At 70.2% G+C, this 56,986-nt stretch carries 44 protein-coding genes and 4 tRNA genes (1 of these 48 cut by a window edge); 21 read left to right on the forward strand and 27 right to left on the reverse strand.

The features are described from left to right. Positions 1-106 precede the first annotated feature (106 nt). The 3 genes from ACJ8AN_RS24790 to polA all read left to right on the forward strand — a co-directional run bounded on the left by ACJ8AN_RS24790 (position 107) and on the right by polA (position 7,002). On the forward strand, positions 107-1,885 hold the full coding sequence (locus ACJ8AN_RS24790) for an ATPase, T2SS/T4P/T4SS family (protein ID WP_407758004.1): 1,779 nt from the start codon (positions 107-109) through the stop codon (positions 1,883-1,885). Between the two features lie 7 nt (positions 1,886-1,892). Continuing rightward, the gene (locus tag ACJ8AN_RS24795; RefSeq protein ID WP_407757929.1) at positions 1,893-4,184 is read left to right on the forward strand and encodes an FHA domain-containing protein; all 2,292 of its coding nucleotides are present in this window, start codon (positions 1,893-1,895) and stop codon (positions 4,182-4,184) included. 91 nt (positions 4,185-4,275) lie between these two features. After that, a complete protein-coding gene (polA, locus tag ACJ8AN_RS24800) occupies positions 4,276-7,002 on the forward strand; it encodes a DNA polymerase I (protein ID WP_407757930.1) in 2,727 nt (908 codons plus the stop codon). Positions 7,003-7,250: 248 nt separating this feature from the next. On the opposite strand, the gene ACJ8AN_RS24805 is transcribed toward polA, so the two are convergent. From ACJ8AN_RS24805 to proC, 5 genes are all read right to left on the reverse strand, one after another. Then, positions 7,251-7,772, reverse strand: coding sequence for a hypothetical protein (locus ACJ8AN_RS24805; protein WP_407757931.1), 522 nt, complete (start codon positions 7,770-7,772; stop codon positions 7,251-7,253). Between the two features lie 221 nt (positions 7,773-7,993). After that, positions 7,994-9,193, reverse strand: a complete 1,200-nt coding sequence (locus ACJ8AN_RS24810; RefSeq protein WP_407757932.1) for a peptidase MA family metallohydrolase — start codon at positions 9,191-9,193, stop codon at positions 7,994-7,996. Positions 9,194-9,200: 7 nt separating this feature from the next. Beyond that, positions 9,201-9,500: a DUF167 domain-containing protein gene (locus ACJ8AN_RS24815; RefSeq protein WP_407757933.1), complete on the reverse strand. Its 300-nt coding sequence runs from the start codon at positions 9,498-9,500 to the stop codon at positions 9,201-9,203. 3 nt (positions 9,501-9,503) lie between these two features. Further along, positions 9,504-10,031 (reverse strand): DivIVA domain-containing protein, encoded by a 528-nt coding sequence (locus ACJ8AN_RS24820; RefSeq protein WP_407757934.1) that lies wholly within the window; start codon positions 10,029-10,031, stop codon positions 9,504-9,506. A gap of 21 nt (positions 10,032-10,052) precedes the next feature. After that, the gene (proC, locus tag ACJ8AN_RS24825) at positions 10,053-10,880 is read right to left on the reverse strand and encodes a pyrroline-5-carboxylate reductase (protein ID WP_407757935.1); all 828 of its coding nucleotides are present in this window, start codon (positions 10,878-10,880) and stop codon (positions 10,053-10,055) included. Positions 10,881-11,031: 151 nt separating this feature from the next. Here proC and ACJ8AN_RS24830 point away from each other — a divergent pair, with 151 nt between their 5' ends. Both ACJ8AN_RS24830 and ACJ8AN_RS24835 read left to right on the forward strand, forming a co-directional pair. After that, positions 11,032-11,550, forward strand: a complete 519-nt coding sequence (locus tag ACJ8AN_RS24830) for a J domain-containing protein (protein ID WP_407757936.1) — start codon at positions 11,032-11,034, stop codon at positions 11,548-11,550. A gap of 62 nt (positions 11,551-11,612) precedes the next feature. Beyond that, positions 11,613-13,049, forward strand: coding sequence for a DUF92 domain-containing protein (locus tag ACJ8AN_RS24835; protein WP_407757937.1), 1,437 nt, complete (start codon positions 11,613-11,615; stop codon positions 13,047-13,049). Positions 13,050-13,081: 32 nt separating this feature from the next. On the opposite strand, the gene ACJ8AN_RS24840 is transcribed toward ACJ8AN_RS24835, so the two are convergent. The 6 genes from ACJ8AN_RS24840 to ACJ8AN_RS24865 all read right to left on the reverse strand — a co-directional run bounded on the left by ACJ8AN_RS24840 (position 13,082) and on the right by ACJ8AN_RS24865 (position 15,213). Next, positions 13,082-13,150 (reverse strand) — tRNA-OTHER (locus tag ACJ8AN_RS24840). 14 nt (positions 13,151-13,164) lie between these two features. Next, positions 13,165-13,235, reverse strand: a tRNA-Ala gene (locus ACJ8AN_RS24845). 4 nt (positions 13,236-13,239) lie between these two features. After that, a tRNA-Val gene (locus tag ACJ8AN_RS24850) sits at positions 13,240-13,310 on the reverse strand. A gap of 26 nt (positions 13,311-13,336) precedes the next feature. Then, positions 13,337-13,407, reverse strand: a tRNA-Ile gene (locus ACJ8AN_RS24855). A 62-nt stretch (positions 13,408-13,469) separates the two neighbouring features. Next, complete coding sequence (locus ACJ8AN_RS24860; protein ID WP_407757938.1) at positions 13,470-14,447, reverse strand: stage II sporulation protein M; 978 nt, start codon at positions 14,445-14,447, stop codon at positions 13,470-13,472. Between the two features lies 1 nt (position 14,448). After that, on the reverse strand, positions 14,449-15,213 hold the full coding sequence (locus ACJ8AN_RS24865; protein WP_407757939.1) for an RDD family protein: 765 nt from the start codon (positions 15,211-15,213) through the stop codon (positions 14,449-14,451). Between the two features lie 195 nt (positions 15,214-15,408). Here ACJ8AN_RS24865 and ACJ8AN_RS24870 point away from each other — a divergent pair, with 195 nt between their 5' ends. The 3 genes from ACJ8AN_RS24870 to ACJ8AN_RS24880 all read left to right on the forward strand — a co-directional run bounded on the left by ACJ8AN_RS24870 (position 15,409) and on the right by ACJ8AN_RS24880 (position 18,066). Beyond that, entirely contained in the window at positions 15,409-15,924 is a 516-nt protein-coding gene (locus ACJ8AN_RS24870; RefSeq protein ID WP_407757940.1) for a DUF2267 domain-containing protein, read from the forward strand. A 534-nt stretch (positions 15,925-16,458) separates the two neighbouring features. Then, positions 16,459-17,148, forward strand: a complete 690-nt coding sequence (fruA, locus tag ACJ8AN_RS24875; RefSeq protein ID WP_407757941.1) for a response regulator transcription factor FruA — start codon at positions 16,459-16,461, stop codon at positions 17,146-17,148. A 135-nt stretch (positions 17,149-17,283) separates the two neighbouring features. Beyond that, positions 17,284-18,066, forward strand: a complete 783-nt coding sequence (locus tag ACJ8AN_RS24880; protein ID WP_407757942.1) for a WecB/TagA/CpsF family glycosyltransferase — start codon at positions 17,284-17,286, stop codon at positions 18,064-18,066. 1 nt (position 18,067) lies between these two features. On the opposite strand, the gene ACJ8AN_RS24885 is transcribed toward ACJ8AN_RS24880, so the two are convergent. From ACJ8AN_RS24885 to ACJ8AN_RS24915, 7 genes are all read right to left on the reverse strand, one after another. Continuing rightward, a complete protein-coding gene (locus ACJ8AN_RS24885) occupies positions 18,068-21,298 on the reverse strand; it encodes a type 2 lanthipeptide synthetase LanM family protein (protein ID WP_407757943.1) in 3,231 nt (1,076 codons plus the stop codon). A 29-nt stretch (positions 21,299-21,327) separates the two neighbouring features. Next, complete coding sequence (locus ACJ8AN_RS24890) at positions 21,328-21,570, reverse strand: mersacidin/lichenicidin family type 2 lantibiotic (protein WP_407757944.1); 243 nt, start codon at positions 21,568-21,570, stop codon at positions 21,328-21,330. A gap of 147 nt (positions 21,571-21,717) precedes the next feature. Then, on the reverse strand, positions 21,718-21,996 hold the full coding sequence (locus ACJ8AN_RS24895; protein ID WP_407757945.1) for a mersacidin/lichenicidin family type 2 lantibiotic: 279 nt from the start codon (positions 21,994-21,996) through the stop codon (positions 21,718-21,720). Between the two features lie 89 nt (positions 21,997-22,085). Next, the gene (locus ACJ8AN_RS24900) at positions 22,086-24,314 is read right to left on the reverse strand and encodes a peptidase domain-containing ABC transporter (RefSeq protein ID WP_407757946.1); all 2,229 of its coding nucleotides are present in this window, start codon (positions 24,312-24,314) and stop codon (positions 22,086-22,088) included. Further along, on the reverse strand, positions 24,304-25,251 hold the full coding sequence (locus ACJ8AN_RS24905) for an efflux RND transporter periplasmic adaptor subunit (RefSeq protein WP_407757947.1): 948 nt from the start codon (positions 25,249-25,251) through the stop codon (positions 24,304-24,306). Before ACJ8AN_RS24905 ends, ACJ8AN_RS24900 begins: the two co-directional genes overlap by 11 nt. Before the next feature lie 2 nt (positions 25,252-25,253). Then, positions 25,254-26,225: an efflux RND transporter periplasmic adaptor subunit gene (locus ACJ8AN_RS24910; protein WP_407757948.1), complete on the reverse strand. Its 972-nt coding sequence runs from the start codon at positions 26,223-26,225 to the stop codon at positions 25,254-25,256. A 162-nt stretch (positions 26,226-26,387) separates the two neighbouring features. After that, the gene (locus ACJ8AN_RS24915) at positions 26,388-27,887 is read right to left on the reverse strand and encodes a trypsin-like peptidase domain-containing protein (protein ID WP_407757949.1); all 1,500 of its coding nucleotides are present in this window, start codon (positions 27,885-27,887) and stop codon (positions 26,388-26,390) included. A gap of 330 nt (positions 27,888-28,217) precedes the next feature. On the opposite strand from ACJ8AN_RS24915, the gene ACJ8AN_RS24920 reads away from it, so the two are divergent. From ACJ8AN_RS24920 to ACJ8AN_RS24935, 4 genes are all read left to right on the forward strand, one after another. Further along, positions 28,218-28,628 (forward strand): response regulator, encoded by a 411-nt coding sequence (locus tag ACJ8AN_RS24920; protein WP_407757950.1) that lies wholly within the window; start codon positions 28,218-28,220, stop codon positions 28,626-28,628. A 28-nt stretch (positions 28,629-28,656) separates the two neighbouring features. Beyond that, entirely contained in the window at positions 28,657-31,206 is a 2,550-nt protein-coding gene (mprF, locus tag ACJ8AN_RS24925) for a bifunctional lysylphosphatidylglycerol flippase/synthetase MprF (protein ID WP_407757951.1), read from the forward strand. Then, on the forward strand, positions 31,203-32,633 hold the full coding sequence (locus ACJ8AN_RS24930; RefSeq protein WP_407757952.1) for an AcvB/VirJ family lysyl-phosphatidylglycerol hydrolase: 1,431 nt from the start codon (positions 31,203-31,205) through the stop codon (positions 32,631-32,633). The genes mprF and ACJ8AN_RS24930 overlap by 4 nt, the downstream gene beginning before the upstream one ends. A gap of 249 nt (positions 32,634-32,882) precedes the next feature. Further along, on the forward strand, positions 32,883-33,278 hold the full coding sequence (locus ACJ8AN_RS24935) for a response regulator (protein ID WP_407757953.1): 396 nt from the start codon (positions 32,883-32,885) through the stop codon (positions 33,276-33,278). Between the two features lie 75 nt (positions 33,279-33,353). Here the strand turns inward: ACJ8AN_RS24935 and ACJ8AN_RS24940 are convergent, their stop codons facing one another. Together ACJ8AN_RS24940 and ACJ8AN_RS24945 are read right to left on the reverse strand one after the other, a co-directional pair. Beyond that, positions 33,354-34,271, reverse strand: a complete 918-nt coding sequence (locus ACJ8AN_RS24940) for a DUF2381 family protein (RefSeq protein ID WP_407757954.1) — start codon at positions 34,269-34,271, stop codon at positions 33,354-33,356. Between the two features lie 24 nt (positions 34,272-34,295). Next, a complete protein-coding gene (locus ACJ8AN_RS24945) occupies positions 34,296-35,963 on the reverse strand; it encodes a serine/threonine-protein kinase (RefSeq protein WP_407757955.1) in 1,668 nt (555 codons plus the stop codon). 227 nt (positions 35,964-36,190) lie between these two features. On the opposite strand from ACJ8AN_RS24945, the gene ACJ8AN_RS24950 reads away from it, so the two are divergent. Further along, the gene (locus ACJ8AN_RS24950) at positions 36,191-36,553 is read left to right on the forward strand and encodes a Tox-REase-5 domain-containing protein (protein ID WP_407757956.1); all 363 of its coding nucleotides are present in this window, start codon (positions 36,191-36,193) and stop codon (positions 36,551-36,553) included. A gap of 10 nt (positions 36,554-36,563) precedes the next feature. After that, positions 36,564-37,319, forward strand: coding sequence for an immunity 52 family protein (locus tag ACJ8AN_RS24955; protein ID WP_407757957.1), 756 nt, complete (start codon positions 36,564-36,566; stop codon positions 37,317-37,319). An 87-nt stretch (positions 37,320-37,406) separates the two neighbouring features. Here the strand turns inward: ACJ8AN_RS24955 and ACJ8AN_RS24960 are convergent, their stop codons facing one another. From ACJ8AN_RS24960 to modA, 3 genes are read right to left on the reverse strand one after another with little or no spacing between them, the layout of a single operon-like run. Further along, complete coding sequence (locus tag ACJ8AN_RS24960) at positions 37,407-38,495, reverse strand: ABC transporter ATP-binding protein (protein WP_407757958.1); 1,089 nt, start codon at positions 38,493-38,495, stop codon at positions 37,407-37,409. Then, complete coding sequence (gene modB, locus ACJ8AN_RS24965) at positions 38,477-39,154, reverse strand: molybdate ABC transporter permease subunit (RefSeq protein WP_407757959.1); 678 nt, start codon at positions 39,152-39,154, stop codon at positions 38,477-38,479. Before modB ends, ACJ8AN_RS24960 begins: the two co-directional genes overlap by 19 nt. A gap of 3 nt (positions 39,155-39,157) precedes the next feature. Next, positions 39,158-39,997, reverse strand: a complete 840-nt coding sequence (gene modA / locus ACJ8AN_RS24970; protein ID WP_407757960.1) for a molybdate ABC transporter substrate-binding protein — start codon at positions 39,995-39,997, stop codon at positions 39,158-39,160. 385 nt (positions 39,998-40,382) lie between these two features. Between modA and ACJ8AN_RS24975 the strand changes: the two genes are divergently transcribed. The 7 genes from ACJ8AN_RS24975 (at position 40,383) to ACJ8AN_RS25005 (ending at position 53,325) form a co-directional block, all read left to right on the forward strand. Continuing rightward, positions 40,383-40,850 carry an Ig-like domain-containing protein gene (locus tag ACJ8AN_RS24975; protein ID WP_407757961.1) on the forward strand — a complete coding sequence of 156 codons (468 nt, stop codon included), beginning with the start codon at positions 40,383-40,385 and terminating at the stop codon, positions 40,848-40,850. A gap of 590 nt (positions 40,851-41,440) precedes the next feature. Continuing rightward, positions 41,441-43,294, forward strand: coding sequence for a fibronectin type III domain-containing protein (locus ACJ8AN_RS24980; protein WP_407757962.1), 1,854 nt, complete (start codon positions 41,441-41,443; stop codon positions 43,292-43,294). A gap of 168 nt (positions 43,295-43,462) precedes the next feature. Next, a complete protein-coding gene (locus ACJ8AN_RS24985) occupies positions 43,463-48,364 on the forward strand; it encodes a copper oxidase (protein WP_407757963.1) in 4,902 nt (1,633 codons plus the stop codon). Between the two features lie 78 nt (positions 48,365-48,442). After that, entirely contained in the window at positions 48,443-50,443 is a 2,001-nt protein-coding gene (locus ACJ8AN_RS24990; protein WP_407757964.1) for a cytochrome D1 domain-containing protein, read from the forward strand. Beyond that, positions 50,440-51,078 carry an SCO family protein gene (locus tag ACJ8AN_RS24995; protein ID WP_407757965.1) on the forward strand — a complete coding sequence of 213 codons (639 nt, stop codon included), beginning with the start codon at positions 50,440-50,442 and terminating at the stop codon, positions 51,076-51,078. Before ACJ8AN_RS24990 ends, ACJ8AN_RS24995 begins: the two co-directional genes overlap by 4 nt. Then, complete coding sequence (locus ACJ8AN_RS25000; RefSeq protein WP_407757966.1) at positions 51,075-51,692, forward strand: SCO family protein; 618 nt, start codon at positions 51,075-51,077, stop codon at positions 51,690-51,692. The genes ACJ8AN_RS24995 and ACJ8AN_RS25000 overlap by 4 nt, the downstream gene beginning before the upstream one ends. Next, positions 51,679-53,325 (forward strand): ABC transporter substrate-binding protein, encoded by a 1,647-nt coding sequence (locus ACJ8AN_RS25005; RefSeq protein WP_407757967.1) that lies wholly within the window; start codon positions 51,679-51,681, stop codon positions 53,323-53,325. Before ACJ8AN_RS25000 ends, ACJ8AN_RS25005 begins: the two co-directional genes overlap by 14 nt. 11 nt (positions 53,326-53,336) lie before the next feature. On the opposite strand, the gene ACJ8AN_RS25010 is transcribed toward ACJ8AN_RS25005, so the two are convergent. From ACJ8AN_RS25010 to ACJ8AN_RS25025, 4 genes are all read right to left on the reverse strand, one after another. Continuing rightward, positions 53,337-53,639 carry a hypothetical protein gene (locus ACJ8AN_RS25010; RefSeq protein ID WP_407757968.1) on the reverse strand — a complete coding sequence of 101 codons (303 nt, stop codon included), beginning with the start codon at positions 53,637-53,639 and terminating at the stop codon, positions 53,337-53,339. 131 nt (positions 53,640-53,770) lie between these two features. Continuing rightward, positions 53,771-55,867: an adenylate/guanylate cyclase domain-containing protein gene (locus ACJ8AN_RS25015; RefSeq protein ID WP_407757969.1), complete on the reverse strand. Its 2,097-nt coding sequence runs from the start codon at positions 55,865-55,867 to the stop codon at positions 53,771-53,773. After that, positions 55,857-56,537: a plastocyanin/azurin family copper-binding protein gene (locus ACJ8AN_RS25020; RefSeq protein WP_407757970.1), complete on the reverse strand. Its 681-nt coding sequence runs from the start codon at positions 56,535-56,537 to the stop codon at positions 55,857-55,859. The genes ACJ8AN_RS25015 and ACJ8AN_RS25020 overlap by 11 nt, the downstream gene beginning before the upstream one ends. Then, positions 56,519-56,986: the 3' portion of a hypothetical protein gene (locus ACJ8AN_RS25025; RefSeq protein ID WP_407757971.1), read on the reverse strand. 309 nt of this gene lie beyond the right edge of the window; only the last 468 of its 777 coding nucleotides appear in the window; its start codon lies off the right edge, out of view; its stop codon occupies positions 56,519-56,521. The genes ACJ8AN_RS25020 and ACJ8AN_RS25025 overlap by 19 nt, the downstream gene beginning before the upstream one ends.

The following is a 56,986-nucleotide window of genomic DNA, read 5'->3' on the forward strand; positions in this document are numbered from 1 at the left end:
GGCTGCTCGAGGCCGGCCTCCTCCCTCCAGAAGGGCGGGGTGCCGGCCTCGCTGCTTCTACAGCCTCCGCTTTGAGGGGACGTGCGTGCTTGGTAGCATCCGCGCCATGTTTCTCGTCACGCTCGAGGAGAAGGGCGGTGGTACCGAGCAGATCGAGTTCGAAAAGAACGAGATCACCATCGGCCGCCTCGCTGGTAACGACATCGTCCTCGCCAAGGGCAACGTCTCCAAGTGTCATTCGAAGATCGTCGAGAAGGACGGCAAGCTGATCGTCGTGGACATGAAGTCCACGAACGGCACCTTCGTGAACGGCAAGAAGATCGCCGGGCCGCAGGTGGTGAAGCCGGCGGATCAGATCTTCATCGGTGATTACATCATCAACGTGGAGCCTCTCGAGGACGCGCCGCCGATGACGCGCACCGCGGCCCCCGAGGAGGAGTACTACGAGGAGGACCAGGGCTACGACGACGGTGGGCAGGAGCAGGGCGCCTACGAGGAGGAGCCCTACGAGGAGCCCGCCCCCGCGCCGCAGTCCAACGCCAACGCGCGCATGCCGGCCTCGCTCGCCTCGGCGCTGGCGAAGAACAAGAAGCGCGTGGACCCGCGGCTGGAGGCCTATACCCGGCTCCAGAAGGAGATCCACGACCGCCTCATCGAGTACCTCGACTTGCGCCGCATGGACATGGACCGGCTCGGCGACGACGAGCTGTGGCGCCGCACCGAGAAGGCCATCCGCGACATCATCGATCAGATGGAGGCGGATGGAGAGCTCCCTCCCGAGGTGGACCGTGAGGAGCTGCTCACCGACGTCATCAACGAGGCGCTGGGCCTGGGGCCCCTCGAGGCGTTCCTCGCGTCGGATGAGATCAGCGAGATCATGGTGAACCACGCCAACCAGATCTACATCGAGCGCAAGGGCAAGCTCGTCCTGTCCGAGAAGACGTTCAGCTCGAATCAGGCGGTGCTCGGCGTCATTGAACGCATCGTGGCGCCCATCGGCCGGCGCATCGACGAGTCCAGCCCGCTGGTGGACGCGCGCCTCAAGGACGGCAGCCGCGTCAACGCCATCATCCCGCCGCTGGCGCTCAAGGGTCCCTGCATCACCATCCGCAAGTTCAAGAAGGACTCGCTGAAGATCCAGGACCTCATCAAGTACAAGACCGTCACGGCGCAGATGGCCGAGTTCCTGGAGATGTGCGTCAAGGCGCGCAAGAACATCGTCATCTCGGGCGGTACGGGCTCGGGCAAGACGACGACGCTCAACATCATCAGCTCCTTCATCCCCGAGGACGAGCGCATCGTCACCGTGGAGGACGCCGCCGAGCTGCAGCTGCCCCAGGACCACTGGGTGCAGCTGGAGAGCCGCCCGCCCAACCTGGAAGGCAAGGGCGCCATCACCATCCGCGACCTGGTGAAGAACTGCCTGCGCATGCGGCCGGACCGCATCGTCGTGGGCGAGTGCCGCGCGGGCGAGACGCTGGACATGCTCCAGGCGATGAACACGGGCCATGACGGCTCGCTCACCACGCTGCACGCCAACACGCCGCGCGACGCCATCGCCCGGCTGGAGACGATGGTGCTGATGAGCGGCATGGAGCTGCCGGTGAAGGCCATCCGCGAGCAGATCGCCAGCGCCGTTCACCTCATCGTGCAGCAGACGCGCTTCTCGGATGGGACGCGGAAGATCTGCTACATCACCGAGATCGCCGGCATGGAGGTGGACATCGTCACCCTCCAGGACATCTTCTATTACAAGCAGGAAGGCTTCACGGAGGACGGGAAGGTGCGCGGGCGCTACGTCGCCAGCGGCTTCGTGCCGAAGTTCTACGATGACCTGCAGCGCAAGGGCATCCCCGTCAACATGAGCATCTTCCGCGAGGACTGACGCCCCCATGCCTACCCTGGTCATCCGTCACCCCGACGGCAGAGAGAGCGAACACGAGCTTTCCGGTGAGCTGAAGATCGGCCGCCAGGAAGGTCAGAATGATCTGGTCCTCGCCGAGGGCGGTGTGTCTCGCCGCCACTCCCGCTTCTTCGAGGAGGGCGGCAAGGTGATGGTGGAGGACGTGGGCAGCGCCAACGGCACCTACGTGGATGGCCAGCGCATCACCGGCATGACGGTGCTGACGCCCAAGTCCCAGGTGCAGCTGGGCGACTACCAGCTGCGGCTCAAGGCGGCGGGAGTCCGGCCCACGGGGGTCCGCAAGGCGGCGAAGCCCGCGGGCGAGGAGCCGGAGCTGCTCGGGGGCGACAAGCCGGCCTCGCGCAACGCCACCCAGGCCATTCCCGCCCTCAAGCGTCCGGCACCCGGTGGCGCCGGGGGTCCGTCCGCGCTGGCCCGGCGTCCCAAGCCGGCGGCGGGCGCGGCGGAGGGCGAGGGCGGTGGGGGCCTGGTGCTCAAGGGCCTCACCGGTCCCTGGGCCAACCAGAAGTTCCCCGTGAAGGGCAAGCTGATCATCGGCCGGCAGGCGCCCGCCTCGGTCGTCTTCGAGGACGACTCGGTCAGCCGCAAGCACGCCGAGGTGGAGGCGACGCCCGGGGGCGTGGTGCTGCGCGACCTGGGCAGCGCCAACGGCACGCTCGTGAATGACGAGCCGGTGGGCACGCAGCAGGTGGTGCTGCAGCCCGGAGATCTCATCACCTTCGGCATGGTGGAGGTGGTGGTCGAGAGCGCGAGTGGGGGCTCGAACCTGCCGGCGCGCCGCGGACGCTCCGAGGTGCCCACCCGGCGCGGTCAGGCGGTGGGCGCCGAGGCGGCCGAGGCCGAGGACGCGGCTCCCGCGGCGGCTGCCCCGGCCTCGCGCAAGCGGCTGCTGGTGGTGGCCGCCAGCGTGGTGGGCGTGCTGCTGGTGGCGGGCATCGTGAAGAACACCACGGGCGGCGGTGGTGGCGCGGGCGGGGGCGCGGGTGGCCCCGTCGCTCCGGTGAAGAAAGGCCCGCCGCCCCCGAATCCGGCCGAGCAGGTGCAGGAGTTGCTCAGCAAGTGCCGCTCCTACTCCTCCACGGAGCTGGGCAGCGAGCCGGACTGGCAGCGGGCCGAGGGGGCCTGCTCCAAGGCGTTGGACCTCGATCCGATCAACGCCGAGGCCAACACCCTCATGCGCCGCATCAAGCTGGAGAAGGAGTCCGCCGAGTTCTTCGCGCAGGCCGAGAAGGCGCTCGTGCGGCAGAAGGAAGAAGAGGCGTTGGACCTCTTCAAGAAGATTCCCAAGGACAGCTCCTACTTCCGCCGCGCCAAGCCCAAGGTGCAGGAGGCGGTGATGCAGGTGGAGAAGCGCTCCCTGGACGACTGCAAGCGCTACCTGCGCGACAGCCAGTGGAGCCCCGCGGTGCCCCGGTGCGAGCGCTACCTGGGCTTCGCCTGCCAGAAGATGTCCAAGGAGGACCTGGAGCCGCCCATCGGCTTCACCCTGGTGCTCGACAAGAAGAAGCGGCTGGGGCGCACCGAGTGGCGGCCCAAGGACAAGCTCTACCTGGACTTCCTCATCGCCCGCAAGAAGGTGGACCCCAACGCCACGCCCTGGCACTGCCCGGTGTCGGAGATCTTCTTCGAGGACGAGGCGGCGCCGGATCCCAAGAAGCAGGTGGAGGAGGTCTTCAAGCAGCGCTACCCCCACAAGTTCCTGGTCGCGGCGATGATCGACTACTGGTCCGGGCGCGGCAACGAGTCCGTCGTCACCCTGCAGAAGCTGCGCTCCAACTACGAGCTGGCCAAATACCACGGCGACGCGGACAAGCTGCAGACGGACGTGAGCAACGTGGACCAGCTCTTCAAGATCGGCCAGGGCCTGTTGCAGAACGAGGACGTGGAGAAGGCCGCCGAGCCCCTGCAGGAGGCGCTCGACGTGGACAAGCGGCTGATGGCCGACCTGGCCGAGTCCCGTCCGTCCTTCTACCGGCGCAACATCCAGCAGGACATGGCCGCCAAGGCGATCTCCCGGGGCAAGTACTGGGATGACCGTGGAGATCAGCGCCGCGCCTGCCGCATCTGGAAGCTCGGCTTCCACTTCTACGCGGGCAATACGGACCTCAACTCGCAGGTGGGCCGGTGCTCCTCGCGCGGCCTCAAGGCCCTCAAGTCCGCCCAGACCTGCGAGGATCTGGATGCCGTGATGGACCTGGCCGTCCCCGGCGACGGGCTCGAGGAGAAGGTCGCCGCCACGAAGAAGGAGAACGGCTGCTGAGCCCGGGAGCGCCCGGGAGCGTTCACGGTTCGCTCCCGGCGCACGGCTGGCATGGACAGCGGGGCGGGGGCTCGATTAAGGCCGGGGGCCTATGGTCCCGAGCCCTTCGAGCGGTGCGCCCCGCCTCGTCCTGATCGACGCCTCCAGCTTCATCTTCCGCGCCTATCACGCCATTCCCCCCCTGACGAACCGCCAGGGCGTGCCCACCAACGCCACCCTGGGCTTCACCCGTCAGGTCCTCAAGGCGCTCAAGGAGCTCCAGCCCACCCACGTCGCGCTCGCCTTCGACAAGGAGAGCCGCGCCGAGCGCCAGAAGATCGACCCCAACTACAAGGCCAACCGGAAGGACACGCCGGAGGACCTGGCGCAGCAGTTCCCCTACATCCGCAAGGTGGTGGAAGCCCTCAACCTGCCCGTGCTGGAGGTGGCCGGCTGGGAGGCGGATGACGTCATCGGCACCCTGTCCAAGAGCGCCAAGGCCGAGGGCTTCTGCGTCCTCGTCGTCACCGGCGACAAGGACTTCGTGCAGATCGTCGATGACGACGTGCACCTGTACGATCCCCAGAACGAGCGCCACACGACGCCCGCCGAGGTGAAGGAGCGGCTGGGCATCGAGCCCAAGCAGATGCGCGACTACCTGGCGCTCATCGGCGACGCGGTGGACAACGTGCCCAAGGTGCCGGGCATCGGCCCGAAGTCGGCGGTGGAGCTGCTGCACCAGTTCGGTGGCGTGGACGCGCTGCTCGGGCGGCTCGACGAGGTGAAGAAGCCGAAGATGCGCGAGGCGCTCGCCGCGCACCGCGAGAGCCTGCTGCGCGCGCGCGATCTGGTGACGTTCCGCACGGACCTCGAGCTGGGCGTGTCCATCCAGGAGCTCGCGCGCCGCGCTCCCCATGACGAGCAGCTGCGCCAGCTCTTCGCCGAGCTGGAGTTCTCCGCCCTGCTGCGCGAGCTGCCGCCGAAGGGGGCCACGGGAGCGCCCACGGAGGAGGCTCCGAAGACGGCCGCGAAGCTGCCGGCGCAGACGGAGATCGTCACCACGAAGGAGGCGCTCCAGGCCGTGGCCGCCGCCATGCGCGAGGCGGGCTCCGTGACGCTGGTGCCCGCCTACGAGGGCCTGCCCTTCGCGGGATTGCTGGTGGGGCTCGGGGTGGCGCTGAAGGACGGCACCACGCGCTATGTGCCCCTGGCCCACGACGGGCTCGGCGTGGAGCAGGTGCGGCCCGCGGACTTCAAGGCGGCCCTCCAGGGCGTGCTGGAGGACGCGGCGGTGAAGAAGGGCGGGCATGATCTCAAGGCCCTCTGGCTGTTGCTCAACCGCGAGGGCATCCGGCTCCGGGGAGGGGAGAACGACGTCGAGCTGCTCAGCTACCTGCTGGATGCCTCGCGGCGCGACCACAGCCTGGAGTTCCTCTCCCGCGAGCGGCTCCAGGTGGATCTGCCCGAGCTGCCCACCACCAGTGGCCGCAAGGCCCGCGCGCTGAGGGAGCACACCCCCGAGGAAGTGGCCCTGGCGTACGCGGTCCGCGCGGACGCGGCGCGGCAGCTGGCCCCCGGGCTGTGGGAGGAGCTGGAGCCCCTGGGCCTGGCGACGCTCGCGCGCGAGCTGGAGCTGCCCCTGGTGCCGCTGCTGGCGCGCATGGAGTCGCTCGGCGTGAGGGTGGACGTGAAGGTGCTCCGGGAGATTTCGGAGAAGGTGGGCGCCGACTGCGAGCAGATCGTCAAGAAGATCCACGGGATCGCGGGGCACGAGTTCAACGTGGGTTCCAACGCTCAACTGGCCCAGGTGCTGTACGACGAGAAAGAGCAGAACCTGCCCATCATCAAGAAGGGCAAGACGGGCCCCTCCACGGACCAGGAGGTGCTGGAGCAGCTCGCCGAGAGGTTCCCGGAAAATCAACTGCCGCGCGCCATCATCGAGTACCGCTCGCTCTCCAAGCTCAAGAGCACCTACCTGGACACGCTGCCGGAGCTGGTGGCGAAGGACGGACGCCTCCACACCACCTTCCACCAGGCGACGGCCGCCACGGGCCGGCTGTCCTCGTCCGACCCGAACCTGCAGAACATCCCCATCCGCACCGAGCTGGGCATGGAGATCCGCCGTGCCTTCATCGCCGAGGAGGGCCACCAGCTCGTCTCGGCGGACTACAGCCAGGTCGAGCTGCGGCTGCTGGCGCACATCGCCGAGGACCCCGTCCTCATCGACGCCTTCGCCCGGGACGAGGACATCCACAGCCGCACGGCGGCGGAGATCTTCGGGGTGGCGCAGGACCAGGTGACGAGGGATCAGCGCCGGGTGGCCAAGACGGTGAACTTCGGCATCGCCTACGGCCTGAGCCCGTACGGCCTGTCCACGCGGCTGAACATCCCCGAGGAGGAGGCGCGCGACATCATCGAGCGCTACTTCACGCGTTACGCCGGCATCAAGCGCTACCTGGACGAGACGGTGCGGGTGGCGAAGGAGAAGGGCTACGTGGAGACGCTCTTCGGGCGGCGGCGGCCGATGGCGGATCTGCGCGCGAAGAACCGCCAGATCGTGCAGGCGGCCGAGCGCGCCGCCATCAACATGCCGATTCAAGGCACGGCGGCGGACCTCATCAAGAAGGCCATGCTGGCGGTGGAGGCGGATCTGGAGAAGCAGGGCCTGCGCACGCGGATGCTGCTGCAGGTGCACGACGAATTGCTCTTCGAGGCGCCCGAGTCCGAGGTGGACGCCGTGAAGGAGCTGTCGCGGCGGTGCATGAGCTCGGTGATGCAGCTCAAGGTGCCCCTCAAGGTGGAAGTGGGGGCTGGAAAAAACTGGGCGGACGCGCACTGACGTACGCGCCCGCCCGGAAAACAACGCCGACCCGTCCGGCCGTCAAGACAGCTCGCGTGAACCCCCGAACACGCGGCCTCCACGGCGGCCACTCCTTGTGCGCTCACCGCACCCCCGCGCGGGAACGCACCCCCTTTTCGCGCCTCGGGCCCCCCATGGCCCGTCAGCGCGCCCCCTTCAACCGCCGGCTCTCGGATGGCTCCCAGTCTCTGGAGTCATCAAGCCGGACGGGTCGGCACCCCCTCAACTCAATGCACCGCCACCCGGCCCTCGTCCGAGGCGGGCTTCTGGCGCTCCGCCACCGAGGGCTTCTCGAAGAATTGGACCACCAGGCCCGCGAAGGGCACCCGCGGACGCGGCGCCAGCGGATTGGCCAGGCGCTCCAGCACCGCCACCGCCGAGTCCACCGCCTCGTCCAGCGCCTGATTCACCACCGCCCGCTCCGCGTCGCCCCCACCGAGCGTCTCCACCGCGTCCACCAGGCAGCGGCGCAGCGCCGTGAACTCCTCATGCAGCGCGCGAGCCCCCCGCTTCGGCGCCAGCCTCAGCACGGCGCGCGTCCGGCCCCACGGGCTGCCTTCCTTGCCCTCCAGGCTCCGGCCCACCTCGCGGATGAAGGGCTCCACCACGTTGTCCAGCTGGTTGAGGACAGGCGCTCCGCCCTTGCGTCCCTCGGCGGCGCGCACCCGGCGCCATGCCGCGGCGAGACGCTCGGGCTGCCCCACGAACACCCTCGCCACCCCTGCTCCCCGCCGTGCTCGTTCCGTCATTCCGTCCTCCGCTGGCGCCGTCTTAAGCAAACCAGTTGCCAGCGCTCGCACGCGGCCGGTGGACAGTGAAATCAGCCGTTTGGCGCGACTCCCCGAAAGGAGCCCGCCAGCCGGGCTGTAGATTTTGCGTGAGGGGAGAAGAGGAGAGTGCGGCGTGGGTCACGCTGTCGCGTGCGTGGGCAGAGTTTTTCCCACGCGAGGGCGGCCGCGCGGCCCCGGGTTTAGTGCACCGTCGGCTTGGAAGGACGAGGCATGGCTTCCTCTTCGTCCTCGAATTCCGGGCCCTGCGGAGAAGACGGCTCGTGCCACTCGGGGGCCGCCGCGTCCGAGGGCTCGGCCAGCTCCGAGGGCTCGGTCAGCTCGGCGCGCTCGGCGGGGGGGGGCAGCGGGGGAGGGAGCAGGTGGCGCTGCTGGGCGAGCTCCGCCTCGAGGGCCGCGCGCATCGCCACTTCCTCCGCGGCCTCCTGCGCCTCCATTTCGGCGAAGCGCTCCGCCTTCTGCTTGCGCCGACGCACGTAGGCGGCCACCACCAGGCCGGTGGCGCCCAGCCACAGTAGCGCCTCACTCGTCGTCAGCGGCAGCCAGCCGTAGCGCCCCGCGAGCCCATCCCGCCACGCCAGCTCCTCCACCCACAGCGAGGACTTGAAGGCCTTGCCGAAGGCCTGCTCGAAGGGCTGGCCCGTGGCCACCTCGTCCACCAGCCGGCCCATGCCCTCGGGCCCGTGCTTCGCCGACAGCCACGCCACGAAGGCCGCGCTCTGCGCGTAGGCGATCTCCACGTCCGAGGGCAGGTCCGGCCAGCGGTCGTACAGGTGCTCGAAGCGGAAGATTCGCTGCTGCGTCACCGCGCGGAACAGGGCCGCGTAGTGCGTCATGGACCAGTTCTCGCCGGTGATGTTCTGCGCGAACCCCTCCTGGAACCAGCGTGGCCAGCTGCCCGCGAGCTGTCCCAGCGCCACGTGCGCCAGCTCGTGCCGCAGCGTCACCATGCCGTCGGGCGCCGCCAGCGACAGCGCGTTGAGCAGGACGATGCGGTGCGTGGGGTAGGCCAGCGCCGCCGCCCAGCCCGGAGGCGCGCCACCGGGCAGCGCCAGCGCCTCGAACTCCTCGCGGCCCACGCCCACGCGAATCTCCGTCTCCCCCGGCCAGTCCCGCCCGAGCACGCCCACGAAGCCGTCGCGGATGGACTCGATGCTGCCGGCGAGCTGGCGCGCGGAGCCCTCGGCCCTCGCGGTGTAGAGGATGTGGAAGCGCGGCGTGTCCACCTCGCCCACCACCAGCGCCGGCCGGGGCATGGGCACCACCGCGGGCTCCGCGCCTCCGTTGGCGTGGCCGGCCTCGTGCCTCGGGCCGGGCAAGTCCTCCTGCGCCCCCGCCAGGGGTGACAGCAACAGCGTCAGGAGCAGCAACAGGTGGCGCATGGGGGCCTCACGTGCCCCCAGACATAACAGCCTCGATGGCCGCCGCGCCAAGCCCCTCGACACGCACCCGTTTGCGACGCGAGGTGTCACCGGCCGCCAGCGTCACCTGCCGCTTGGGCACCCCGAGCGCCTTGGCCAGGAACTCGAGCAGGGCGGCGTTGGCCTCGCCGTCCACGGGCGGGGCGGCGAGCTGGATTTTCAGCATCCCATCGTGCTCGCCCACCACGCGGGTGCGCGAGGCGCGGGGCTGTACCAGCACGGCCAGCTCCAGCGCGCCGGGCACTTCCTTGAGCCAGGAGGCGGCCACGGGCTACTCGCCGTTCTGCGCCTTCTTCTGGGTGAGGTACGCCACGTTGTCCTCGACGCGGGCGTAGTCCTTGTCGGCGAAGGTGCGCCCGGTGAACGTCTCCAGCAGCTTCTGGTGCGCGTCCACCACCGACTTCACCTGGGACTCGAACTGGGCGCGCTGGCGCTTGAGCTCGTTGATGTCCTCGACCACCTGCACCAGCCGCTGGTGCGCGCCGTGGACGATCTTCTCCGCCTGGTGCTCGGCGTCGGCGAGGATGATTTCCGCCTCCTTCTTGGCGGCGGCCTTCATGTCCTCGCTGATGCGCTGGGCGGTGACCATGGTCTCCTGGAGGGTGCGCTCGCGCTCCAAGTGCTGCTCCAGCTTGAGCTGGGTGCGCTTGAGCTCCTCCTTGAGGGAGATGTTCTCCTTCACCACCTCCTCGAACTCACCGGCGATGAGCTCCAGGAAGGCCTCCACCTCGCGCTTCGTGAAGCCCCGCATGGCCGTCTCGAAGCGCTTCTGCCGGATGTCGAGCGGGGTGATCTTCATGCACCCCAGTATAGGCCAGCCCTAGGACTTCTCCAGGAACTGCTCCCCGAGCTCCTTGGCACGGCGGGTGGCGGCCTCCACGGCGTTGATGAGGGTGGTGCGCAGCCCGCCTGCTTCCAGGGTATGCAGGCCAGCGATGGCGGTGCCGCCGGGGCTCGTCACCTGGTCCTTGAGCTGGCCGGGGTGGGCGCCCGTCTCGATGAGGAGCTGGGCGCTACCCAACACCGTCTGCGCGGCCAGCTTGAGGGCGGTGTAGCGGGGCAATCCCACCTTCACCCCCGCATCCGAGAGGGCCTCGATGATGAGGAAGATGTAGGCGGGGCCACTGCCGGACAGGCCGGTGACGGCGTCCAGGAGGTTCTCGTCCAGCACGGTGGTGGTGCCCACGGACTGGAAGATGCGGGTGGCCACCGCCAGGTCCTCCTCGCTGGCGTGCTCGCCCGGGGAGAGCGCGCAGGCCCCCGCGCCCACCAGGGAGGGGGTATTGGGCATGGTGCGGATGATGCGCGCCCCGGAGCCCAGCCGCCGCTCCATGGCCGCGATGGGCACGCCCGCCGCCACGGAGATGACCAGCTTGTGCGGATCCACCTCCGGCGCCACCTGGACGAGCACCTTGTCCAGGGCCTGCGGCTTGACGGAGAGCACCACCACATCCGCCTCGCGCACGGCGGCCAGGTTGTCCAGGGTGGTGCGCACCCCGTAGGTGCGAGCCAGCGTCTCCAGGCGCTCGCCACGGCGCCCGGTGGCGATGAGGGATTCGGGCCGGGCGGTGCCGGCGCGCAGCAGGCCCTTGATGAGCGCCTCGGCCATGTTGCCGGCGCCGAGGAATGCGATGGTCCGTTCGAGCATCCTCTCGATTTACCGTGAAACGCCGCTGCCCGGACGCGCCGTGTAAAGGGGGGCTCGCGGCTACCGTCCGGTTGCGAATTTCTTGACGGAGGATCGGATCGTGGGACCTTGACACCCGCTACAGGCCTGTAGCGCCTGAGCGGAGGGACCCATGACTGCGGCGGCTGCGACGAACTGGAACTGGCGGACCCTGGAGAACGTGGAGGTCGAGTGCACCCACTGCGGGGTTCGCATGACCGGGCACGCGGGGCCGCGAGTCAAGTACTTCCGGTGCGGCTCGTGCCACCGCTGGGTGTCGAGCGTCTATACGGACGTCTTCCGCGCGGACGCGAAGATGCGCACGCACCCGGTGAAGGAGAAGACGGACGCGGACGAGCGCTTCATCGCGGTGAAGGACCGGCTGGAGGCGTGGCTGGCGGCGATCGACGATCAGGACCCGTACCGGATTCTGGGGGTGTCGCCGCTGGACTCGCCGGACGTGGTGAGGGCGCGCTTCCGTGAGCTGGCGCTGGAGCGGCACCCGGACCGGGGTGGCTCGGAGGCGAAGATGCGCGAGCTGAACGTGGCGTACGAGAAGATCCTCCGCCACCGGCAGCGCAAGCGGATTGAGGCGCTGGAGGCGGGCGCGCCGGTGCGCGAGGCCACGGTGCTGCCCGCGCGCAGCCGGTAGGCCGCCGGGTCCCCCAGCCCGAGGAGCGGGAGGCGGCTTCGGGCGGGGTAGTATCGGCCTCCATGAGTCAGGACATCCAGGCACTCCTCTGGTCCTACGGGTATGTCGGCATCTGCGTGGCGGCGGGCGAGGGGGCCGTGCGGCTGGGCCTGTCGCGCGAGCTGGCGCGCAAGGTCATCCACGTGAGCGTGGGCTTCTGGATCTTCGGCGTGCTGGGGCTCTTCCACAATCCGGCGCTGGCCGTGGTGCCCTCGATGACGGCGGCGGTGGCCAATTGGGTCATCCATCGCAAGCGGCTGCTGAAGGCCGTGGAGGCAGAGCCCGACAACCTGGGCACCGTCTGGTTCGCGCTCGCCTTCTCGGCGCTGGTGTGGCTCGCGTGGGACAAGCCCGCGGCCGCGGCCGGAGGTGTCATGGCCATGGCCGTGGGTGATGCGCTGGCCTCGCTGGTGGGCCGACGCTTCGGGCGCCACCGCTACGAGACGCTCGGGGGCGAGCTCAAGAGCCTGGAGGGCTCGCTGGCCATGTGCGCCGGCACCTTCGTGGCCGTGCTGGCCACGCTGACGTGGATGCCGGGCATCGCGCCGGACATGCCGAGGGTTCCGCTGGCCGCGCTGTGCGCCGTGGTGGCCACCTGCGCCGAGGCGCTCGGCACCAAGGGCCGCGACAACCTCTGGGTGCCGCTGTCCGCCGGGGCCGTGCTGTACCTCGTGCCGCCCGCACATGCCTCGGGGCTGGGCATGGGGGCCGTGGTGGCGCTCGTCATCGGCGTGGCATCGTGGGCGCGGGGCTCGCTGACCCCGAGCGGCGTGTTGGGCGCGCTGCTCGTGGGTATTCCCGTGTTCGGCTTCGCGGGCGCGGTGGGGACGGCGGCCCTGCTCGGCTTCTTCGTCTCCTCGAGCGCGCTCTCCAAGTCGTTCCGCTCCCGCAAGGCCGGCGTGGAGGAGGAGTACGCCAAGACGGGGACGCGGGATCTGGGGCAGGCCCTGGCCAACGGGGGCGTGGCCGCGCTCGCGGCGGTGCTGCTGGGCACCACGGGAGATCAACGCTACGCCCTGGCCATGCTGGGTGCCCTGGTCGCCGCCAACGCGGACACGTGGGCCACCGAGTTGGGAGTGCTCTCGCGCTCGCCGCCGAGGCTCGTCACCACGTTGAGGCAGGTACCGCCCGGAACGTCCGGCGCCGTGTCGGGAGCCGGGATGCTGGCCGCCACCGCGGGCGCCGCCTTCGTCGGGCTGGCCGCCGTGCTCGCGGGAGCCCGGTGGACGCTCGTTCCCTGGCTCGTGTTGGCCGGAGTGGTGGGCTCGCTGGTGGACAGCCTGCTGGGCGCCACGGTGCAGGACGTGCGCTATTGCGATGCCTGCGCCCGGGAGACCGAGCGCCGCGTGCACCGCTGTGGCCGGCCCGCTCGCGCCCTCCGAGGCTTCTCCTGGTTGGGCAACGACACCGTCAACGTGGTGGCCACCGCCGCGGGCGCCCTGCTGGCCTTCTGGGCATAGCGCGCGGCGCGGTGAGCAGAGACAGAGAGAGATGGACCGACCGGGAGTCGAACCCGGCCCACCAGACGTGCAAAGCCCGGTTCCGCCCCGGCGGTCAGCCCATGAAAACGACGAGTGGAGTCACCGGGAATCGCACCCGGATCTCCGCCTTGCGATGGCGGCATCTTCCTGTTGGACGATGACCCCGAATTACGCGAGCAGGGAGTCGCACCCTGATCTCCGGCGAGTCATGCCGGTGCCCTGCTGTTGAGCGACTCGCGTGTCTGTGAATGGAAGTGGTTTCGAAGTAGGGACGAGCGGACTCGAACCGCTATCACCCGCTTATCAAGCAGGTGCTCTGCCTTTGAGCTACATCCCTATCAGCCACGAGCAATCAGACGCGAAATGCCGCGGATTCCTGACGCGGCGCGGTCTCGTCCGTCAGGAGTCTCCCGGGGACGCGGCCTCGCCCCTGCCCGCGCGCAGCAGGTAGAGCCAGAAGAGCGCCCCGAGCGTGAGGCCCAGCAGGCCCTTCGCCCACGAGGCGAAGAAGTCACCGGGGGAGACGAAGCCCTCCACCACGGCGATGAGGGCGAGGAAGGGCGCGCAGCCGAGCACCAGCTTCACGGCCTCGCGCCCGCGCTGCTCGAGGGCCTGGGAGCGGGGCAGCTCGCCGGGGTCGATGAGGGCCTGGCCCACCATGAGCCCCGCGCCCCCGGCGATGACGATGATGGACAGCTCCACGGGCCCGTGGGCGGCGATGAAGTCGAACAGCTTGGGGCCCATGCCCTCGTGCACGCACAGCGCGGCCACCGAGCCCAGGTGCACCCCGTTGTTGAGCAGCGCGAACACCGTCCCCAGCCCCAGCAGCAGGCCCGAGGCGAAGGTGACAATCGTCACCGTGAGGTTGTTGGTGGCGATGCCCGAGGCCACCGCGTTGGGCGGCGACACCGTGAGGATGCCGTCCGTCCACATCTCCCGGCGGGCGATGAAGTCACGCAGGTGCTCGGGGACGAGCAGCTCCGCGCCTCGGGGCTCCAGCCACACCACCGCCGCCCCGAGCAGGATGCCCAGCAGGAAGAGGCCAGTGCTGGCGGCCACGAAGGCCCCGTTGGCGCGCAGGGTGCGTGGGAAGTCGCGGCGGAAGAAGGCGAGGGTGGCCGCCAGCCGCTCGCGCGGAGGCTGGTAGATGGCGGCGTAGGCCTGGCCGCACAGCTGGTTGAGGAAGCGGTGCACGTCCGTGCCCGCGTAGAACGTCTGCGCATGCGCCAGGTCCGACGCCGCCCGGCGATAGAGGACATCGAGCGTGCGCAGCTCCTCCAGGCGCAGGGTGCCCACGCGCTGCCGGGCGAGCAGCTCCTTCAGTGCATCCCAGTCGGGGCGGCGGCGCGAGACGAAGGCGGGCAAGGGCGTGGCCACCTCAGCGCTCCGTCCGCACGAGGGCTCTCAGGAAGGCCTCGGTGGACGCGGGCGAGGCGAGCACACGCGTCCGCTCCGTCTCCTCGAGCCCTCCATACCGCTCCACCAGTTTCGTCCCCAGGCGCGTCCGGGCCGCCGGCTCGAACTGGGGCGCACGGGCGAGGAAGGAGAGGAGGAGCTCCACGTCCTCGGCGGCCAGCCGCGCGGTGCGGGTGGGCGAGGGCACGGCCGTGGGCTCGGCGGCGGAGGCCATGTACTTGTCCAGGTCGATGCGCTCCTCGCGCACGAGGATCGTTCCGGCCAGGAGGTCCCCCAGCCGCCGGTGCTGGCGCGTGAGCAGCACGCTCAGGACCCCGACGGCGTAGATGCCCGGCAGCGAGTCCACCACGCGCACCAGGTTGCGCACCGCGCTCTCCAGCACGCCCACGGGCGAGCCATCCACGCGCACCACCCGGATGCCGACGAGGCGCTTGCCCGGCGTCTGCCCGTGCATGAGCACCTCGGCCAGCGTCCAGTACACCCACTGCGTGGCGAACATCCCCACCACCAGCAGCGTCTGCGCGATGCCAGTCAGCCCCTGGAAGAAGCCGAGCACGTCACTCACCAGCAGGGTGAAGGTGAAGTAGGCGACCACCCAGAAGAGGAAGATCAGGCACAGGTCGGCCAGGTAGGCGAGGCACCGGTAGCCAATGCCCGCCACGGGCAGCGACAGCGAGACGCGCTCGGGTGTGGCGACGTCGAGGCGCGGGGATGCGGCGGAATCCATTGCCCTGGAGATTACCCGGAACACGCTCGCGGGGCCGCTCTCCCGTTCTTCCTCTCACGGGTGGCCCGTCCCTTCGTCAGGCCAGTCACCAGGGCAGGTGCCCCATCGTGCCGCCCTCGCTGCACACGCCGTGAGGGCATGGTCAAGGTCATGAAGAGGGACAGTGGACTTCCACTACAGCCAGAGGAGGCGGAGATGGCGGACATGGATCGGCCCGAGGGGACGGACATCAAGCAGGGCGATCAGCAGGAGCAGGGGCGGCGCGCCACGGGAGTCGATCTCCAGGCCCGGCGCGAGCAGCGCAGTGAGACCCGCCGCAACCAGACCTTCAAGAACTTCTTGAAGAACCTCATGGTCATCGGCTCGCTGAACGAGGAAGAGGCGGAGCGCGCCGCGGTCTCGGTCCTCTGCGTCCTGGAGCAGCGGCTGTTCGGCGAGGAGGCGGCGCACCTGGAGGCCCAACTGCCGGGCAAGCTCCAGGATCTGCTGCTGCGGTGCGAGCGGCACCTGGGCAAGCCGGCCAGCAAGTTCGGCCGCGAGGACTTCATCCGCATGGTCTCCGAGGACCTGGACCTGGAGGCCTTCGAGGCCGAGAAGCGGATCCGCGCCGTCTTCGCCGCGGTGAGGGATCAGGTCACCGAGGGAGAGATCGAGGACGTCATCGGTCAGCTGCCCTCCGACATGCGCGACCTGTGGCAGCGCGCCATGTGAACGACGAAGGGGGCTGGAACGACTCCAGCCCCCGCTTCCGTGTCCCCGGTCTGCTTGCTCCGCCGCGCCCCCCTGGAGAGCGGCCCCTACACTCAGGGTAGCGCGGCGATAGGGACACACCAGGGCGCCCTCCGAGGCCGCTCCCTGTCCGCCGCCCCTTGCGTCCACGGGGGAGGGAATCGCCAACCACCCGACACTTCAGGAAGGGTTGGGTATGGCCGTGCACAGTCAGCGGCAAATTGGCGTGGCTCGGGACTGGACGTATGCCATTCGGATGGACATTCGTGGGTAGCCCCGGTCGCACAGTGGGTGAACCGGTGGTATGGTTGGGTCGGATCTTTCCAGTCAGTGGAGGAGGTGCGGCCCGGGAGAGCAAAAACGTCAACTGGTTGTGGTTGGTGCTGGCCGGTAGGACGGAAACCCTTGCGGATATGCGCGCCCGACCCACATCTGGAGCCGCTGGGTGAAGCCAAGGCCGAATGCAGTTCGTCTCAAAAAAAGGGCTGTACGCCATGACGGCTGGGGGGCCCTCGCATGGCAACGAATCAAGCTGAAGTGCGTGTGGGATTGTTGGAAGGACCGTGGGCGGCCTGGCAGGGACTGGCCGATGGGCTGCGGGGAGAAGGTCTGAGCGTCTTGTGGGTGACCCGGGACGTGAGGACACTCCTCGACGGCATCGGGACGGATCCGCCACAGGTGGCCATCCTGGACGTGGAGCCGGAAGGCGCCGCGGACATGGGTTGCTCGGCCACGGAGGGGCTCAACCTCTTGCGCGAGGCGCGCAAGCGCCGGCTGGAGGTGAGGATGCTCGTGCTGTCCTCGGCCAACGCCCAGGACTTCGTCTCGCAATGCTTCGATGAGGGCGCCTCGGGCTACCTCTTCCGGCAGAGCCTGACGACAAACGCGGTGTGCACGGCCGTCAATGCGCTGGTGCGCGGGGAGAAGCTCTTCCCGGTGCAACTGCTGCGCAACGACTTCGAGCACCCACCGGTGCCGACCGCCACGGCGAGCGTCCTCCTCACCCTCACACAGCGCGAGCGCGAGGTGCTCGCGTACGTGGCGGGCGGCGCGGACAACCTGAAGATCGCCGCGCACCTGCAGATCGCCGAGCGGACAGTGAAGTCGCACGTCACGCAGCTGTACCGGAAGCTGGGAGCGGAGAACCGGACCCAGCTGGCGTTGCGTGCGTGTCACCTGGGGGTCCGGCCGCCGCCGGATCTCTAGCGCTTCGGGCTTCGCCGGGAACGGACTTCACCCCGTCGTCAGTTCCCGGCCATCCAAGCGTCAGACCCCCCTGGCAGATCGTGGTGCGTGACACCACTGTCCCGGCCCATCGAGGGCGCCAGGAGGAGGAGGGTGATGAACGGGGTCGTTGGTCTGGAGACGCCGCGCAGTGGGCTGGCGCTTCCAGCACCGAGGAAGCTCGAGCGGGGGCCGGGACGGGCCTTCGCTCGGGTGCGCATCGGTCAGGTGCCGTTGGACATGGGACCCCTGGACGAGGTGCTGCGAGCCATTGAAGGGCTCGTGGCGGCGGGCCAGGGCGGACGGATTGTCACGCCCGACGTGGAGCAGGTGGCGCTGGCCCAGGCGGACGCGGCGTTGCGCGAGTCGCTCGCCACGGCGGAGCTGTCGCTGGCGGGTGGCCCGGCGCTGGTGCGGGTGGCGCGGATGATTGGCGCGCCGCTGGCGGAGCCTCGCGCGGGCGCGGAGTGGTTGCCGGCGCTGGCGGGGCTGGCGAAGGCGAAGGGCTGGCGGGTGCTCGTGGTGGCTGAGCGGCCGGGCGTCGCCGAGTGGAGCGCGTGCGCGCTGCGGGAGCGCTACGGGCTGCTCTCGGTGGGCGTGGCCGCGCCGGGCATGCCCGAGGACGGCCGGGGTCCGTGGGTGGACCGGCTGCTCGAGCGCATCGCCCTGACGCGGCCGGATCTGGTGCTGGTGTCCCTGGAGTCGCCCCGGCAGGAGCGCTTCTGCCAGTACGCCGCCGGGCGGCTGCAGCCGGCGGTGGTGGTGGGTCTGGGCCCGGCGCTGGAGTCGCTGCTGGAGGGGCGGCGGGTGTCGCGCCCCTGGGGGGTGCTGGGCTCGGTGGCGCGGTGGGTGCGCCGGAGCCTGGCGTCCCTGCGGGTGATCGCGGCGGCGCGGGGCTGACTCAGGGCCTCGCCAGCGTGAGCACCGAGGGCACGCGCTCCGGAGCCGCCAGCCGCAGCAGGCCGTAGCCGATTCCGGCCAGTCCCATCATCAGCCCCGGGGTCTGCGTGCCCCGGGGCAGTCCGCAGAGCCAGCCGCGCTCGCGTCCGTGTTGGAGGACGCGGGCCGCGCGCTCGAGGGCCGCGCGAATCCACCGCGGCTCGCCGAGCACCTCTCCCGCCAGGTACAGCGGCTCCACGTTGCCCAGGTCTCCGTGGCACAGGCAGTGACTGCCGCCGAAGCCCTCGCGCAGCGTGGTGGTGAGCGCCGTCTCAAGCTCCGCGCGCACTTCCACGCCGTCCAGGTGCCGCAGCGAGCACAGCCTCCCGAGCGCGATGCCCGGTGCGCCATGGCACCACGTCAGCATGAAGCCCGAGCGGGGATCGCCTTCCATGCCCGCCTCCGGCTCGCGCAGGTCCCTCCAGTTGCCACGCTCCGGTACGAAGAGCGCGCGCTCGTAGGTGAGCGCCTGGAGCGCGAGCTCGCGGTAGCGCGGATCGCTCGTGGCGGAGGACAGCTCCAGGAGCGCGTACGCGATGCCCGCCGCGCCGTGGGAGAAGCCCGACAGGGGCCGCTCTCCCGCCGAGCCCTTCCAGCCCACGCCGCCCTCGGGGCACGGCTGCGCGGTGACGACGAGCCGCTCCCCGCAGCGAATCGCCGCGTCCAGCGGCCGCGAGTCCCCCGTCTTCGCGTGCAGCCCGAGCAGCACGAGCGCGCAGCCCGCGGAGCCGCTGAGCAGATCCAACCGGGTGTCGGCGTCGATGAGGGACTCGAGGGCGGGAATCCCGGTGAGCACCTCGTCCAGGAGGGCCGGCTCGTTCCAGAGGGTGGAGAGGTGGCCGAGCACGTACGCGGCGGAGGTGCGGCCGACGAAGGCGCCCACGCCGGCCTCGTTCGGGTCGGGGTTGCGCCAGGCGTCGCGCACCGTCTCCAGCGCCGCGCGGGCGAGCTCCTCGAAGTCCGCGCGCCCCGTCTCCCGGGCGAGGTGCGCGAAGAACATCGCGAGCCCACCAAGGCCCTCGTACAGGTCGCTCCCGAGGGGCGCGAGGCTCCAGCGCCACTTCCCCAGGTCCTCCAGGTTCATGCCAATCCAGGACACGTCCTTCGTGCCCCGGATGGCCTTGGCCATCAGGTCCTCGCCGATGGCGGCCGCGGCGGCGAGACACTCCTCGCGCGTGGCGGGAGGCAGCGAGGGGCGCGGCTCGGCGCGGGCGGCGGGACGCGTGGCCCCCCGGCCCTTGTCGAGGGAGATCATCGACTTGCGGATGAGGGACACCTGCCAGGCGCAATCCCTCTCATCCATGCCCGCGAGCCGCTCCAGCACCTCGGAAAGACAGTCATGCGCGAAGTAGTCGCGGATGCAATCACCGGTGCTGCTCCACAGGTGGCGCTCACCGGGGCGCGTGGTGAAGAGGGGAATGTCCCCGAGCCGCAGATCCGCGTGCTCATACGGGACGAGCCGCCGCAGCGCGGGCACGAGGGAGGCCTCGGCCCAGAGGTTGTCCAACACCTTGTCGCGCTCGAGCCCCTCGCGCAGGAAGTCGGGGTGGACGCTCTCCTGGAGCAGGAGCGCGTAGCGCTGGGTGGCGCGCACGATGTGGCGGACCTCGACGTCCGCGAAGGCCTGGAGGCGGGACCCGAGCGCCTCGCGGTGGCCCAGGAGGAGCCGGTAGGTCTCCTCGAAGCCCTGGACGATGTCCTCGGTGAACTCGGAGGCGTCCGCCGGCTGTCCCTGGAGCAGGGGACGGTTGCTGGAGCCGGAGGTGCGGCCCTGGCGGCGGACCATGCGCATGGTGTCGCTGTTCGCGTCCTCCACCATGGGCACGGCGGTGGGCGAGAGCTGTCCGGCCTCTCCGCCCAGCCCGCTCATGTCGACGCCGGCGCGTCCGCTCCGGCCGAAGAGGAGCATGGGCAGCATGCCGATGGAGACGATGGAGCGATCCAACCGGCTCCAGGCCCGCATCACCGCCGAGTCCCCCGCGTCCATGGGCAGCCGCTGGTGGAAGAGGGCTTCCAGGTCCACGAGCACGGGGTACTCGCCGGCGGCGATGAGGTTCTCCAGGTGGAAGTCCACGGCCGCGAGCAGGTGGAGCAGGGCCAGCGAGCTGCCCTGGCGCCAGTAGAAGCGCTGGAGCGCCTCGCGCGAGTCACAGCCCGAGGACTCCACGAACTCGACCCAGCCATGGCCGCCACGGTCCAGCACGGAGAGCACGCGGTGCGGGTGGCGCGCGCCCCAGCCGTTCAGGGACTCGAGGAGCCGCTGGAAGTGGACGTCCACCGCGAGCGACTTCGGCTTGTAGACGAGCCGCAGGCCGGAGCTGAACCGGAGCAGCATGACGCTGCGGCCCTCGCGGTGGAGGTCCGAGACGCCCGTCTGCAAGGCGGCCAGGAAGCCAATGTCCTGGCCCCCGAGGAAGACCTGGCCGAGCTGCTGCCGGTCCGTGGCGATGCGCTCGAGCAGCTCCAGGGTGACGGCGAGCCACCGCTCGGTGCCGGTGGCCAGCAGCCGGGCGAGGACGGGGTACTCCTCCAGCAAGGCCATGTGCACCCGAGGCTCCAGGAAGTGGGTGGTGCAGAAGTGATGGAAACGCTCCTGGGGCGTGTCGCCGGGGAGCAGATCCATCACCCGGGCCACGTTGAGCTCGAGGATGAGGGTGCGGGTGGAGAGGAATTGGAGCCGTCTGGCGAGGCTCTCGAGCAGCGTGGCCTCGGCCTCGGGCGTCAGCAGGGCCTGCTCCAGCCCATAGCGGGCCTGCATCGCGGCCACGACGGTGCGCAGCCGCGCGGCGGCGATCCGCACGAAGGGCTGGAGGAAGCCGGAGAACGGCAGCCCCGGCTTCCCCGGCGCGGCGGGGGGCTGGAGCGAGGAAGGCAGCGGCTCTCCGGCATGCCGCTGCTCGATGACCTCCTCGATGAGGGACACCCAGGAGCCACTGTCCTCCGGCCCCTCTCCCGCGCTCTCGGCACGCAGGAGGATTCGCAGGAAATCCTCCCGGTCGAGCCCGACGCTCCTCAACCGCTCGTCGAGCGTCGCGTCGTCTCCCGACATGAGCTGCCGCCAGGCGCTCATCTGGCGCTCGGCTTCCTCGTGCGCCGGATCATTCCCCGAGGGGGAGTCACCTCCCTTCGCGGTCGCCCGCTCGTGGAGGAACGTCGCTTTCTTCCAGGGAAAGACAGGAGCAATCACTTGCATGTAAGGCACCTGGGGCAGGGGGGAGCCGATCAGAGTTCCGCGACGATGGTGCAGTTGATGATTCCGCACGTCTCGCGGACGGGACCGGTGCAGCCCGTGGCGGGTTCCAACGCCGCCGCCCGGCCACCGATGATGCCGTTCAATTCGCTCTCGTCGAGCTCGGTCAGCGCCCTGCCGGAGGGGCTCTCGGGAAGGGAGGCCCGCTCGTCGGCGGAGAGGCTGGCGCGGAACGCGGGATCCTTCCAGGCGCGGATGATCAATTCCTTCTTCATGGTGTCTTCTCCAGGGTGGGAAAGCGCCTTTGGGGCGCGGCTTGGAGGGGTGGAGTGGGAGGGCCTTTCTTTGTGACGAAAAGCACAGCGCCACCGGCGGCCGAGGCTCACCGGTGGCGCTGGAGGTGCCGGCTCAGAGGGAGTCCCTCAGATCGTCGGGGGACACTCGGCGCCCGTCTGGCAGGCCACGATGCCGCAGGAGTTGAGGGTGCAGTTCCACGACGGGGCGGCGCAGCGGCCGAAGGTATCGACCGAGTACTGCTGACCCTTCCTCACGCCGCCACTGACCTCGGTCAGCTCGCTCTCGTCGAGCTCGGTCATCGACCTTCCCGAGGGAGACTCGGGGAGGGACGCGCGCTCCTCGGGGGAAAGACTGGCGCGGAACGTCGGGTCCTTCCAGGCGCGGATGATCAATTCCTTCTTCATGTGCTTCCTCCAGGGGTTGATGCCAGCCATCGAGGGCTGGCAATTGGATGGAGCACGTCGCGGTGGCGCGTGACGGCCTCACGCCATGGTCATTCCAGCCGCCCCGTCTTCTGCACCTGGGCGCGCACCAGCTCCGCGTAGATGCCGCCGCGCAGGAGCAGCTCCTGGTGCTTGCCGGACTCCACCAGCCGGCCCTCGTCCATGACGAGGATGACGTCCGCGTCCACCACGGTGCTCAGCCGGTGGGCGATGACGACGCGCGTGCACTGGAGCGATGCGAGGGATTGCTGCACCCGGGCCTCGGTGATGGCATCCAGGGAGCTGGTGGCCTCGTCCAGCAGCAGCACCGCGGGCCTCTGCATCAGCGCCCGGGCCAGCGCGAGCCGCTGCCGCTGCCCACCCGAGAGCGATGCGCCCCGGTCCACCAGGGGCGTGTCGTAGGTCATGGGCATGCCCATGATGTCGCCATGGAGCTGGGCGAGCCGGGCGGCCTCGAGGACGGGCTCCAACGGGGCGGCCGGGTCGCTGATGGCGATGTTGCCACGCAGCGTGGAGCTGAAGAAGGTCGGCTCCTGCGGCACCACGCCCATCTGGCCGCGCACCGAGTGCAGATCCAACTCCGCCAGGTCTTCCCCATCGAAGAGCACGCGCCCGGAGGTGGGCAGGTACAGGCCGAGCAACAGGTTGGCCAGGGTCGTCTTCCCCGCGCCCGAGCGGCCAACGATGGCCACGGACTGGCCGGGCTCGATGCACAGCGACACGTCCTGCACCACCAGCGGCGAGGTGCTCGCGTAGCGGAACGACACCCGGTCCAGCTCGATGCCGCCCTTGAGCTTCGCCTGCCGGCCGGGCTTCGCCGGGTCGCGCTCGGGCGGGGTGTCCAGCACGTCGTCGATGCGCTCGATGTAGCTGCGCAGCAGCTGGAGCTGCGAGCCGGTGGTGACGAGATTGCCCAGTGGCACGAGCAACGCCCCGGCCAGCGCGGTGAGCCCCATCATGGTGCCCAGCGTCATGGTCCCCGCGAGCACCTGGAGGGCGCCGAAGGTGAGCAACAGCAGCGGGGCCACCAGCTTCAGCGTCCCGGTGAGCGCGTCCACCCACGCCGACAGCCGGCCCCGCTTCAGCGACACGTTGAGCACGTTGACGAAGCTCTCCGAGAACTTCTGCACCGCCTGGTGCTCCACGCCGAAGGCCTTCAGCGTCTGGATGCCGGTGAGCATTTCAATCTGGTAGCTCTGGTTCTTCGCCTCGACCTCCAGGTTCTCCGACATGAGCGCGCGCTGGCGCTGCGTGGAGAGCAGGAGGATGAGGATCTGCAGGCTGCCGAGCCCCAGGACGATGAGCGCCATGGACGGGCTGATGATGAACAGCAGCACGAGGTAGATGACCACCAGGGCGCCATCGAGCAGGGCGGAGAGCGTGCTGGAGGAGAGAATCTCTCGCACGGTGGTGTTGCTGTTGAGCCGCTGCATCAGGTCGCCCGCGGCTCGCACCTGGAAGAAGGCATAGGACAGACCCACCATGTGCTCCAGGAAGCCGAGCGTCATGTTCGAGTCCATGCGCGTGCGCAGCTCGAGCAGCAGATGGCTGCGGATGAGCGAGGTGAGCAGCTGGAAGCCGGCGAGCGAGATGAAGCCCAGGCCCACCACCAGCAGCAGTTGCTTGTCCCCCCGAGGCACCACCCGGTCGATGATCAGCCCCGTGAGCGCCGGCACCGCGAGCGCGAAGACCTGGAGGATGAGCGAGACGACGATGATGCGATGGAGCACGTGCGACTGCTGGAGCACCTGCAGCGCGTACCTCGCGGCGGATTTGGCCTTGGGCTTCTTGCCCGTCTCGAAGTTCTCCCCCGGCTCGAGCAGCAGGGCCACGCCCGTGAAGGACTGGCGGAAGCGCTCCAGCGACACCTTGCGCCGGCCATGGCCCGGATCGAGCAGGTGCACGCCATCGCGCCCCAGCTTCTCGAAGACGACGAAGTGCGAGAACTGCCAGTGCAGGATGGTGCCCGCGGGCAGATAGGCGAGGGCCTCTTCGTCCACCGAGACACCGCGCCCGCGCAGCCCGAAGGTGCGGGCCGTGCGCAGGATGTCGAGCGCCGACACGCCATCGCGGGCCGCGCCCATCGCCTGACGCACCTCCTCCAGACGCACCGGCTTGCCGTGGTAGCCGAGCACCATGGCCAGACACGCGGCACCGCACTCGATCTCCGAGAGCTGACGCACGATGGGGATCCGGCGCTCGCGGCCCTTCACGCGCAGGTTGCGGAACGCGGGGAAACGCTCCGTGAGCCCCGGATGCCGAACAGCCTCAGTCCTCATGTCCCAATGCTCCCTTCAGTCCTGGAATGAGCGTGACGAGGATGCGCTCGGTGCGCACGCGTGCCTCAGCCTGGGCCAGCATCCCGTCGAAGTAGTTGAACGTCTTTCCCTTGAGCGTGAACGTCGGCGAGTCGATGCGCGCCCTCACCAACACCATCGGCCCCGACAGCTGCACCGCGTCGCCGCTGTCCGGCCCGAGGTAGCGCCGTACCTCCGTGGGTCCAATCACCTGGTCTCCCACGGACTCGATCTTGAACGTCTGGTATTCGTGGCTGAAGCCGTTGAGCTCCACGCGCAGCGGCTTGCCCGGCTCGAGCCTCGGCCGGTAGCCGCCGGGCAGCAGCGCCACCAGCGTCACGTGCACGTCGTCGCCCACCACGGAGACCACGTTCTCGCCCGGGTTGACGTACTGGCCCTGCCTCACGCGCAGCGCACTCACCACTCCCGCGTGCGGCGCCGTCAACGTGCGCGCCTGCTGCCGCGCCTGCGCCAGCTCCCGCTCGGCGCGCAGCGAGGTGAGGGCCTGGCGCGCGGACTCGTCCGATGGATCTTGCAGCACCCGGACGAGCTGCAGCTCGAACTCGCGTTGGATGCGCTCGAGCGTGGCCGTCTCCTCCTGCGAGAGGAAGCTCACCAACGGCTGCCCGGCCTCCACCCGCTGCCCGGGCTTCACGTTCACCGAGGCGACGATGCCCGGCTGCTGGGGCGTGAGATCGCTGCGGCCCTCGACCTTCACCACCGCGGGGCCCGAGGCGTACTCGGGGATGGTGCCGAGCAGCGAGTAGACGCCCGCGCAGAGGACCAGGGCGATCAGCACCCAGTACGTCCACCGGGTCCATTGCGGAGAGATGCGGAGGAGATCTCCCTCGTCCTGCGAGCCCTCGTGATGACGCAGGGCCTCCTCGCGGAAGATGCGGGTGCGTTGACTGGCTTCCATGTTCAAGGCGTGGCCCCCGAGGGCTCCGAGCCGCCCGTGCCCTGGCTCCCGAGCAACTGCGTGGGGCCCGGACGGACGTGGACGACCATGCCGGAGGAGAGCTCGGAGGGCGGTGTCTGGTTGAAGGTGGCGGTGGCGAAGACGAGGCGCGCGGCGGAATCCACCTCGGGCGCGATGCTCTCCACGATGGCCGGGAGCGACAGGGCGCGCTGAAGGACGTTCACCTCCAGGGGCGCCCCCTGCTGGAGATTCCGCGCGGAGTCCTCGGGCACGGCGAAGCGCACCTTCCAGCCACCGGTGCCCAGCAGCTTGAGCACGGGCTGCCCCGCGGCCAGGCGCGCTCCGGGGCTGGTGAGCTTCGCGGCCACCACCCCATCGAAGGGCGCCACCAGCGTGGCATCCTCGAGGTTCTGCCGCAGCTCGGCCGCCTGCGCCTGGCGCTGGAGCGTCGTCGCCCGGGCCGCCTGCAGGCGGGCGTTGGCGGTGCTCTCCTCGTAGCGCACCCTGTCCAGCTCCTCCTGGGAATAGACGCCCAGCTGCAGCGAACGCGGGGTGAAGTAGCGGACCTTCTTCGCACGGGCCTCGGAGAGGGCGAGCGAGGCGGCGCGCTCCTCGGCGCGCGAGCCCTGGAGGGTGGCCTCGGCGGCGGCCAGCTGCTCCTGCAGCGAGCGCGTGTCGAGCCGGGCGAGCACCTGGCCCGCGTGCACGGACTGGCCGACCTCGACCTCGAGCTTGTCCAGCCGCGAGTCGAAGCGGGAGCTCACCTGCACGGAGTCATTGGGAATGACAACGCCGAGGAAGGGCTCGCTACCCTCCGAGCGGGAAGCGGCACCATCAACCACCACCGGGGCGGGCGATGGGCCACTTCCACTCGTATTCTCATGGGAGCTCGCGAGGGCGGGTGCGGCAGCCCCCATGCTCCCCAGGCAGGCCAATCCCCATCCCACTGCCGTCATCCGCACCCAACGACGCATCCCGTGTCTCCCCGTGGCAGGTCCCACACGGGGTGATACGGCGCAGCGGCGTTGTGACGATTTATCGAGGAGTCGTGTGATGCCGGAGAAGCGAGCCCGCCCGCCCGCTCGTGAGACGGACGGCTCGTCAACCCGGCATGCACGCCTCGCGGCACTCGTGGGCTACGGCACCGTCAGCGCGCGCAGCAGGGCCACGTCCGAGCGGGGCGGCTGCACCCGGAGCAGCAGCGTGGTGCCCGAGCTCGCCGAGCGCAGCACCTCCGCCGCCTCGGCGGCGCTCGTCACCTTGCGGTTGCCCACCTGGCGCAGAAGGGCCCCCGGCGGAATGTCCGCGCGCTCCGCCGGGCTTCCCGGCTCGACCGCCGCCACGCGGGCCCCGTTGCCCTCGGGGTCATCCATCAGCCGCAGGCCCAGCCGCTGCTGAGCCGGTGCCGTGCTCTCGTCGCGCGGCATCACCTGGGGCTCTCCCTCGAGCGCCGGCCTCGTGCCGAGCGTCACCTGCAGCTCCAGCGGCTTGCCCTCGCGCAGCACGTGCACCTTCACCCGGCTGTCCGGCTGCAGCAGGCCCACCGTGCGCGTCAGCGTGCCCGCGGACGTGATCGGTTTGCCTTCCACCTCGGTGATGACGTCGTCGTCGCGCAGGCCCGCCTTCGCGCCCGGGCTGCCCGGGTTCACGTTGGCGATGAGCGCGCCTTTGTCGACGTCCAGCCCCAGCGCCTTGCCCAGGTCCGGCGTCAGGTCCTGCACCGACAGGCCCAGCCAGCCGCGGCGCACCACGCCCGACTTCTCCAGCTGCGGCAGCAGCGAGCGGATGAGGTTGCTCGGCACCGCGAAGCCGATGCCCGTGGCGTCGCGGATGATCGCGGTGTTCATCCCGATGACCTCGCCCTTCAGGTTGAAGAGCGGGCCGCCCGAGTTGCCCGGGTTGATGGCCGCGTCCGTCTGGAGGAAGTCGTCGTACGGGCCCGAGTGGATGTCCCGGGCACGCGCCGAGAGGATGCCGCTGCTCACGCTCGAGGCCAGGCCGAACGGGTTGCCGATGGCCACCAGGAAGTCACCCACTCGCGTGGCGTCCGAGTCGCCGAGCGCCACGAAGGGCAGTCCCTTCGGCGCGCCCTCGAGCCGCAGCAGCGCCACGTCCGTGAGCGGATCCCTCCCGAGCACCTCGGCGTCGAAGGCCCGCCCGTCGTCGAGCTTCACGCGCACGTGCTCGGCGCCCTCCACCACGTGGTTGTTGGTGAGCACCGTGCCCCGGTCATCGATGAGGAAGCCCGAGCCGAGTCCCTGCTGCACGGGGCCCCGCGGCTCGCCCCGGGGCTGGCCCTGGAATGGGAGGCCGAAGCGCTCGGCCAGACCGGGCGGGAAGGGGAGGTCTCCCCGCGTCGCGATGCGCGGGCGCGACTGCACCTCCACGTTGACGACGGCGCCCTTCACCGACTCGACGAGTGGGGCGAGTGAGCCCGAGGTGGGCACCGACACCTCGGGCACGGACACGGGTACGGCCGCGGACGCGGTGGCGGCCGCCACGGGCGCGCTCGCCGGCTGGGATGCCGGGGGCGCGGGTAGCGGCGTGCCATTCGCCTGTCCGCAGGCGGCCAGCGCCATGCAGGACAGGAGGAGGAAGCCGCGTACGGAGCTGCGAGAACGGATGGGAGAGGACACGGTTGCTCCTTTCCGCCGGGCTCGAACGCCCGGCCGGGGGTTCGTGCGAGAGCCGTTTTGCAGACCTCGCGCCAATGCGGGTCCTACGGCTCGTGCTGGCCTCCACTACAAGCAAGCGAGAGGTTTATTTCCCTCGAAGAACGCGTCCGGGGTGCCTTCGCGCCCCGTGCGAGGCCGGGGGGGTACTCGGGGCGGAATGCCCCAGACAGGGCTTCGTTGGGGCAATCCGCCCTTCCCAGGCCCGGGGGACGGTATGTCTGCCATGGGCCCGCCCTCGGGAGGCCCTGGCACGGAGCCTGCTTCAGATGGAACTCAAACCACGATCAGGAGGTGGGTTTGGAGCTGGAGAACCGGCCGTTGAGGGTGCTGCTCGCGGAGGATCAGGCCGAGATGCGAGCGCTCCTGTGCGGCATGCTGGCGCGCGAGGGGTACGAGGTGGTGGTCGCCCAGGATGGACCGGGGCTCATCAAGACCCTCATCGCCGGACTCACCGAAGACGGGGCGCCCTGGGTTCCGGATCTCATCATCTCCGATGTGCGGATGCCGGGGTTCTCGGGCGTGGAGGTGCTTGCCCGCCTGCGCCGCGACTCGTGGGCCACGCCCGTGCTGCTCATCACCGCGTTCGGCGATGACGAGCTGCGCGAGCAGGTGGAGCGTCTCGGGGCCGCGCGGGTGCTCGACAAGCCTTTCGAGCTCGAGCAACTGAAGGAACTGGCGCGCGAGATGATCCTCCTGCACTGAGTGCGGGCCATGTCCTCATGAGGCGCGGATGAATCCCAGACGAGTCCTTACCGCGCTGCTGCCCGGGGTGTTGCTGGTGACGGCGGTGTGGGTGCTCCACCGGGAGGTGGCCGCGTTCCACTGGAGTGACGTGGCCGCGGGGATTGGCTCCCTTCCAGGCTCGCGCCTCGCGTTGGCCGTGTTCGTCACGGCCGTCAACTACGCGCTGCTGACGCTGTATGACGTCCTGGCGCTCGGGTACGTGGAGCAGCGGCTGCCCTATGCGCGCGTGGGCATGGCCTCCTTCATCGCCTACGCCTTCGGCAACAACGTCGGGGTGGCGATGCTGAGCTCGGCCTCGGTGCGCTACCGCCTGTACTCCGCCTGGGGCCTGTCCGCGCGAGACATCACCCGCGTGGCCGTCTTCTGTGGCCTCACCCTCTGGCTGGGCCTGCTCGCCACCGGAGGCCTCGCCTTCGCCGTGACGCCGGTGGAGGTGCGAGGCCTGTCCCTGTTGCCCGTGGGCGCGCTGCGCGTGCTGGGGCTCTTCCTGCTGCTGCTCGCGGTGGGCTACGTCGGCGTGTGTGCCCGCTGGCGTCAGCCGCTCACCGTGCGCGGGATGCCGGTGTCCCTGCCCTCGCCGCGCATGGCCCTGGCGCAGCTCGCCGTGTCGGGCGCGGACTGGCTGCTCGCCGCGCTGGTGCTCTTCCTGCTGTTGCCCCCGGAGGCCGGCGTGTCGCTTCCGGTGTTCATCGCGCTCTTCATGCTCGGCCAGGTGGCCGGGCTCGTCAGTCAGGTTCCCGGAGGTCTCGGCGTGTTCGAGTCCATCATCCTCGCGGCCCTCTCGCCGCGCATCCCCACACCCACGGTGCTCGGCGTGCTCGTGGCCTACCGGGCCATCTACTACCTCGCGCCCTTCGTCATGGCCTCGCTGCTCCTGGGCGGCAACGAGCTGGCGCACCGGCGCGAGCAGGTGACGCGCCTGCTCAAGGGCGCCCGATCCTCCTTCGGCACGGTGGTGCCACTGGTGGCCGCCACTGGCGCCGTGCTCGCGGGCACCATCCTGCTCTTCTCCGGCGCGACGCCCACCGAGCAGGATCGGCTCCTCGTCCTCAAGCGGCTGCTGCCCCTGTCGCTCGTCGAGCTGTCCCACCTGCTGGGCAGCCTCGTGGGGGTGTCGCTGCTGCTGCTCGGGCGGGGCCTGCAGCGCCGGCTGGACGCGGCCTATGTGCTGGCCATGGGGCTGCTGGTGAGCGGCGGCGTGCTGTCGCTGGTGAAGGGCATCGACTACGAGGAGGCCACGCTGCTCTTCGCGCTGGCGCTCGCGCTCGGGCCGTTCCGCGAGCAGTTCTACCGGCGCACCTCGCTCTTCGCCGAGCGCTTCAGCCCGCCGTGGTTGATGGCCATCGCCGCCGTGGTGGGCGCCTCGGTGTGGCTCGGCTTCTTCTCCTACCGGCACGTCGACTACAGCGGCGACCTGTGGTGGCGCTTCACCTTCGAGGGGGACGCACCGCGCTTCCTGCGCGCCTCGGTGGGCGTGGTGGGCGTGGTGCTGGTGTATGGCGTGGCGCGGTTGCTCGCGCCCTCGTCCCCGCGGTTGCCGCCTCCCAGCGAGGCACAGCTGGCGCGGGCCCGGCCCCTGGTGGCGCGCTCGCCCGAGTCCACCAGCCACCTGGCCCTGGTGGGCGACAAGACGCTCCTCTTCAACGAGAAGGACACGGCCTTCCTCATGTACGGCGTGTCCGGGCGCACGTGGGTGGCCATGGGCGACCCCGTGGGCACGCAGGAGGAGGGCACGGAGCTGGCCTGGCGCTTCCGCGAGCTCGTGGACGCGCACCACGGCTGGACGTGCTTCTACCAGGTGGGGCCCTCGTCGCTGCCGCGCTACCTGGACCTGGGGCTGGCGCTGCTCAAGCTGGGCGAGGAGGCCACGGTGCCGCTCGGCGACTTCCGCCTGGACGTCCCCGAGCGCCGGGGCCTGCGCCACGCCCACCGCAAGATGGAGAAGGAGGGCCTGAGCTTCGAGGTGGTGCCACGCGAGGCCGTGCTGGAGCTGCTGCCCCGGTTGCGGAACATCTCCGATATGTGGCTCGGGGAGAAGCACACGCGCGAGAAGGGCTTCTCGCTGGGCTACTTCTCCGAGCGCTACATGAAGGAAGGGCCGGTGGCGGTGGTGCGCCAGCAGGGCGAGTTGCTGGGCTTCGCCAACCTCTGGGCGCCCGGGACGAAGGTGGAGCTGTCGGTGGACCTGATGCGCTACCTGCCGGGGGCCCCGCGCGGCGCCATGGAGTACCTCTTCACCTCGCTGATGCTGTGGGGACACGAGCAGGGCTACCAGCGCTTCAACCTGGGCATGGCGCCCTTTTCCGGCTTCGAGTCACACAGCCTCGCGCCGCTCTGGCACCGGATGGGCTCGTTCGTCTTCGGCCACGGCGAGCACTTCTACAACTTCCAGGGGCTGCGGCAGTTCAAGGAGAAGTTCCACCCGGTCTGGACGCCGCGCTACCTGGCGGCGCCCGGGGGGCTGGCGCTCCCGCGGGTGTTGGCGGGCATCGCCGCGCTGGTGTCGCGCGGCATCACCGGGGTGGTGACGCGATGAAGCTCGGGAGCCTGGCCGTCATGGCGTGCATGCTGCTCGCGTCCTCCGCCGGGGCGGCCGCGGGCGAGTCGCTCTCCTTCGGCCGCTTCGGACGGGTGGCGGTGGTGCGGCCCCAGGGCGCGCCGCGCGACGTCGTCCTCTTCCTGTCGGGTGAGGGCGGCTGGGCCGCGGGCGAGCAGGAGCTGGCCCGGGCGCTGGCGGCGAAGGGGACGCTGGTGCTGGGGGTGGACAGCTTCGCGTATTTCACCGCGCTGGGCATGGACAAGCGCTGTGGCTACCCCGCGGGAGACCTGGAGTCGCTGAGCCAGTTCGCCCAGAAGAAGTTCGCCCTGCCCGAGTACCTGCACCCGGTGCTGGTGGGCCAGTCCTCGGGGGCGAAGCTGGCGTACGCGAGCCTCCTGCAGGCGCCCGTGGGCACCTTCCGGGGCCTGGTGGCCCTGGGCTTCGCGCCAGAAGTGCGCATGGCGGGCAGGTTCTGCAAGGGCAGTGGGCTCGAGCGCCAGCGGACGGCGGATGGCAGGGCGGAGCGGCTGCTGCCGGTGAGGGAGCTGCCCGCGCCGGTGCGCTTGCTGGTGGGGGCGAAGGACACGGTGACGCCCCCCGAGCGCACCCGCGCCTTCGCCGAGGGCATGCAGGGCGTCACGGTGGAGGGGGTGCCCGGCGCCGGGCATGTGCTGTCGCCCGCGGCCCCCTGGAAGGACGCGCTCCTCGAGGCCGAGGCCGAGGTGCTGAAGCTGTCCGAGCCTCCGCCCCCCATCACCACCACCCAGGCCCCGGACGGGAGCGCCCTGGTGGACGTGTCGGACCTCCCGCTCGTGGAGGTGCCCGCACAGAAGGAGGCGGGCGAGGCCCTGGCGGTGCTGCTCACCGGGGACGGGGGCTGGGCGGGAATCGACAAGGAGGTGGCCGCGACGCTGGCCGCCGAGGGCGTGCCGGTGGTGGGCCTGGACTCGCTGCGCTACTTCTGGAAGCGGCGCACCCCCGAGGAGACGGCGGGGGACCTGGCCCGCCTCCTCGCCCACTACCTGCCGGCCTGGGGGAAGAAGCGCGTGGTGCTGGTGGGCTACTCGCGCGGCGCGGATGTGCTCCCGTCCGTGGTGGCCCGGCTTTCCCCCGAGCAGCGCCAGCCGGTGCGCTCGCTGGCCCTCATCGCCGCCAGCCAGGAGGCGGAGCTGGAGATCCACGTGATGGACCTGGTGGGCGGCGGTGGGGGAGAGCCCGTACTGCCCGAGGTGAAGGCCCTGGGCGGGCTTCCCCTCGTCTGTATCTACGGCAGTGACGAGGCCGGCGAGAGCCTCTGCCCGCTGCTCACGGACGTGCCCGGCGCGAAATCCGTGATGCTCAAAGGAGGTCACCACTTCGGAGGGGACTACGCCGCCGTGGGGCGGGCCATCCTGGAGCCGCTGCGGGAGGGGCACGGGCTGTAGCGGAAAGCCACAGTGTGGCGTTTCTCCCTGCCCCACGGACTGGTCAGACTGTTCGGGGATGTTTAGTCATTCCGGGCGTGTTCGTGCTATGGCGCGGCGCGCTTTGGGCGGCACGGCGTATGCTCATGAGGGCAGCCGGTCGCTACGGAGGACTGAGCCGTCATGGAAGCCAGCGCAGTGTTGAGCCAGAACAGGGAGTCGAGGGCGGGGCGGGCAGGGTTCTGGAGCGAGCCGCGGAGGCGTACGGTCGTGTTCCAGGGCCAGGTGCTGCTCATCGAGAACCTGAAGGAGCGTCGCCAGGTGATGTGCGACATGCTCGCGCAGGAGCGCTTCCAGGTGGGCGTGGTCGAGGACGCGCGCGATGCCGTCCAGCTGCTCGCCGGGGACCTCTTCTCGGCGCAGGTGCCGGAGCTCGTCATCTGCAACGCGCGGGTGCTGGGCGATGCCGGCCTGGAGACGCTCGCGCGCTGGTGCGCCCACCACCCGGACGTGCCCGTCATCCTCTACGCCGCCTTCACCAGTCCGAAGTTGCGCGAGCGCATGGCGCGCATCCCCGGCGCCTGCGTGCTCGAGCCGTCCTCGGACCTGGAGGATCTGCGCTCGGCGGCCCTGTCCCTGGCCACCTCGCGCCAGACGGGCCTCTGACCCGCTGTTGTTCCTCCCAGGCGTGGGAATGACCAGGCTCCGGAGGGGATGCGCTCCCCCCAGGGCCTTCGTCGTTCATGGGGGAACCGCCACGCCCGTGAGGGTGATGGAGCGCGGACCGTCCTCGCTCAGCACCAGCGTGACGTCACCGAGAGGCTCGTCCTGGCCCGCCTCAACCTCGACCACCACCATCACCGATTGCTTTGGCGGGATGGCCGACGCCTGCCAGAGCCTCATGCCTCGCGGCCGCTTGCCCCTGGTATCCACCAGCGTCGCACCCGTTGCCGTCCAGGGCTCCGTGTCAGAGTTCCGCAGCCACACCTCCACCGCGACCCGTTCGTCGGAGCGATAGCTGGTGCCCCTGGCCACGGAGAGGGAGCCCTCGGTGTACCCGACGAGCTCGCTTCTGAAGTGCTCGATACGGATTCCGTTCCGGCTCATCGTCCCGCTGGCGATGAGCCTCCGTAACCCAGCCGGGTCTCCGCACCCGGCACGAAATTGCTCGAATTGGTACCGGAGTTGCTCGAGCTCGCCTTGGAGTTGCTGATTCTTCGCGTGCTCCTGCTCCACCTCATGCAGGAGGGACTCCCGGGTGCGCTTGTCGCGATACACCTCCACCTGATGTGTCGCCTGTCCTGAGTGGAGCACCAGTACGAAGCTGACGCTCACACCCTCGTCATATCGAGCCGTGAGACGGAGACGTTCCCCGGGGACCATGTCCTCGGCAGGCATGATGCCAATGCTGGTGCGGCTGCGGCCTCGCGTGACTTCCGCGAAGCGCACCTCGTCCTGCAACTCCACCTGGACCGGGGTGTCGAAGATGAACCCCGTCAACAGACCGGGACTGACGCAGATCTCCCGCGTGCCGGGCTCCCGTGACAATTCAATGCGCTGAACGTCCTGGCAGGTGGCTGCGGCGTGCGGGCGCACGACACCGGGGGACCCTTGAAGCAGTGCCAGGACCAGAAGGGAGAGAGGGGAGGTGGGGAGCACGGAGAACGGTCTCCTGGGCCTGGCTCAACGAAAGCGTTCAACCACTTTGACGGTGATGCTGGTGAGGACGTTGGGCCGCTCGGGCGAGCCCCCGCGCTCCGGTCGTACGCCCAGGCCGTCCATGCCCAGTACCAGGCACACGGGGAAGGTTTCACCCGTGGGGAGCTGAACCTGGGTGAAGCGACCGTAGACCCGCCCCTTCACCGGAAAGAGCTCCCCCGAGATCAACGAACCGAGCGGGAGCTCTCTCCAGGTCCCCAGGATCTCCGCTTCCACTGGCCCCCGTGTCATGGGCCTCGCCTCCACCACGTGCTGGTCGTTGATCGGGGTGATGAGCGCCCCATGTATCTGGCCATTGAAGAAACCGAGCCGCTCGTGCGTCGCCTGCGCTCCGGGCGGACAATCCTCCGGGGGAGGCGGGCGCAGCTGCGGGCCGCTCGCGCAGGCGGAGCCGACAGTGCAGCCGGCGGCAACCAGGGTGCGGAGTGTCTTGGAGGTCTTCATCGGTGGGTTCTCGCTGTGCGTCGCGCTGGCGACGGGCGCGGGGGTGGGTGACTTCCGAGGTTCCGCGCCGGGCCCAACGTCTCCCGTCACCTGGGCGGGCGCCACTTCCTGGCGAGGACTGGCCTGCTGCGATGGAGACGGGAGCCGCGACCCCCAGCGTTGGGCGAGCACGGCGAACACCCCCACGGCAGCGACAAGAACGAGCCCCACGAGCCACCCTCGCGAGCGGGCCTGGGCTCCAGGTGCAGCGGGGGCGGGCGATGGGCTCTTGTCGCGACGGCCCTCCAAGAAGAACGGCGCGCGCCAGGATCTGTCGGCTTGGGCCCACTCCGCGGCCAGGGCCGCCGCGAGCGCCTTCGCATCCGCGTACCGGGCCTCGGGCTCCTTCTCCAGCATCCGCATGCACACCTCCCCGAGAGCCCGTGGCACGCGCGGGTTGAGCTCATGGGGGGCAGGGGGGGTCTCCTCGAGGACGGCACGCACCATCCCGGAGTCGTGCCGATCCCCGAAGGGAAGGGTGCGTGTCAGCAACTCGTAGGTGATGACGCCCAGCGCCCACAGGTCATCCGCTGGCGTGAAGGGGTAGGGCTCGCCCTCCCACTGGCGTGCGAAGCGCCACGCCTCGGGGCTGCGGTACTCCGCGGTGCCGGGAGGGAGCAGCCGTGTCAGGCGCGGCGCTCCCTCGAGGCCCGCCGCGCCGAAGTCCACCAGCACCGGCTGCCCGTCCGCCTCGCGCACGAGGATGTTGGCGTCCTTGAGGTCGCGGTGCACGACCCCGGCCGCGTGAACGTCCGCCAGAGTGAGGGCCAACGGCAACAGCACCTGCATCACTAGCTCGAGCGCGGAGAGATTCTCTTCCCGCGCCCACTGGTCCAGCGGGCGGCCCTCGACCCACTCCAGGGCCAGCACCAGGAAGCGGGGCTGCTCCTCGGGCCAGAAGCCATAGCCGTGGAAGCTCACCACGTTCGGGTGCCGCATCAGCCGTAGGGCTTCTACTTCCCGGTCTCCCCGTGGCTCCATGGGCACCAGCTTGAGGGCGAAGGGCCGTCCCCCCCGCCTCGCCCGGTACACCGTGCCGAAGCTGCCCGAGGCGAGCAGCCTCTCGAGGGTGAAGCCAGCCACCTCCGTTCCGGGAGCCAACCCCCAGGGCAACTCGTCCCTGGCCTGTCCGCTGCTTCCGTCGAGCATCTGGCCCGCCTCCGAAAACCCTGGAGGCTACCAGAGGGATGGTGGAGGGCCCCGGACGTATTGGGTTGGGTGGGTGGTGGGTGAGCAGGCCCGACGGCGCTCCTACGAGGTGCGCGCGCATCCGGTTGCTCTTGGGTCACCATCCTCCAAATGGCCGTTGGGGGCGGTGGTGGATGGCCGCCCATTGGCGGATCTGGCCGGTGGGTGGAAGACACCTCACCTCCAGCATGTCCGAGGAGTCCCGCGATTATCAGGCCCAGGTGACGAGTGCTCCGAAGCGCTGGTGTTACGAGGTCTGCCGCGACGGTGAGTGCGTGCAGTACGACGGATACGACCCAAAGACAGACACACTGCTGGAAGCCAAGGGGCTTGGGTACGACCAGTGGTTTGATGGGAAGCTTGACGCCCTTTTCAATTTCAAGGGCTTGAAGAGTTTGAGGGTACAAGCGGAGAAGCAGACACGGTTGGCGGGAGGGTCGCGCGTCCGCTGGCACGTGGCCGAGCCCCGGATGGTCGCCATTTTCCGGAAGCTGTTCGGGAAGTGGAATACCACGAGTATAGAAGTGGAGTACACGCAGCCCCAGCCTTGAGCCCAGACGCATGAACGAGAGCTATTACGCAGCCGCCTATTGGGGCCGCCGCCCGGAGTCGGCCCAGGAGTGCGCGCGGCGTGCGGAGACCTTCTTCCGCATGCTGTCCGCTTGCCACCCCGACTACGCCCGTTGGTACGAAAAGCACAATTCGGTCAAGCGTGCGCTCCAGCTCCAGTTCGAGCCCACCTACGACACCTTCGTGCGCTTCTTCAGCAAGAAGAAGCACCAGGAGGGACGGGACGGTTTCATGTTCGGTGCTTGGACGGGCCATGTGCGGGTGAACCAGACAAACCGGGAGGGGGGAATGGTGACGTTCCATTGTGGTTCTCTCGCTGAGGTGGCTCCGAACAACCTTCTTCTCTACTACCCCTCGGAAGGACCCGGGCGGGACCGTCTGCTCACCCTCCCGGTGCTCACCGGGGTGATGCGCGCCATGGTGCGGGCCTGGGAGCCGGACTGGGCCGTCGCCGCCTCCGATGATTTCCGCGATGCTTTGTCCCAGACAGGGCGTGCCGGCACCTTCGTGGGCTGGCTGACGTACTTCTCGCGCCAGTGGGGCGAGGTGCCAGCGGCCCTGCCGGAGCCGGTGCGCGTCGAGCCGGTGGAGGACAAGGGCTCGCTCGTCGTCCTCGGCCCCGAGCCCATCTTCGCGGCCCATCCCGAGCACCTCGCCCTGGGCCGTCGCGTCCAGCAGTCCTTCGAGGAGCGCGGCCTGCTCAGGCCAGTCGTCGAGCAGCCGCCTCGTGCTCCAGGGGGAACGTAGGGCCGAGCTCGCCCGACATGAGGCAGCAGCGGCATGAAGTGCTCGCTGAGCGCATACGCTTCGTGAGCGCGGGTCCGCGTCTCCGCCTCACGGGCGCGGGACGAGCCGCACCGAGGGCGCCTTGAAGGTGGCGGTGACGGGCCGGCCCTCGGCGAGCCCCAGCTCTTCACGAGAGAAGCGCGTCACCCGCGCCACCAGCGGAAAGCCCGCGTCGAGCGCCACGCGCACCAGGGCTCCCTCGGGGGAGACGGACACCACCGTGCAGGCCAGCCGGTTGCGCGCACTGGTGGGCGCGGCCTCGGGAGGGCCCAGCGTGACGTCCTCCGCGCGAAGGCAGACGAAAACCGCGTCGCCTCCCTGCTCGGGCGCCAGGGCGATGAGCTGATGCGGGCCCACCGCCACCGTGGCCAGCCCCTCCTCGCGCCGCAGCACCGTGCCCGGCAGCACCGTCTCAATCCCCGTCATCCTCGCCACCGCGAGCTCCGCCGGGTGGTTGAAGACGTCGGCCACCGGCCCCACCTGGCACACCCGGCCACCCTCCATGGCCACCAGGTCATCCCCGAGCGCCAGCGCCTCCAACCGGTCATGCGTCACCACCACCGTGGGCACCCCCAGCTCTCGCAAGAGCCGCCGCAGCTCGCCCCGGAGCTGCTCGCGCGAGGGCGCATCCAACGCGGACAGGGGCTCGTCCAGCAGCAACAGGCGCGGACGGATGGCGAGCGCCCGGGCCAGCGCCACCCGCTGCTGCTGCCCGCCGGAGAGCTCCCGCGGCCTGCGCCCCTCCAGCCCCTCCAACTGCAGCAGCCTGAAGAGGGAGCGCGAGCGCTCGTGGCGCTCGGCCTCGGGCAGGTGGGCCAGGCCGTATTGCACATTCTGTGCGGCGGTGAGGTGGGGGAAGAGGGCGTAGTCCTGGAAGAGCAACCCCACGCGCCGTTGCTGGGGCGGGAGGAAGACGCGGGCCCCGGTGTCACACCAGGGCTCGCCGTGGAAGAGGACGCGGCCTTGCTCGGGCCTGTCGAGCCCCGCGAGGCACCGCAGCACTGTCGTCTTGCCCGCGCCCGAGGGGCCGAACAGCACGGCGACCCGGCCGGGCGTGGCGGGCAGCTCCAGGGAGGCCCGCACGGTGGGGCCTCCGCGGAAGCGCTTCTCCAGGTCGACTACGAGCGTGCCGGCCATGAAGTCCACACCCTGCGTTGGAGCCCGTAGGTGAAGGCCAGCACGACGAACGAGAAGACGAGCAGCACCAGCGCCGTCCTGCTCGCGGACGCGTAGTCGAGCGCCTGCACCGAGTCGTAGATGGAGATGGAGGCCGTGCGCGTGCGGCCCTCGAGGTTGCCGCCCACCATGAGCACCACGCCGAACTCGCCCAGCGTGTGCGCGAACGTCAGCACCATGCCGGAGAGGACGCCGGTGGCGGACAGGGGCAGCACCACGCGCACGAACGTCTGGAAGCGCGACACGCCCAGGCACCACGAGGCCTCCACGAGGCGGCGATCCACCCCCGCCAGCGCGGCGGTGAAGGGCTGCACGGCGAAGGGCAGGCTGTAGAGCACCGAGGCCAGCAGCAGGCCCTGGAAGCTGAAGGGGAGGGTGTGTCCGGCAAGGGACTCGAACACCTGCCCCAGCGGGCTGCGCGGGCCGAGCACCCGCAGCAGGTAGAAGCCCAGCACGGTGGGGGGCAGCACCAGCGGCAGCGCGACCACGGCCTCCACGAGGAACTTCCACCGCCAGCGCGAGGAGGCCAGCCACCAGGCGATGGGCAGCCCCACGCCCAGGAGGATGAGCGTCGTCCACGCGGCGAGCCGCAGGCTCAACAGGATGGCGGCCTGGTCCACCCGTCACTCTCCCGGCAGGAAGAAGCCGTGGCGCTCGAGGAGCGCCTTGCCCTCGGCGCCGAGCAGGAAGTCGCGGAACTGCCGGGCCAGCTCCGGATCCTCGGCCCGCTTGAGGATGGCGCCGCCCTGCTCCATGCGAGGGTAGGCGTCCAGCGGCACCTCCCAATAGCGGCCCTGGTCCTTCATGGCCGGGGCGAGCGCGAGCGACAGTGCGATGATGCCCACGTCCGCGGAGCCGCTCTGCACGAACTGCGCGGTCTGCGCGATGTTCTCCCCGAGCACCAGCTTGTCCTTCACGGCGTCGTAGACCCCCTTGCTCTTCATCGCGGCCTCGGCGGCGCGGCCGTAGGGGGCGTGCTGGGGGTTGGCGATGGCGATGCGTTTGGCCGCGGGCTCGCGCAGGGCGTCCATGCCGCGCTGCTCCACGGGCAGGGGCGAGCCCTTCGGCACCCACACCACGAGCCGGCCCACCGCATAGGAGAACACGTCATCGGACAGCAGGCCCTGCTCGGCCAGCTTGCGCGGATAGGCCGCGTCCGCCGAGAGGAAGAGATCGAAGGGCGCGCCGTTGGAGATCTGCGCGAGGAAGTTGCCCGACGAGCCATAGGTGACCTGCACCTGGGCGCCGGGGTGCTTCGCGCGGAACTCCTTCAGCAGCTCATCCAGCGCGAACTTCAGGTCCGACGCCGCGGCGATGGTCAGCGTCCGCTGGCGCGGGGGCCCGGAGGAGGGCGCACCTCCCGGACCGGCGGACGGCTCGGAGCCGCGCAGGCCGGCCACGATGCCCGCTCCCACGATGAGCAGCACGCCCGCGGCGAGCGCCCCCTTCACGATGGCCTTCATTGCGACCCTTCCCGCGACGGAACCACGAAAGTCCGCAGCTTAACGGGACCTGTGGGCCGGTGGCGGCGGAAGAGAGGCCGCGCGGGACCGTGAGCCATGTCACGTGACTGACACGGGGCCTGGAGTTTTTCCCAGGTGCCCCCGGGAGACGCTGAAAGAACTCCTGTTTTTCGGCCCGGGGTGGACCGGACGGAGACGAGGAGTGAAGACAGGCCCAGCCCGGAGAGATCGGCCAACCCACTGATTTCCCGAAAGAAAGGAACGGGAGGCCCGAGGCGCCCCGGGGTACGGGCCGAGTGTCCGGAGCCCGGCACGCTTCTAGCTTTGTCGAAGCTTCGCGATGGCACACAAGAAGACTCGGAAAATCGGAGCGGAAGTGTGGACGATGTGGCTGCCCCCGCTGGGCATCGTGTCCCTGCTGGGCGCGCACCTGCTGGCCGCGGTGCTCGGCCTGTACTCGGCGGCTCCGCGCGTCACGGTGGTGCGGCCCGCCACGGGCGCGGCTCTGAATGGGGCGCTCGAGATCGCCGTGCAGGCCGATGATGGGCCCACGGGCTCGGGGGTGCGCAGCGTGGAGTACCAGCTCGACTCCACCACGGGCGCGTGGACGCCGCTGGCCCTGGACAAGGCCTCAATGACATACACGGGCAGCACGCGGACCGCCTCCGTGACGGATGGCGACCATGCGCTCTACATCCGCGCCACGGATTACACCGGCAACCTCCGGACCGTGTACCTCACGGTGAAGGTCGTCCGTCCCCCCGCCGGGCCCACCGAGTCCCCCGAGCGCGAGCCCTCGAGGGAAGAGCCGCACTCCTGGACGCAGTTGCAGGCGGCACTTCTCCGCAAGTGAGCGGGGCCACCGCCAATCCATACACTCCGTGAAAAGTCTTTCCGAGGCCCGGTGCGCCGCGTGAGCGCGCCGGGCTTCTGTATTTTCGCCAGACCGCACCGCGGACAGGCCGCTTCACGTCCTGAATCGGCCAGTTGCCCCTGCTGCAGAGGCCGCAACGGCACGGCAGGGGTCTGTAGCTTTTGCCGGATTCCACACGGCGCGACGGAAAGAACTTCCGGATTGTCGCCTGGGCGTGCGAGCCGCTCGGACCCGGGGTTGGCAAAAGGGGCAGGCATGCGGGCAGGCAACTCCTTGGATTCCCAAAGGAAAGGATTCCGGTAATCCCCCGGCCCTACGGGGTAGCCCGAGTGTTCAGGGGACGGCACGAATCTCGCTTTGCCCGGTGCCCGACAGCGTTCTCCCCCCCGGGTGGGCTTTCGCGGTGCCCGGGTGACGACGTGCCCTGTGTCTCAGTGAGTGTCGTAGCGCGCCGGTGACGGGCCTCGGGCCCGCCTCCGCCAGGGCCGTGCCTTGTCCGCAGCAGCCGTACCCCCCCCACACCCTGGATGGAGTTGCGCATGCATTGGAGGCATAGGTCGGCGGTACACGTGTCGTTTTCCCTCGCGGCCCTCGCGGTGTCCTTCGTGGGCTCGCCCGCGAACGCGTTGCTCGGCTTGGACTCGACCCCGCCGAGCGTCAGCATCCTCAAGCCGTCCAACGGCGCGGCCGTCAGTGGCCAGGTGGCCCTCGAGGCCAGCGCGGATGATGGGCTGTTGGGCTCGGGCGTGAGCCGGGTGGAGTACCAGGTGGACACGGCCGATGGCGCCTGGACGGCGCTGTCCGGCAGCCTGCTGTCGACGACGTACCGCGGCACCTGGAGCTCCGTGGCCGTGGCGGATGGAAGCCACAGCCTCTATGTGCGCGCCACGGACGGAGAGGGCAACCAGCGGCTGGTGTACACGGTGGTGGTGGTGGGCAATCCCCCCGCCACGCCCACGGGGGTGACGGCGACGGCCCCGGCCGCCCCGAGCAATGGTGGCTACGTGGACCTCTCCTGGAGCGCCAATGGCGAGGCCGACCTGGCGGGCTACGCCGTGTACCGGAGCACGACGTCCGGTGGCCCGTACGCGAAGGTGGCCAGTGCCTCGGTGGCCTTCTACCGGGACTCGGGGCTGAGCAACGGTACGCGCTACTACTATGTGGTGACGTCGCTGGACGCGGCGGGCAACGAGTCGCCGCGCTCGGCCCAGGTCTCCGCCACGCCCACGGACACCCGCGCTCCGGTGGCGAGCGCCGTGGCCGCCGCGCCCTCGGGGACGACGGCCGCGGACATCACCTGGAACACGGATGAGCTGGCGAGCTCGCAGGTGGAGTACGGCACCACCACGGTGCTGGGCTCCTCGACGGCGGTGGACGCGGCCCGGACGGCCAGCCACCGCGTGCGCCTCTCGGGCCTGCAGCCGAGCACGACGTACTACTACCGGGTGCGCTCGGTGGACGCGGCCGGCAATCCGGGTGTCTCCCCCGTGCAGTCGTTCTTCACCGGCGTGGACCTGGCACCCACGGTGGGCATCGTGAACGTGGCCAACGGGGCCGTGCTCCAGGCGCCCCTCACCCTGCAGGTCCAGGCGTCGGATGACTTCGGCGTCTCCAGGGCCGAGTACACGGTGGATGGGCTCGTCTGGAACGCCCTGGGCTTCAACACCCTGAGCGGCTACTACGAGGCGCGCCTCGACACGAACACCGTGGAGGAGGGCGCGCACAAGCTGGGCGCTCGCGCCACCGACGCGGCGCAGCACACGGTGCAGACCGCCATCGACGTGCGCGTGGACCGCAATGCGCCCACCGTGGACATGCTCTCGCCGGTGGTGGACGCGCACCTGGAGTCGGGGCTCTCGCACCTGTTTCAGGTGGCCGCGGAGGATCTGGGCTCGGGTGTGGCGGCCATGGACTGGCAGCTCTACCCGGTGCCGTTCGGCGTGGCGCTCGAGGCGGCGCCGGAGCCGGACCCCGCCGCCTGGCAGCCGCTCCCGCTCAACCCCCAGTCGGGCAAGTACGAGACGAACTGGCTGGCCCCGGTGGTGGTGACCGAGCAGATCATCTACGTGTACGCGCGCGCCACCGACGGGCTCGGCAAGACGACCACCTTCGTCCGGGAGGCCGTCGTCCTCCAGTTCGGCGCCGACTTCCAGTTCACCGGCTCGGCGGGCCAGGACGTGTCTGGAACCGTCAGCATCGAACCCATCGGCGCCAACGGTGGCAACCGGATTGGCCTCGAGGTGGTGGGCCGCTTCCTGACGCCGGGAGGCCGTTACCGGGTGACGGTGACGGGAGAGGGCGCCACGCACTCGGCGGAGCTCATCGCGGACGCGCGAGGCCGTGGCACGGCGGCGGTGGAGACAGACACCCCCATGACGGATGAGTTCGCCGCCACGGTGACGGTCTCCGGCCCCGGCTTCTGAGCGAGGGGCAACCCCGCCTCGAACACTTGCAGCACCGGGCCAGGGACTGTCTCCCCGGACATCCCTGGCCCGCCCCAGTCGAGTCATCCCCAAAACCCAGACACCCATCCCCGTCAGGTTATGAATCCCTCTGTATTCCATTCACGCCGTCGTAGGTCCCTCTGCGCCGTGTTGCTGTCGGCCAGCATGCTGACCGCGGGTTGTGATCAGACGCCGACCTCCACCGATGAAGATCAGGCCACGCCGCTGGACGAGTCCCGGGCGGGTCTGGCTTCTTGCGCGCGAACCATCACCGCGGACGTGGTCGCGATCGACCAGGTCATCACCTACAACCGCTTCGGGGCGTTCAACCCGGTGGGCATGGTGTACGCCCTGAAGCGGGACGTGGTGGCGGTGGATTCCTCCTCGCCGGTGGGGCCGGGCAATGCGCGGCTGCGGGATGGCAAGCGCCCGCGCCCGCTGACGCTGCGCGCGAACGTGGGAGACTGCCTCAAGGTCAACTTCACCAACTGGCTGGCGCCCACGAGGGATCAGATCTCCCTGTCCGGCGTGCCGGCCTGGGCCTTCGACCGGCAGCCCCCGCCCCCGGAGCCGGGCGAGCCACCGGAGCCGGCGAATGGCGACTTCCGCGATGATTCTCCGGCGACGCGGCTCGCCTCGTTCCACGTCAATGGCTTGCAGCCGTTGGATGCGATGTCGGACGGCGCGAACGTGGGGCTCAACGCGAGCTCGCTGGCGATGCCGGGCGAGACCCGCACCTACAACTGGTACGCGACCAGCGAGGGCGCCTTCTTCGTCCACAGCATGGGCGCTCCGGTGGGCGGCGAGGGCAATGGCGGCTCGACGACGCACGGCCTGTTCGGCGCGGTGAACGTGGAGCCGTCCGGCTCCGTCTGGTACCGCTCGCAGGTCACCGCGGCGCAGCTGGCGGCGGCGCGGCGCAAGGACCCGGCCACGGGCCAGCCGCTGACGAACCCGGACGGCACGCCGCTCATCGACTACGACGCGCTGGACGCCCAGGGCATCCCCCTGCTGCGCATCGCGACCACCTCGGGGGAGATCGTCCACGGCGACCTGAACGCCATCATCTCCGGCTTCAACGGCACCTCGATGAACACCAACGTCGCGGCGAGCGAGGGCCGCTTCCGCGAGTTCACCGTCCTCTTCCATGACGAGATGAAGGCGGTGCAGGCCTTCGAGGAGCTGGACACGCGCTCCATGCTGCACGGAATCCGGGACGGCTTCGGCATCAACTATGGCGCCTCGGGCCTGGGCTCGGAGCTGCTGGCCAACCGCAAGAAGCTCGGCCCCACGAAGGACTGCGCCGAGTGCAAGTTCGAGGAGTTCTTCCTCGAGTCCTGGGCCAACGGAGACCCGGCGCTCAACGTGGAGCGGGACGCGGAGGGCAGGGCGGTGGCGGCGCTCTACCCGGATGACCCGTCCAACGTGCACCACAGCTACCTGGGCGACCCGGTGCGCATCCGCAACATCCACGCGGGGCCCAAGGAGACGCACGTCTTCCACCTGCACGGCCACCAGTGGCTGCACTCGTGGGCGGACGACAACTCCACGTACCTGGACTCGCAGACCATCGGCCCCGGCGGCTCCTTCACCTACGACATCACCTATGGCGGCGCGGGCAATCGCAACCTCACGGTGGGCGACGCCATCTTCCACTGCCACCTCTACCCGCACTTCGCGCAGGGCATGTGGGCGCTGTGGCGGGCGCATGACGTCTTCGAGTCGGGCACGCAGGACCGCAAGCTGCCCGACGCGGAGATCGCCGGAGGCACGCCCAACCCGGCGGTGGTGCCCATCCCCGGCCGCGCCATGCCGCCCATGCCCACGTACGAGCCCACCACGGTGACGCTCGCCAGCGGTGGCACCGCGGTGCGCCCGGCCGTCCCCGGCTACCCCTTCTTCACCGCGGGTGTCCCCGGCCACCGCGCGCCGCAGCCGCCGCTCGACCTGGAGCACAACGGCGGCCTGCCCCGTCACATCATCACCGGCGTGCCCGCCACGGCGGACGCGGTGCAGTACGGCCGCCGCGGCGAGTTCGACGTCGAGGTGCACAAGGCCCACGTCAAGCTGCTGCCCGATGACGGCACTCCGGCCGAGAAGACGGCCATGCAGTACCACGCGGGCCAGCTCCCCGACGCCGCGCGCATCACCACGCGCTACGGCTGGCCGGCGGCGGGCTACCCGGCCTACACCTCCGAGGGCCAGTCCAGCTGGTTCCTCGTCAACGGCCAGCCGCCCAAGCCCGGTGCGCCCTTCTCCGAGCCCTGCAAGCCGGGCTCGCCCGAGCGCAACTACCGCGCCGCCTACGTGCAGACGGACCTGACGGTGAACCGCGCGGGCTGGCACGATCCGCAGGGACGCCTCATGGTGCTCGAGCGCGACGTGCAGGCCACGCTGGACCACACCCGCACGCCCGAGCCCTTCTTCTTCCGCGCCAACTCCGGCGAGTGCATCAACTTCACCGCCACCAACCTCATCCCGGACGTGCTCGAGGCGGATGACTTCCAGATCTTCACGCCCACGGACACCATCGGCCAGCACATCCACCTGGTGAAGTTCGACCTGACGGCCTCGGACGGCTCGGGCAACGGCTGGAACTACGAGGACGGCACCTTCTCGGCGGACGACGTGCGCGCCCGCATCGACGCGGCCAACGCGGCCGGTGGCGCCTACGCGGCGGATGGCAACCTGACGCCGACGGGCTCGCGCGTCTTCCTCGCCGCCTCCTCGCACCCGCGCATCCCCGGCGCTCCGCTGGGCGCGCAGAGCACCCGCCAGCGCTGGTGGGCGGATCCGCTCGTCAACAGCGCGGGCAAGGACCGCACCATCCGCACCGTCTTCACGCATGACCACTTCACGCCCTCGTCCGCGCAGCACCACGGCTTCTACGGCGCGCTGGTGGTGGAGCCCACGGGCAGCACCTGGAGGGATCCGGTGTCGGGCGCGGTCTTCGGTACGCGCGACGACGGCGGCCCCACGAGCTACCGGGCGGACATCCTCACCTCGAACACCGCCGACAGCTTCCGCGAGTTCAACCTGGCCTTCGCGGACTACGCCATCGTCTACGACGCCAGTGGCGTGCCGGTGAATCCTCCCACCATCCACGAGGTGGAGCTGCCCCGAGCGGTGGAGCACCCGGCGGGCGTGGTGGCCCCCGAGGCCATCTCCACCAAGGACCCGGGCACCATGCTCATCAACTACCGCAACGAGCCCCTGCCGCTGCGCGTCGCCGCTCGCGATCCGGGCGGCGTGTGGGCTCCGAGGCCGGGCGACCTGGGCGACATGGCCAACGTGTTCCGCTCGGACCTGCATGGAGACCCCTTCACCCCGCTGCTGCCGGTGTACGAGGGCGACAAGGTGCAGATCCGGATGATTCAAGGCGCGCAGGAGGACCAGCACGTCTTCACCCTCAATGGGCTGAAGTGGCTGCACGAGCCGGACCGCAAGGACAGTGGCTTCGTGAACGGGCAGGCCATCGGCATCTCCGAGCACATGGAGTTCGCGCTGGAGATTCCGGGCAACAAGAACCTGCTCGGCGCGGCGGACTACCTGTACCAGGGCGCTTCCACGGATGACCTGTGGAACGGCATGTGGGGCATCATCCGCTCGTATGGCCAGACGCGCTCGGACCTGAAGACGCTGCCCAACAACCCCACGCGTCTGGATTTGACGAAGACGGTGCCGGCCTGCCCGCCGTCGGCGCCGAAGCGGCTGTACACCGTCCACGCCATCGCCGCGAAGGGCAACCTTCCGGGTGGCAAGCTCGTGTACAACCAGAAGTACGGGCTGTACGACCCGGACGCCCTCCTCTTCGTGAAGGAGGAGCAACTGGCCGCGGTGCGCTCGGGCGCGCGCAAGCCGGAGCCGCTCATCCTCCGGGCCGCCGCCGGCGAGTGCGTGGAGGTGAAGCTCATCAACGACCTGCCCGCCCAGCTCACCCGCTCCCCGCACTGGAACTACCTGACTCCCATCACCGAGGGCTTCAACATCAACCAGGCCCCCATGTCGAGCCAGGTGTCGCTGCATCCGCAGCTGGTGCAGTACGACGTGAACAAGGCGGACGGTGCCAACATTGGCTACAACAGCGTGCAGACGGTGGCCCCCGGCCAGTCGCGCACGTACCAGTGGTACGCCGGCCGCTACGAGGTGACGAAGGCCGCCGCGGGCCTCAACATCCTGCTCGACCCCGTGCTGTCGCTGCTCTACCAGGCCGCGGACTACAAGCTCGTGGACCAGAGCGGCAACACGCTCATGTTCGACGGCAAGCCGGTGGAGATGGGCGCCGTCAACCTGCGCGACATGGCGGACGTGGTGAACCACGGCATGCACGGCGCCGTGGGCACGCTCATCGTCGAGCCGCAGGGCGCCACGTGGACCGTGGATGCGGCCTCCGAGGCCCAGGCCACGGTGAACTACAAGACCCGGAGCGGCACCGCGGCGTCCTTCCGCGAGTTCGTGCTCATCTACCAGGACGAGCTCGCGCTCCACGGCGACAACCCGGCCTTCCAGGCGGGAGACCCCTCGCTCAACGCGGGCACCACGCTGCGCAACATGGGCAGCGCGGATGATGCCGAGGACACCGGCCACAAGGGCTTCAACTACCGCACCGAGCCCCTCTGGGCCCGGCTCGGCCTGCCGCCCCACGCCGACGAGGGCACGGCGAACGATCAGCAGTACGGCAACATCTTCAGCTCGTCCGTGTACGGGGACCCGGAGACGCCGGTGTTCACCGTGAAGGCGGGCACGCCGTACCGCATCCGCGTGGTGCAGCCCTCGGGGCACGCGCGCCAGCATGCCTTCACCCTGCACGGCGCCGAGTGGATGCATGACGCCTGGCAGGATGGCTCGGGCTCCGACTTCATCGGCTCGAATACGAAGTCCTGCGCCGTGGGTACCCAGGACGGCATGTCGGTGATGAAGGCCTGGAACTTCGTGCCGCTGTACGGCGCGGGTGGCCCGAACGCCATCCCCGGGGACTACATGTACCGGGACCAGGCCAACGCCATGCTCAACAACGGCATGTGGGGCATCGTCCGGGTGACGCCGTAGCGGAGTCGCATCCGATCCCGGGGCGGCGTGGGTCCTCGCGCCGCCCCTTCCGCCATCTCTTTCCGTGTCATCCCTCTCATGAAGAAGCTCATTGCATTGTGCGCGCTGGGATTGTTCGTCCTGGGCGCGGCCATCGTCGGTCTGCTCCGCGGCCCCCAGTCGCGGGTGCCCTCGCTCGGCGTGAGGCCCTCCGAGAATCATCTGGAGTCCACTGCCGGCCCGGCCTTCACCCCGGAGGTCTCGCGCATCGAGCGCGAGGGCCTCTCCATCCAGCTCGAGCTGCGTCCGGCCGTGGGCGCGGGCCCCGTGGTGGCGCAGTCCGAGGCCATCGCCACCTTCACCCTCACGGATGCCCGCTCCGGCCAGCCCGTGCGAGGCGCGCGCCCGCTCGGGTGGATGTCCCTGCGCGACGGCAAGGACACCCCCTCGGACGCGCAGTGCACCGCGAAGGTGAAGACGTTCCTGGGCGGACTGCTGTCGGTGCAGGCGGACGCGGACCTGAACTCCTACTTCGTCCTCGCGCTGAACCACGACAACACCATCTCCGTCATCAACCCGCAGCTCGCCTTCAACCGCACGAAGCTGCGCAGCCTCGTCACCCTCTCCGCGCCCGCGGCGGACTGGGCGCTGCACCCGGATCGCGGCGCGCTGTACGTGAGCCTGCCCACCGCCAACCGCGTCACGCGCGTGGACATGCGCACCTTCCTGGCCACCGTCAACCTGGACGTGGGGCGCTCGCCCTCGCGCCTGGTGTTCGCTCCGGATGGGCGCACGCTCTGGGTGGGCAACGATGGGGACGGCACCGTCACCGTCATCGACCACCGCACGCAGAAGGTGCTCGCCACCGTGGACGTGGGCGAGGGACACCACGAGCTCGCCTTCGCCGACGACGGGCGCACGGCGTGGGTGACCAGCGCGGACTCGGACGAGGTGACGGTGATCGACACCGTCTCCTTCGAGCCCCTCCAGCGCGTGCCGGTGGGACGTGGGGCGGTGGCCATCGCCGCCAGTGATACGGCTCGCGCGGTGTACGTGGCCAATGGCCGCACGGGCGAGGTCGTGGTGCTCCACGGCCGGACCTTCGCGGTGTCGAGCCGGGTGGCGCTCGCGCCCGGGCTGAACGCGCTGCGGTTCGATCCCTCCGGACGCTGGGTGTTCGCGGTGAATGGCTCGCGCGACGAGGTGACGGTGGTGGATGCCTCGTCGGCCCGGGTGCGGCACGTGCTCCACGGCTTCGACTCGCCCGACGCGGTGTCCTTCACGGAGGGCTATGCCTACGTGCGCAGCAGCGGCAGCCCGCGCATCTCGCTGGTGACACTGGCCTCGCTGGACAAGCCGGACGCTCCGGGCGTGGTGGATGTGCAGGTCGGCCAGAAGGCGCCCGCCCAGGCGCTGCGTCCCGGGAGCGCGGGCCCGCTCGTCCCCGTGCCCGAGGGCGATGGCGTCATCGTGTCCAGCCCGGCGGACAAGGCCCTCTATTTCTACCGCGAGGGAATGATGGCCCCCATGGGCACGCTGCTGAACTACGGCCGCGAGCCGAGGGCCGTGCTCGTCCTGAATCAATCCCTCCAGGAGGTGCGGCCCGGGGTGTACAGCACGCAGGTGCGGGTGAAGGAGGCCGGCACCTACGACGTGGCCTTCCTGCTGGACAGCCCGCGCGTCGTCGCCTGCATGGAGCAGCGGGTGGGGGACCCGGGCAACGAGGGCTCGAGGCGGCCGCACCCGGTGGAGCTCGAGCCACGGTTCGACACCACCGTACGCAGGCGCGCAGGTGAGACGCACGCGCTGCGCTTCCGGCTGGTGGACCCGGGCGCCCGCAAGCCCGTGAGCGCCGGGGAGATCTCCGTCCTCGTCTTCCGCGGCCCCGGCTCGTGGCAGTGGCGCGGCACTCCGCGCGCGGTGGGTCCGGACGAGTTCGAGGTCTCCTTCCGGCCTCCCGGTCCGGGCGAGTTCAAGTTCCTGGTCGGAGTGGAGTCGCGCGGTGCGCCGTTCGGCACGCTCCGGCCCATCACACTGGGCGTGGTGGAGGGGACGAGCGCGAGCGACACCCCGAGCCTCGCCGTGGGAGCCAATCCATGAAGGCGCCTCTGAAAACCCTGGCGCTGGCGCTGTCGTTGGCCGGCCCGATGGCCATGGCGGGAGAGCAGGACACGGCGGCTCCCCCTCCGGCGCGCAGTGAGCAGGCGCGGAAGCTGGAGATCCCCGACGAGCAGCTCGTCGATCAGGACGGCAGGCCGGTGCGCCTGTACTCGGACCTGATGAAGGGGAGGGTGGTGGCGGTGAACTTCGTGTTCACCACGTGCAGCACCATCTGCTCGCCGATGACGGCCGTCTTCAGCCGTCTGCAGAAGGAGCTGGGCGAGCGGCTGGGCCGCGACGTGTACCTCATCTCCATCTCGTTGGACCCGGCGACGGACACCCCCGAGCGCCTCGCGCGCTATGCCGGGAAGTTCGACCGGCACGAGGGCTGGACGTTCGTCACCGGCCCGTCCGATCGCGTGAAGCGCGCGCTCACCGCCCTCGGCGGTGCCGTGGCCACCAAGGAGACGCACACCCCCGTGGTGCTGCTCGGCAACGAGGCCACCGGCGAGTGGACGCGCGCCTATGGCCTCTCCGCTCCCAAGCAGCTCGCCGGGCAGCTCGAGGCCCTCCTGCCGAAGAACCCGAAGCACCCGGCGAAGACCCTTTCCCCCACCGCACGAAACACCCCATGAACCCCAGAACCCTCACCTTCCTCTTCGTCCTCGCCTCTCTCTCTCCGCTGCGCGCGGGGGCCCAGGGCTCCGTCCCCGCGCCGAAGCCCGAGCGCCTGCCCATCTCCCAAGGCGCCGGGGCGGATGCCGCCGCGGCCCGGTACTTCACCGACACCGAGCTCGTCGATCAGGACGGCAAGCCACGCCGGTTCTACTCGGACCTCATCCGGGGCAAGACGGTGCTGATCAACTTCGCCTTCGCCTCGTGCAAGACGGCGTGCTCGCCCATCACCGCGAACCTGGCGCGCGTGCAGCGGCTGCTCGGGCCCCGTCTGGGCAAGGACATCCACATGATCACCATTACCGTGGATCCGGTGAACGACACGCCCGCGAAGCTCAAGGGCTTCTCCCAGCGCTTCCAGGCGGGCCCGGGCTGGTACTTCCTCTCCGGCTCGCGGGCCAACGTCGAGGTCGTGCTCAAGCGCCTGGGCGGCTACACCGAGAACCCGGAGCAGCACCTGACCTCGGTCATCATCGGCGACTCCGTCACCGGCACCTGGCTCAAGGCCCTGGCCATGGCCCCTCCCGAAAACCTCGCCTACGCGGTGGAGCACCTCAACGATGCGGCGCCTTGATCGCCGCGTCATGCGGCCACAGTCCCGTAAGTGGTGGCTCCTCGTGGTGCCGCTCCTGGTGCTCTGCGCGTGGGCGGGTCCGCGCCTGCTGCGCTCGCACGGGGCGTCGTCCGTGCGGCGCGGTGGGCCTCTCTCCGAGCCGGAGCTGCGCGGCAAGGCCCTCTTCCTGCGCGGGGTGACGTCCTCGGGAGCGCCCCTGGTGGGGCGTCTGGGTCCCGAGGGCGTGGAACTCTCCGGTGCGGACGCGGCCTGTGGCCATTGTCATGGGCCGAGGGGCAGGGGCACGGGCGAGGGCGGCGTGGCGGCCCCGAGCATCCAGGCCTCGCGGCTGTTCGCGCCCGTGTCCCGGGCGGACGCTGACACCGGCCAGTGGGAGCGCCCCGCGTATGACGACCGCTCGCTCACCGAGGCGCTCCGCCGGGGGGTCGCGTCCGGCGGGCGGGCGCTGGGCCCGGTGATGCCCCGCTTCGCGCTGCCGGAGCGGGAGCTGGAGGATCTCCTGGCCTACCTGCACCGGCTCGGGGAGGACGGGGAGCCGGGGGTGTACGAGGACCGGCTGGTGCTCGGGGTGGCGTTACCCCTCAGCGGCAGGCTGGCTTCGGCTGGAAAGGACGTGCGGGCGGTGCTGGAGGCCTCGTTCGAGGAGGTGAACCAGCAGGGCGGGGTGTTCGGCCGCCGGCTGGAGCTGCGCGTGGAGGACGATTCACTGACGGTGGAGGGCTCGGACGCGACGGGCCGGTTGGTGAACGCCGGGGTATTCGCGCTGGTGGGCAGCCTGCGCACGGGTCCGCGCGAGTCGGATGCCCGGCTGGAGCGGGAGGAGATTCCGCTCGTCGCACCGGTGGGCTTGTCGGATGCGCACGTGGAGCGCGGCGGGCGGATGATCTTCTATGTGTACCCGGGGCCGGAGCTGCAGGCGCGGGTGGCGGTGCAGCACCTGCACGGAGCGTGGGACCGCCGGCACACCGAGCCCGTGCTCGCGGTGCTCCACCCGCGTGACGAAGCCGGGGAGGCCTGGGCGCGAGGCGCGAGCACCGAGGCCGTGCGCCGCGAGTGGCCGGCTCCGAAGACGTTCACCTATGCGCCGGGCCGGTTCGACGCGGCGGAGGCCGCCCGGTGGCTGGAGGGCACCCGAGCCACCGCGGTGTTGTTCTCCGGGACGGCCGACGAGCTGTCCGCGCTCCTGTCCGGGCAGCGCGCCACGAGCGGGCTCGTTCCCATCTACGCCTCGGGTCTCCTGGCAAGACCGGAGGGGACGGCCGCACGGGCGTGGGAGCAGGTGCGGTTCGTCCAGCCCTCGCCGCCCGCGGAGGAACACGCGGCGGGGATTCAGGAGTTCGAGTCCTTCCTGCGGAGGCACACCCTGGCGCCGGGGAACCTCGCGTTCCAGATGAACGCCTATGCCTCGGCGAGGCTGTTGGTGGAAGCGCTGCGCCGGAGCGGGGCGGACCTCAACCGGGCGGGGCTCGTGTCGGCGCTGGAGTCCTTCCAGGACGTGGACACGGGCGTCACCGGGCCCATCACCTTTGGCTCTCAGGGCCGGGTGGGGCTGCGCGGAGGCTTCATCGTGAGGTGGGGCGCGGACTCGTGGGAGCTGACGCCGCTGTCGGACTGGATTGCCCTCTCACCCTGAGAGGGATTGTCTCAGCGCCGGGTCAAATCCCACAGCGTGAGCTGCCGGGTGCGGGGGTCCAGCGAGTAGGAACCCTCGTATCCGGCGAGCTGGAGCCGGATGGGATGGTGGCCCTCGGAGTCGTGCACCCATTGCCGCATCGCGGCGAGCCGGGCGGCGTCCTGGAGCTTGCGCTCGATGGCCGCACGGCTCCGGCGAGGCGCCTTGTCCAGCACGGCGCGGACGTGGGGTGGGATTTGCACCTCGTACGGCTGAGGGGTGGAGGGGGCGGGGAGGTCGTTCTGGGTTTCGAAGAGATTCTCGGAACGGCGCATCGGTACCAGGACTCGCGGCAGCGCTCAGCGGACACACCTGGGCAGGGGTCGCGGGTGGGGGCGCTTTGGTACCCGTTTTCAGGGGGGAAGGTAAAGAGACCTTCAGTCCAAAGGAGCGGCTCGGGCCGCTCCTACTTGGTATCCAGCGAGAAGACTCCATCCCAGTCCTCGGGAGGAGGCCGGGCGCTCAAGGCCTCGCAGCGGGCGGCGAAGACGCGCGAGGGCGCATCCCCGGGCGAGGCGAGGAAGGCCTCGCGGGCCTCGGTGAAGCGGCGGGCGCGGTAGAGGGCGAGCCCCTCGGCGAAGCGGGCCAGGTGCGCGGGTGGCGGGGCTCCGCCCACGTCCACCAATTCATAGACACGCACGGGGAGCTGCCGGCCCTTCACGCGCAGCCAATCCAACTCCCGGGCGAGCACGGCGTCTCCGGCCTCCCTCACCGTGTCCTCGGACACGAGCGTGCGGGTGCCATACACCTTGGCCGCGCCCTCGAGCCGCGAGGCCAGGTTCACCGAGTCCCCGATGACGGTGTAGTCCTGCGCCACGCGCGAGCCGATGTTGCCCACCACGCCCGCTCCGGTGTTGATGCCGATGCGGCAGTCCAGCCGGGGCATGCCGCGCGCCTGGAGCTCGGGGGCCAGCACGTCCACCACGTGCAAGAGGCCGAGCGCCGTGAGGCAGGCCCTCGCCGCGTGGTCCTGCTGGGGCAGCGGCGCGTTCCAGAAGCACATGATGGCGTCGCCGATGAACTTGTCGAGCGTGGCGCCGTGGCGGACGAGCACCTCGGTGGCGCGCTCGAAGTAGCCGTTGAGCAGGTCCACGAGCGCCTCCGGGCTCATCTCCTCGCTCAGCGAGGTGAAGCCCACCAGGTCGATGAAGAGCACGGTGAGCTCGCGGCGCTCGCCGCCGGGGGCCGCCTTCTCCGGGTTGCGGATGAGCTCGTCCACCACCTGCGGCGCCAGGTAGCGCTTGAAGAGGCCTTGAATCTGATCCCTCTGGCGCAGGCCGGCGACCATCTCGTTGAAGGCGCCGGCGAGCCGGCCCACCTCGTCCGTGCCCTGGACGGGCACCTCCACGTCCAGCGAGCCCAGCCGCACCCTGCGCGCGGCGGCCTCCAGCTGCACCAGGGGCGCGGACAGGCGGCGCGCGAGCAGCACGGCCAGGACGAACGCCAGGAGCATCACGCCCACCGCCCTGGGCAGCAGCCTGGCGCGGAACCCGTCGAGGATGGGATCGATCTCCGCGTCCAGATCTCGCATGACGAACGCCCGGCCGATGCGCTTCTCCTTCACGTCCCGGAAGACGTTGCCGCGCACCAGGTAGTGGTGGTTTCCGATGCTCGTCTCGACGGTCTCTCCCGGAGTGGAGGACAGTGCCTCGCTCAGCTCTCGAGGGTCGGGGAAGGTGGTGGCCAGGGCGCCATCCGCGGAGAGCAGGGCGAAGTGGGCTCGGGCCCCCTGCATGTCGGCCCCCGAGAGCCCCTGCTCCAGCGAGTCCTTGAGCAGCAGCTCCTTCACCCACCGGCCCGACAGCACCACGCCGATCGGCCGGGCGCCCTCGCTGCCAGAGGTGGTGACGCGGTGGGCGTGCACGAGCAGCAGATCTTCCTTGTGCTTGCGGATGGTCTCCGGGGGCACGAAGGTGAAGGGCAGCTTGCTCAGCGTCGCGGGAGACCAGAGCTCGGAGGCGAAGTCCCCATTCAGCGCCAGCTCCAGGACGTTCAGTCCGTCCACCGTGGCGCCCACCTGCTCGTCATCTCCCCGGGTGAAGACGAGCCGCTTGCGCACGTTGAAGAAGGCCCAGATGCGCTCCTCCTCCTTGTCGCTCCATCCGAAGGCCTCGGTGTCGGCGGAGAGGATGACCTCGTGCGCGCCCTGGATGCCCTCGAGCTCCGCGTCGCCGTCATCCAGGCCGGCGGCGCTGTCATCCGAGTTCACGGTGAGGGCCACGTCCTTGAACGTGCGATCGCGCGCCTGCGCATCGGCCACGCCGCGGAGTCGATCCTGGGTGGCCTGCGCGAGCCGCTGGAAGGCCTCCTGCGTGCGAGCCAGGTCGTCGCTGATCTTCTGCTCGGCGGCCTCCTCCACCGCATGGGTGGTGGCGATCAGCGCCACGCCGAGCGCCAGGCCCGCGAGCAGCATGAAGGCCACCACGAGCCGGACGGCGAGCGAGCTCCACCCCCAGGTGCCCGCGGTGCGCGGGGGGGACTCCCGCGGGGTATCAGTAGCCATCGGGATGGGTGGAGTACGAGCGGCCGCGCTTGTCCGCGTGGCTGTCGTCGGCCCGGGTCTCGGTCAGCTCCAGCGACACCACCGTCTCCTGGCCGGGCTTCACGGTGACCTCGCTGCGGGACACGTCGCTGCGCTCGTCGCGCCGGTGCACCGCGAACAGCGGGTAGGTGCCGGGAGGCACGCCCGTGAGCACGAAGCGCCCATCCGGCCCGGTGACGGCGACGGCGCGGTTGGGCACCACCACCAGCGTGGCCACCATCTGCTCGTGGATGTCGCAGTACACGTCGACAATCCCCGTCTTCTTGAAGGTCTCCGTGTAGTCCTCGCCCGGACGGTTCTTGCCCGCGTCGAACTTCTGGGCGCGCGAGCGGGAGAAGACGTTGTGCACCACCACGTCGTTGTTGGAGAAGCGCACCTTCTGCCCGGCCACCACGGCCACCACCGACGGCTGGAAGGCCTTGTTGCGCTGGGCCATGTCGACCTCGCTCGCGGGAGGAGGCTCGGTATAGCCGGTGAGGTAGACGACCACGCCGGAGCGGTCCGCCTTGGGGACGGAGCGGCCATCGGGGCCCTGGACGGTGACGCGGACCTCGCCGCGCACGGTGCCCTGCTGCGCGGCGGCGAGCGGGGCGGCGAGGGACAACAGCAGAATCAGAGCGCCACGGCCCATATCAACCTCGGCATGAACTGGGGGGTTTCCGGGAAGAGGGGGGTGAGCCCCACCATGACCCCGAGCGTGACCCACGAGCGGCCGAACGTCCAGGCCAGGTCCGCGCCCACGAAGTGGTGCTGCCCGCCCGGAATCCCCTGGAGGGGAATCTCCCCGAAGGCCTCGAGCGAGCCCCGCAGCTCCTCCTCCTCGCCGAATACCGGGTACGACACGCCGGCCGCATAGGTGCCGAGCAGCCGCGCGGGCTCCTCGCTCCCCCGGAGCGCGGGGAGGCCCACCTGCGCGCCCAGGTCGAGCGCCAGGCGCAGGCCGCTGTCCCACTGGTAGGACTGCACCAGGTTGGCGTTCACCCCCGAGGGCTGCGCGGAGTGGATGGACTGGTGCCAGGCGACGCGCAGCAGGGGCTGCCAGGGGCTGTCGTCTCCGCGGGGGTTGAGGCGCAGGCGCAG

It is taken from the genome of Archangium sp., assembly GCF_045802675.1.
In the GTDB taxonomy this organism is placed as follows: Bacteria; Myxococcota; Myxococcia; order Myxococcales; family Myxococcaceae; genus Archangium.

Coding starts and splice junctions, on each gene's coding strand:
- ACJ8AN_RS24930 (WP_407757952.1), top strand. CDS start 31,203: ATGAAGCTCGGGAGCCTGGCCGTCATGGCGTGCATGCTGCTCGCGTCC.
- ACJ8AN_RS24900 (WP_407757946.1), bottom strand. CDS start 24,314: ATGAGGACTGAGGCTGTTCGGCATCCGGGGCTCACGGAGCGTTTCCCC.
- polA (WP_407757930.1), top strand. CDS start 4,276: ATGGTCCCGAGCCCTTCGAGCGGTGCGCCCCGCCTCGTCCTGATCGAC.
- ACJ8AN_RS24950 (WP_407757956.1), top strand. CDS start 36,191: ATGTCCGAGGAGTCCCGCGATTATCAGGCCCAGGTGACGAGTGCTCCG.
- ACJ8AN_RS24885 (WP_407757943.1), bottom strand. CDS start 21,298: ATGCAAGTGATTGCTCCTGTCTTTCCCTGGAAGAAAGCGACGTTCCTC.
- ACJ8AN_RS24805 (WP_407757931.1), bottom strand. CDS start 7,772: ATGACGGAACGAGCACGGCGGGGAGCAGGGGTGGCGAGGGTGTTCGTG.
- ACJ8AN_RS24975 (WP_407757961.1), top strand. CDS start 40,383: ATGTGGCTGCCCCCGCTGGGCATCGTGTCCCTGCTGGGCGCGCACCTG.
- ACJ8AN_RS24910 (WP_407757948.1), bottom strand. CDS start 26,225: ATGCGTCGTTGGGTGCGGATGACGGCAGTGGGATGGGGATTGGCCTGC.
- ACJ8AN_RS24865 (WP_407757939.1), bottom strand. CDS start 15,213: ATGGATTCCGCCGCATCCCCGCGCCTCGACGTCGCCACACCCGAGCGC.
- proC (WP_407757935.1), bottom strand. CDS start 10,880: ATGCTCGAACGGACCATCGCATTCCTCGGCGCCGGCAACATGGCCGAG.
- ACJ8AN_RS24830 (WP_407757936.1), top strand. CDS start 11,032: ATGACTGCGGCGGCTGCGACGAACTGGAACTGGCGGACCCTGGAGAAC.
- ACJ8AN_RS24870 (WP_407757940.1), top strand. CDS start 15,409: ATGGCGGACATGGATCGGCCCGAGGGGACGGACATCAAGCAGGGCGAT.
- modA (WP_407757960.1), bottom strand. CDS start 39,997: ATGAAGGCCATCGTGAAGGGGGCGCTCGCCGCGGGCGTGCTGCTCATC.
- mprF (WP_407757951.1), top strand. CDS start 28,657: ATGAATCCCAGACGAGTCCTTACCGCGCTGCTGCCCGGGGTGTTGCTG.
- ACJ8AN_RS24795 (WP_407757929.1), top strand. CDS start 1,893: ATGCCTACCCTGGTCATCCGTCACCCCGACGGCAGAGAGAGCGAACAC.
- ACJ8AN_RS25010 (WP_407757968.1), bottom strand. CDS start 53,639: ATGCGCCGTTCCGAGAATCTCTTCGAAACCCAGAACGACCTCCCCGCC.
- ACJ8AN_RS24990 (WP_407757964.1), top strand. CDS start 48,443: ATGAAGAAGCTCATTGCATTGTGCGCGCTGGGATTGTTCGTCCTGGGC.
- ACJ8AN_RS24790 (WP_407758004.1), top strand. CDS start 107: ATGTTTCTCGTCACGCTCGAGGAGAAGGGCGGTGGTACCGAGCAGATC.
- ACJ8AN_RS25005 (WP_407757967.1), top strand. CDS start 51,679: ATGCGGCGCCTTGATCGCCGCGTCATGCGGCCACAGTCCCGTAAGTGG.
- ACJ8AN_RS24995 (WP_407757965.1), top strand. CDS start 50,440: ATGAAGGCGCCTCTGAAAACCCTGGCGCTGGCGCTGTCGTTGGCCGGC.
- ACJ8AN_RS24810 (WP_407757932.1), bottom strand. CDS start 9,193: ATGCGCCACCTGTTGCTGCTCCTGACGCTGTTGCTGTCACCCCTGGCG.
- ACJ8AN_RS24890 (WP_407757944.1), bottom strand. CDS start 21,570: ATGAAGAAGGAATTGATCATCCGCGCCTGGAAGGATCCCGCGTTCCGC.
- ACJ8AN_RS24820 (WP_407757934.1), bottom strand. CDS start 10,031: ATGAAGATCACCCCGCTCGACATCCGGCAGAAGCGCTTCGAGACGGCC.
- ACJ8AN_RS24880 (WP_407757942.1), top strand. CDS start 17,284: ATGAACGGGGTCGTTGGTCTGGAGACGCCGCGCAGTGGGCTGGCGCTT.
- ACJ8AN_RS24835 (WP_407757937.1), top strand. CDS start 11,613: ATGAGTCAGGACATCCAGGCACTCCTCTGGTCCTACGGGTATGTCGGC.
- ACJ8AN_RS24945 (WP_407757955.1), bottom strand. CDS start 35,963: ATGCTCGACGGAAGCAGCGGACAGGCCAGGGACGAGTTGCCCTGGGGG.
- fruA (WP_407757941.1), top strand. CDS start 16,459: ATGGCAACGAATCAAGCTGAAGTGCGTGTGGGATTGTTGGAAGGACCG.
- ACJ8AN_RS24895 (WP_407757945.1), bottom strand. CDS start 21,996: ATGAAGAAGGAATTGATCATCCGCGCCTGGAAGGACCCGACGTTCCGC.
- ACJ8AN_RS25000 (WP_407757966.1), top strand. CDS start 51,075: ATGAACCCCAGAACCCTCACCTTCCTCTTCGTCCTCGCCTCTCTCTCT.
- ACJ8AN_RS25020 (WP_407757970.1), bottom strand. CDS start 56,537: ATGGGCCGTGGCGCTCTGATTCTGCTGTTGTCCCTCGCCGCCCCGCTC.
- ACJ8AN_RS25015 (WP_407757969.1), bottom strand. CDS start 55,867: ATGGCTACTGATACCCCGCGGGAGTCCCCCCCGCGCACCGCGGGCACC.
- ACJ8AN_RS24960 (WP_407757958.1), bottom strand. CDS start 38,495: ATGGCCGGCACGCTCGTAGTCGACCTGGAGAAGCGCTTCCGCGGAGGC.
- ACJ8AN_RS24955 (WP_407757957.1), top strand. CDS start 36,564: ATGAACGAGAGCTATTACGCAGCCGCCTATTGGGGCCGCCGCCCGGAG.
- ACJ8AN_RS24905 (WP_407757947.1), bottom strand. CDS start 25,251: ATGGAAGCCAGTCAACGCACCCGCATCTTCCGCGAGGAGGCCCTGCGT.